General features: G+C 67.9%; 37 protein-coding genes and 2 pseudogenes (1 of these 39 running past the window's edge). 21 read left to right on the top strand and 18 right to left on the bottom strand.

Translation table 11 applies throughout. From position 1 onward, the window contains the following. Window positions 1-595, bottom strand: partial view of a hypothetical protein gene (locus tag ACFYL6_RS20255; protein WP_387173155.1) — the 5' portion only. 53 nt of this gene lie to the left of the window's left edge; the window shows 595 of its 648 coding nt (coding positions 1-595); it begins with the start codon at window positions 593-595; the stop codon falls past the left edge of the window. A 136-nt stretch (window positions 596-731) separates the two neighbouring features. Between ACFYL6_RS20255 and ACFYL6_RS20250 the strand changes: the two genes are divergently transcribed. Further along, the gene (locus tag ACFYL6_RS20250; RefSeq protein ID WP_387173153.1) at window positions 732-1,205 is read left to right on the top strand and encodes a hypothetical protein; all 474 of its coding nucleotides are present in this window, start codon (window positions 732-734) and stop codon (window positions 1,203-1,205) included. Here the strand turns inward: ACFYL6_RS20250 and ACFYL6_RS20245 are convergent. Next, entirely contained in the window at window positions 1,186-1,728 is a 543-nt protein-coding gene (locus ACFYL6_RS20245; RefSeq protein ID WP_387173151.1) for a hypothetical protein, read from the bottom strand. The two genes, ACFYL6_RS20250 and ACFYL6_RS20245, sit on opposite strands and share 20 nt — an antisense overlap. Window positions 1,729-2,679: 951 nt before the next feature. On the opposite strand from ACFYL6_RS20245, the gene ACFYL6_RS20240 reads away from it, so the two are divergent. From ACFYL6_RS20240 to ACFYL6_RS20230, 3 genes are all read left to right on the top strand, one after another. Further along, on the top strand, window positions 2,680-15,000 hold the full coding sequence (locus ACFYL6_RS20240) for a hypothetical protein (protein WP_387173149.1): 12,321 nt from the start codon (window positions 2,680-2,682) through the stop codon (window positions 14,998-15,000). A 72-nt stretch (window positions 15,001-15,072) separates the two neighbouring features. Next, window positions 15,073-15,387, top strand: coding sequence for a YbaB/EbfC family nucleoid-associated protein (locus ACFYL6_RS20235; protein WP_387173147.1), 315 nt, complete (start codon window positions 15,073-15,075; stop codon window positions 15,385-15,387). 26 nt (window positions 15,388-15,413) lie between these two features. Beyond that, window positions 15,414-16,220, top strand: a complete 807-nt coding sequence (locus ACFYL6_RS20230) for a hypothetical protein (protein ID WP_387173145.1) — start codon at window positions 15,414-15,416, stop codon at window positions 16,218-16,220. Between the two features lie 72 nt (window positions 16,221-16,292). Here ACFYL6_RS20230 and ACFYL6_RS20225 read toward each other — a convergent pair whose 3' ends face one another. Next, a complete protein-coding gene (locus ACFYL6_RS20225; protein WP_387173143.1) occupies window positions 16,293-21,110 on the bottom strand; it encodes a hypothetical protein in 4,818 nt (1,605 codons plus the stop codon). Window positions 21,111-21,295: 185 nt separating this feature from the next. Here ACFYL6_RS20225 and ACFYL6_RS20220 point away from each other — a divergent pair, with 185 nt between their 5' ends. From ACFYL6_RS20220 to ACFYL6_RS20210, 3 genes are all read left to right on the top strand, one after another. After that, window positions 21,296-23,491, top strand: a complete 2,196-nt coding sequence (locus tag ACFYL6_RS20220; RefSeq protein ID WP_387173141.1) for a hypothetical protein — start codon at window positions 21,296-21,298, stop codon at window positions 23,489-23,491. A 187-nt stretch (window positions 23,492-23,678) separates the two neighbouring features. Next, on the top strand, window positions 23,679-24,278 hold the full coding sequence (locus tag ACFYL6_RS20215; protein ID WP_387173139.1) for a LuxR C-terminal-related transcriptional regulator: 600 nt from the start codon (window positions 23,679-23,681) through the stop codon (window positions 24,276-24,278). Between the two features lie 38 nt (window positions 24,279-24,316). Beyond that, the gene (locus ACFYL6_RS20210; RefSeq protein ID WP_387173138.1) at window positions 24,317-24,940 is read left to right on the top strand and encodes a response regulator transcription factor; all 624 of its coding nucleotides are present in this window, start codon (window positions 24,317-24,319) and stop codon (window positions 24,938-24,940) included. Between the two features lie 102 nt (window positions 24,941-25,042). Here ACFYL6_RS20210 and ACFYL6_RS20205 read toward each other — a convergent pair whose 3' ends face one another. The 4 genes from ACFYL6_RS20205 to ACFYL6_RS20190 all read right to left on the bottom strand — a co-directional run bounded on the left by ACFYL6_RS20205 (window position 25,043) and on the right by ACFYL6_RS20190 (window position 28,876). After that, window positions 25,043-25,618, bottom strand: coding sequence for a hypothetical protein (locus ACFYL6_RS20205; RefSeq protein WP_387173136.1), 576 nt, complete (start codon window positions 25,616-25,618; stop codon window positions 25,043-25,045). A gap of 158 nt (window positions 25,619-25,776) precedes the next feature. Further along, window positions 25,777-26,976: an ABC transporter permease gene (locus tag ACFYL6_RS20200; RefSeq protein WP_387173134.1), complete on the bottom strand. Its 1,200-nt coding sequence runs from the start codon at window positions 26,974-26,976 to the stop codon at window positions 25,777-25,779. Beyond that, complete coding sequence (locus ACFYL6_RS20195; RefSeq protein ID WP_387173476.1) at window positions 26,973-27,644, bottom strand: ABC transporter ATP-binding protein; 672 nt, start codon at window positions 27,642-27,644, stop codon at window positions 26,973-26,975. Before ACFYL6_RS20195 ends, ACFYL6_RS20200 begins: the two co-directional genes overlap by 4 nt. 5 nt (window positions 27,645-27,649) lie before the next feature. Then, the gene (locus ACFYL6_RS20190) at window positions 27,650-28,876 is read right to left on the bottom strand and encodes an efflux RND transporter periplasmic adaptor subunit (RefSeq protein ID WP_387173132.1); all 1,227 of its coding nucleotides are present in this window, start codon (window positions 28,874-28,876) and stop codon (window positions 27,650-27,652) included. Between the two features lie 162 nt (window positions 28,877-29,038). Here ACFYL6_RS20190 and ACFYL6_RS20185 point away from each other — a divergent pair, with 162 nt between their 5' ends. The 3 genes from ACFYL6_RS20185 (at window position 29,039) to ACFYL6_RS20175 (ending at window position 32,582) form a co-directional block, all read left to right on the top strand. Further along, complete coding sequence (locus tag ACFYL6_RS20185) at window positions 29,039-29,716, top strand: response regulator transcription factor (RefSeq protein ID WP_387173130.1); 678 nt, start codon at window positions 29,039-29,041, stop codon at window positions 29,714-29,716. Further along, complete coding sequence (locus ACFYL6_RS20180; RefSeq protein WP_387173128.1) at window positions 29,713-31,494, top strand: sensor histidine kinase; 1,782 nt, start codon at window positions 29,713-29,715, stop codon at window positions 31,492-31,494. The genes ACFYL6_RS20185 and ACFYL6_RS20180 overlap by 4 nt, the downstream gene beginning before the upstream one ends. 566 nt (window positions 31,495-32,060) lie before the next feature. Then, entirely contained in the window at window positions 32,061-32,582 is a 522-nt protein-coding gene (locus ACFYL6_RS20175) for a peptidase inhibitor family I36 protein (protein ID WP_387173126.1), read from the top strand. A 400-nt stretch (window positions 32,583-32,982) separates the two neighbouring features. On the opposite strand, the pseudogene ACFYL6_RS20170 reads toward ACFYL6_RS20175, so the two are convergent. The 4 genes and pseudogenes from ACFYL6_RS20170 to ACFYL6_RS20155 form a co-directional block, all read right to left on the bottom strand. Next, a pseudogene (locus ACFYL6_RS20170) lies at window positions 32,983-33,093 on the bottom strand (chitinase); the annotation flags it as partial. Window positions 33,094-33,285: 192 nt separating this feature from the next. Next, window positions 33,286-33,696 (bottom strand): hypothetical protein, encoded by a 411-nt coding sequence (locus ACFYL6_RS20165; RefSeq protein WP_387173124.1) that lies wholly within the window; start codon window positions 33,694-33,696, stop codon window positions 33,286-33,288. A 157-nt stretch (window positions 33,697-33,853) separates the two neighbouring features. Next, a complete protein-coding gene (locus tag ACFYL6_RS20160) occupies window positions 33,854-34,342 on the bottom strand; it encodes a hypothetical protein (RefSeq protein WP_387173122.1) in 489 nt (162 codons plus the stop codon). 200 nt (window positions 34,343-34,542) lie between these two features. Beyond that, complete coding sequence (locus ACFYL6_RS20155) at window positions 34,543-36,000, bottom strand: tyrosine-type recombinase/integrase (protein ID WP_387173120.1); 1,458 nt, start codon at window positions 35,998-36,000, stop codon at window positions 34,543-34,545. A gap of 215 nt (window positions 36,001-36,215) precedes the next feature. Here ACFYL6_RS20155 and ACFYL6_RS20150 point away from each other — a divergent pair, with 215 nt between their 5' ends. The 3 genes from ACFYL6_RS20150 to ACFYL6_RS20140 all read left to right on the top strand — a co-directional run bounded on the left by ACFYL6_RS20150 (window position 36,216) and on the right by ACFYL6_RS20140 (window position 39,423). After that, window positions 36,216-38,267: a GNAT family N-acetyltransferase gene (locus ACFYL6_RS20150; RefSeq protein WP_387173118.1), complete on the top strand. Its 2,052-nt coding sequence runs from the start codon at window positions 36,216-36,218 to the stop codon at window positions 38,265-38,267. A gap of 115 nt (window positions 38,268-38,382) precedes the next feature. Beyond that, window positions 38,383-38,700 (top strand): hypothetical protein, encoded by a 318-nt coding sequence (locus ACFYL6_RS20145; protein WP_387173116.1) that lies wholly within the window; start codon window positions 38,383-38,385, stop codon window positions 38,698-38,700. Between the two features lie 246 nt (window positions 38,701-38,946). Then, window positions 38,947-39,423: a hypothetical protein gene (locus ACFYL6_RS20140; protein WP_387173115.1), complete on the top strand. Its 477-nt coding sequence runs from the start codon at window positions 38,947-38,949 to the stop codon at window positions 39,421-39,423. A 1,197-nt stretch (window positions 39,424-40,620) separates the two neighbouring features. Here the strand turns inward: ACFYL6_RS20140 and ACFYL6_RS20135 are convergent. Continuing rightward, complete coding sequence (locus tag ACFYL6_RS20135) at window positions 40,621-40,782, bottom strand: hypothetical protein (RefSeq protein WP_387173113.1); 162 nt, start codon at window positions 40,780-40,782, stop codon at window positions 40,621-40,623. 378 nt (window positions 40,783-41,160) lie between these two features. Between ACFYL6_RS20135 and ACFYL6_RS20130 the strand changes: the two are divergent. From ACFYL6_RS20130 to ACFYL6_RS20120, 3 genes and pseudogenes are all read left to right on the top strand, one after another. Continuing rightward, window positions 41,161-41,316, top strand: a pseudogene (locus ACFYL6_RS20130) (DUF4062 domain-containing protein); the annotation flags it as partial. Window positions 41,317-41,352: 36 nt separating this feature from the next. Continuing rightward, a complete protein-coding gene (locus ACFYL6_RS20125) occupies window positions 41,353-42,192 on the top strand; it encodes a hypothetical protein (protein ID WP_387173111.1) in 840 nt (279 codons plus the stop codon). An 893-nt stretch (window positions 42,193-43,085) separates the two neighbouring features. After that, entirely contained in the window at window positions 43,086-43,583 is a 498-nt protein-coding gene (locus tag ACFYL6_RS20120; protein WP_387173109.1) for a hypothetical protein, read from the top strand. 67 nt (window positions 43,584-43,650) lie between these two features. On the opposite strand, the gene ACFYL6_RS20115 is transcribed toward ACFYL6_RS20120, so the two are convergent. The 5 genes from ACFYL6_RS20115 to ACFYL6_RS20095 form a co-directional block, all read right to left on the bottom strand. After that, window positions 43,651-45,171 (bottom strand): restriction endonuclease, encoded by a 1,521-nt coding sequence (locus tag ACFYL6_RS20115; protein WP_387173107.1) that lies wholly within the window; start codon window positions 45,169-45,171, stop codon window positions 43,651-43,653. After that, window positions 45,128-45,739, bottom strand: coding sequence for a hypothetical protein (locus ACFYL6_RS20110; RefSeq protein WP_387173105.1), 612 nt, complete (start codon window positions 45,737-45,739; stop codon window positions 45,128-45,130). Before ACFYL6_RS20110 ends, ACFYL6_RS20115 begins: the two co-directional genes overlap by 44 nt. Before the next feature lie 755 nt (window positions 45,740-46,494). Next, the gene (gene rarD, locus ACFYL6_RS20105) at window positions 46,495-47,379 is read right to left on the bottom strand and encodes an EamA family transporter RarD (protein ID WP_387173104.1); all 885 of its coding nucleotides are present in this window, start codon (window positions 47,377-47,379) and stop codon (window positions 46,495-46,497) included. Window positions 47,380-47,416: 37 nt separating this feature from the next. Continuing rightward, window positions 47,417-48,025, bottom strand: coding sequence for an ATP-binding cassette domain-containing protein (locus ACFYL6_RS20100; RefSeq protein WP_387173102.1), 609 nt, complete (start codon window positions 48,023-48,025; stop codon window positions 47,417-47,419). Next, complete coding sequence (locus ACFYL6_RS20095) at window positions 48,022-49,164, bottom strand: MFS transporter (RefSeq protein WP_387173100.1); 1,143 nt, start codon at window positions 49,162-49,164, stop codon at window positions 48,022-48,024. Before ACFYL6_RS20095 ends, ACFYL6_RS20100 begins: the two co-directional genes overlap by 4 nt. A gap of 148 nt (window positions 49,165-49,312) precedes the next feature. Between ACFYL6_RS20095 and ACFYL6_RS20090 the strand changes: the two genes are divergently transcribed. Continuing rightward, window positions 49,313-50,065, top strand: a complete 753-nt coding sequence (locus tag ACFYL6_RS20090; protein WP_387173098.1) for an AraC family transcriptional regulator — start codon at window positions 49,313-49,315, stop codon at window positions 50,063-50,065. A gap of 122 nt (window positions 50,066-50,187) precedes the next feature. On the opposite strand, the gene ACFYL6_RS20085 is transcribed toward ACFYL6_RS20090, so the two are convergent. Continuing rightward, window positions 50,188-51,744, bottom strand: coding sequence for a hypothetical protein (locus ACFYL6_RS20085; protein ID WP_387173096.1), 1,557 nt, complete (start codon window positions 51,742-51,744; stop codon window positions 50,188-50,190). Window positions 51,745-52,171: 427 nt separating this feature from the next. Between ACFYL6_RS20085 and ACFYL6_RS20080 the strand changes: the two genes are divergently transcribed. From ACFYL6_RS20080 to ACFYL6_RS20065, 4 genes are all read left to right on the top strand, one after another. Further along, window positions 52,172-53,284 (top strand): ricin-type beta-trefoil lectin domain protein, encoded by a 1,113-nt coding sequence (locus ACFYL6_RS20080; protein ID WP_387173094.1) that lies wholly within the window; start codon window positions 52,172-52,174, stop codon window positions 53,282-53,284. Between the two features lie 310 nt (window positions 53,285-53,594). Beyond that, complete coding sequence (locus tag ACFYL6_RS20075; protein ID WP_387173092.1) at window positions 53,595-55,208, top strand: serine/threonine protein kinase; 1,614 nt, start codon at window positions 53,595-53,597, stop codon at window positions 55,206-55,208. Between the two features lie 236 nt (window positions 55,209-55,444). Beyond that, on the top strand, window positions 55,445-55,582 hold the full coding sequence (locus ACFYL6_RS20070) for a hypothetical protein (protein WP_387173090.1): 138 nt from the start codon (window positions 55,445-55,447) through the stop codon (window positions 55,580-55,582). A 398-nt stretch (window positions 55,583-55,980) separates the two neighbouring features. After that, window positions 55,981-57,513 carry a non-reducing end alpha-L-arabinofuranosidase family hydrolase gene (locus ACFYL6_RS20065; protein WP_387173089.1) on the top strand — a complete coding sequence of 511 codons (1,533 nt, stop codon included), beginning with the start codon at window positions 55,981-55,983 and terminating at the stop codon, window positions 57,511-57,513. Window positions 57,514-57,671 lie beyond the last annotated feature (158 nt).

Below are 57,671 nucleotides of genomic sequence, written 5' to 3'. Positions count from 1 at the left end.
CAGTGTCGTTGAGCTTGCCGACGAACGTACCGACCAGATGTATGGCCGTGCCGCAGCCCTGGAGCAGCTGGTTCTGGGCATGCACGAGCTTCGCGGTCTCCTCCGGGTTGCCGTCCTTGCCATCGGCGTAGGTGCCGGCCGGAACATCCCACTGGTTGTTCGAGCCATCGCTTGCGGCCAGCGGCTCGTCATCGTGGTAGTAGGGAACTAGGTCTTCCGCGTTCTCGGCGAAGAAAATCCATGCCTCCTGGCTGACCACCTCGTCGCGAAAAGCCTCGAACTGCGCGATCTGATTCTTGGCCTCGTGCAGGAGCGTCTGCTCGGCGGAATAGACCGTGTCCAGGTGGACGGTGAAGGAACCCATGAACGGCTGCCCTGGATCAAGCGGGACGTTGTTGTCGTCGACCAGGATGCCCTTGTCGTTGGTCGGACGACCGTACGAATCCTCGAAGCCGCCCTCGCCGTCCGAGCGGACATCGGGTGCCTTCGGCACGACGCTCGCCGGGTCGGTGTAGTTGCCGTTGTCGCCGTTTATCGTCTTGGCGTCGGACCAGGTTTGGGTCAGATCAACGACGTTCGTTCCCTCGTCAGCCATACCCGACTCTTACGGGCGCACGACGAAACCTGCAACGTCCTCATTGAGGTGACCCGGTGTTCCCAAACGGGGCCGTGTCGCCGGTCCACACAACTCACTAGCTTGGGATCTAGTACCCGGAAACCGAGGAGCAACCGTGACGGTCCCCTTCCCGTCAGACGCCCCAACGTCGTACGAAGACGCCACCAAGGCGATCTACGTGAGGCCGGGTGTCATCTATCACAACGCACACGTCTCGATGAGAGCCGAGATCGGCGCGATCGTCGAGTGTTGGAATGTGATCGCCGATACGTGGAAGGGTTTGAAGCTCAGCTGGGTCGGGGAGTCGGCTGCCGCGGCGGACGCGTTCAACGAACGGCTCGACAGGGTGCAGGCCGACCTGTTCGGCGAACCCGGGGGTGACGGGAAGGACGGCAAGCCGGGCATCTTCGGTCTGATCCGGGTGGTCGCGGTCCAGGCGGCCAGCAACTACGACAACGCCGAGCACAGCGTCTTCCACATGTTCGATGCTCTGCGCGAGGCCCTAGAGTCGACGGGCCAGGCGGACGACGGGAAGCGGCCGGAGAACTCGCCCTACAACCCCATCCAGATCACGTACGGCGACGTCTGATCCGATCTTCGTGACCTCTCCCGATATCCCCCCGAGTCACCCGGACCCCGAGAAACTTCGCGCCCTCGCGCAGAAGTGGGATGAGCAGGCCGGCCGCTTGGACGGCTATAGCGGCCTCGTGCGGTCCAGCGTGGACGGGATTCTGTGGGAGGGCCAGGCCCATAACGCCATGCGCCTGGCCGCCGACAGGGTGATCGAGCAGGTCGGCAAGGCCGCGCAGGGGGCCCGTGAGTGGGCGAGCGCGCTCCGTGAGGTAGCCGGCAAGTGGGAGGAGTTTCTCAAGAAGCAAAAGCTTGACGCGATCCTGCAGGCCCTTCTCGGCGTGTTCGGGGTCATCCTTCTCGTGGTGTCGTTCGTCCTCGGCCCGGTCCTCGCTGCGATCGCCGACATCCTCATCGGAATGACGAGCCTCACCGGCTTGGCCCGAACTATCGCCACCCTCGTGCTCGACATCGCCCTGGGCGTCCTGACGTACGGAGGACTGCAGGTCGTCTTCGACATGGCCGCCGGGGGAATCGCCCACGCCGCAGTCCCGGGCAGTGGAAGTTTCAAGCCCACACCTTGGGAAGCGCTCAGCGCCGGTCTGGCCGGCTTCATGGGCGGTCTCAGTTCGATCCGTGGCCTATCGGGCCTCCGGGGTGGGCCCAAGGGTGGCGTGGGCAATGTCGTCGATGTACCCGTGCCGTCCCCCACCTCTAGGGGTATCGGCACGGTCACGGAGGTCGGCGACACCGTCAGACCGAGCGGTAGTCCACCCCTGTCGGCGACGCCGCACATCGACGCCGCCGTGGGCGGCCCCCGTGTGGGAACGCAGAGGGCGGCGGGTCCGCCGGAGGGGATCGCCGGTCAGGGACCGCTCTCCAGCAGCCGGATCATCGCAGGTGCTGAGCGTCCGTTCGATGCCTCGGGTGGGGCGCTGGGTGCGCGAGGCAACGCCGCGTTCGAGAGAGTCCCGGGGGCCGCCGCCGACGGCGGCGCGCCGGGAGTTCCGCGCGCGCTGGCCGGAGACGGCCCGGCGCCCGTCGTCCGACGGCCCCCGACCGGGGACCAGCCGGGTGCTCTGGGACTGCCTCGGGCTGCCCTCGACGGCCCTCCGACTGCCGGGCCGGGCACTCCCCGGGCTGGTGTGGACGGGCCTCCGGCGGTGGGTTCGGGTGCTGCGCGGGTTGGTGTGGACGGGCCTCACACGGCCAGCCCCGGCAGCTTCCGGGCGGGTGCTCCGGAGGCTTCATCGAGTGCCCGGATCCTCCCTGTCGCCGAGCGCCCGCTGGATGGGTCGGTTGGCGCGTCGGGTGCGCGGGGCAGCGTCGCATCCGACAGGGGCCCGGGGGTTCCGCAGGCGATGACCGCAGATGCGCCGTCGACCGTGGTCCGCAACCCGACCCGCCCTCCGTTGGGGGACCAGGTGGGTGCTCCGGCGTCTGCTCGGGCTGTTCTGGATGGACCTCCGGCCGCTGGCTCAGGTGGTGCACGGGTGGGCGCTCCGGAGGCTGCCTCGTCGCCGCACGGGACTCAGCCGACCGGAGGTCCGGCGCGGCAGGCGGCACCAGCGGCACCAGCGGCCAAGCCGGGGACGGGCAACGTCGGCGACCCGCCGCGTACCGCCGGCGGGGAGGCGCCGACCTCCATCTCCTCGTCCGGTGGCCGTGCCCTGGGTCGATCTGACGAGGTGGTGGATTCGCCGGCGCGCGATGGGGCGGTCGCCGGTCCGACCGTCGGCGCCAGCCCGCACGCGGTCGGCGCGCCCCCCACGTTGCCGCGGGCGTCCGTGGGGCACGGCGAGCCGCCCACCGCCATCACCGTCTCGGCGGCCGACGCGTTCAAGGTGCCGCGCGCCGACCCGTACCTGCCCGGCAAGCTGCCGGCGGTCTCAGCGCCGGTGCCCAAGCCCTCGGTGTCCGCCGGCGCGCGCTCGGTGGGTCCCGAAGCGTCGTTCTCCGCTTCGGGCGTGGGTACCCGTGAGGTGGGCACGCCGACCACGACGGGTGCTGCCTCGCGGGCGACGGATGGTGCGCCCGCGACATCGAGTGCGGGATCGGGGACGCCGGGCGTCGCGCCCCGGTCGCCGGGCGCCGGCGTGCGGTCGCCGGAAGCCGGTCGCCCGGCCGGTGCCGAACCTGTCCGAAGCGCTCCGATCGATCGATCCGAGATCCGGTCCGACGCGGGTGGTGCTGGCCCGGTCCGCGGCGAATTGGACACCGTCGCCCGCAACATGTCCGACCGGCATACCGAGCTCATCTCCGCCAAGGCCGCGCGGGCCGAGCGGATTCCCGATCCGACTGAGGCCGCGGCGGCGCGGCGGGCCACAATGATGGCCGAAGCACGCGGGCAGTTCTGGTCGTCGGTCCGAGAGGGCATGGCTGCGCAGTTCGGTCCGCATGCCGGTCGACTGGCCAGCCAGAACCGGCAGACACTGGAGCGCTTCGCCGCATTCTTCGCGGGCGAGGCCGGCGTGGCCAAGGAACTCCCGGCCGTGCGCACGATGATCGGCAGGGAATTCTCCGTAACGGTTCCGGGAGAGATGGCCGGAGCGGTCAAGACGGTGGCGGCCGACATCGTCAGGCGTGCCGGCCTTCCTGCCGCCAGGTTCGACCCCTTGGTCAGCCGTCTGGGCAGTACCAACCGCGCCGAGTTCGCACAGGCAATGAACGACTTCCGCAGCGCCATCCGGGACCACCGGACCGAACAGGCGCGCGGCGGGCGGTACAACGCCGGAACCGACCGACCAACCACCCTCGATCAGGCTCGAACCACGTTCGACGCGGACGCGAAGGCGGCTGCTGCCCGGGACGCCCGAGCCGCGGCAGGCGAGCGGAGCGATCCGCAGTCCGCGCGTGTGGCGGATGACGCGGCCCAGGTCAGGCGGCAGGTCGAGACCGAGGCACGGAACTGGGCCAGCGTCCGGGACAAGGAGTTCACCACGCTCAGCAAGAGCATCGGCAAGCAGTTCGCCGATGAGCGTTATGCGACGGCTTACGTGCAGCGTGAGCAGCGCGTCGAGTACCGGCCGGGCCACCAGCCGGAAAAGGCACTGGATGACGCGGTCACGCACATCAATCGGCGGTGGGAGGCGGCTGTTCGCAGTGCGTCCGCCATTCAACGCTTCCGCCCGGACGCGGACGCGGCGTTCAACGCCGAGGCGCTGGCCACGAGCAACATCGCCGGTCTGACCAAGGTGGCGGGGGCACCCCGGCTGCGCTCTCTGGAGGCGTTGCCCGAGAAGGAGGCGGCCGAGTGGCGGACGTCGTTCCGTAACGCCGTGGACAACGAGTTCGAGCGCGTCTGGCGGCCGGTCTACGAAGCCGGTCACGGGCCCGGCAGCGCCCGATTCCAGGCCGCCGAGGATGTCTGGGCAGCTCGGTTCCAGGGCATGCGCGAGCAGTTGCGGGTTGACGGTTTCGCGTACCACGAGATGCAACGCGTGGCGGACGACATCGCGGAGGCCAGGGCCGATCTCGCCTTCCGCGGTGGCTCTGCCGACGACGTCACCCAAGCGCTCCAGGTGATTCGCGAAAAGTACCACGCCGAGATCGGTGACCTGGTGAGCGGGATCGGCCGCCGAGGCCCGGACCTGGCCCGGTGGGACGACCTGGCGGTCCGGATGCAGACCGAGGTACGTCGAGCCTTCACCCCCGAGGCGATGGCCGGCCGCCGACCTGTCGAACCCGAGCGGATCGGTGGCGATCCGTTCACCGGCCGACGGCCCGTGCCCGACGGTCCGCCGGCGTCCGCGCGACACCCCGACCTGGTCGGTGTACGCGACCAGGCGATTCGGGACTTCGGCACTCTGGATCCGCTGGCGCAGGCGAAGTTGCCGAGGAACATGCTCGACCGGCTGGAGGCGACGTACGTCCACGAGCGGCTGACCGCGTACGACGGGATCATGCACGGCGGGGACGCCCGCGTCCCCGCCCATGTCCTGCACGACCTGCGAGTTGAGGCCCGACCTCCGGCCGGCGAGCCGGCGGCGTCGTTCACGCGTCACTCGCCAGCGTCGTGGACCGAGCACCGCAGGCAGATCAACGAACTGTTGTACGGTCGCGGACTGGCGGTGACTCCGACGTCCGGCGGTCTGGTCGTGCACGTCGACGCTGTCCAGGCGGCCGCGGACAGCGCAGTCGTTCGGGCCGTGAGAGGGCTGGACGAGCTGCCCGACGGCCTCCGGATCGTGGCCGGGCCGGGCGTGCGGCCCGAGGTGGATCTGGCCGGCCTGGGTCCACTGGCCCGGGACGGCATGGTGCTGTACGCGCCGTTCCTCAGCGACAGCGCGCTGGTGGAGGTCGCTCGGAGCACGGGGCTGACCGTCGCCTTCCGGGGCCGTCCGGCACCCGGCGAAGCCGTCGCCCATCCGGTGGACGGCAACGGCCTGGTCACCCTGCAACACCTCGCCGCCGAATGGCGCTCGGGCGTGGCCGCCGTGGACGCCCCGTTCGGGCTGACAGCCTCTGCCCAGCCCGGTCTGTACCGGCTCAGCGAGGGCTGGACGCTCGAATCGCACTCGTGGGGGGTGTGGGCCCGCCCGACGGAGGTGTCGGTCTACGACGCGTTCCGTACCCGGCTCGGTGAGCTCAGCGGCGACAGGCCCGTGGTGGTGGGCGCGTCCGGAATCGACGTCCCGGACGCTGTGGTCCGGGAGATCCATCACCTGATGGAGCGGATGCCGGCGAGTGAGCGGTCCGGCATCACCTGGCTCAGTCGTCCGGGGGGCCGCGAGACCTCGCCGCACCTGCTCGACAATCCCGCTGACCCGACCACTTCGGCCCGCACCCAGAAGTACGGGGACGCGTTCGACATCGCCGAGACCCGGCGGTTGGTGCTGGAGCAGGCCGGCCGCGACGTCCGGTCGGTCGAGCTGAACCTGGACCTGCCGTCCTCGGCGGCCGCCGACAAGCTGCTGCGGGCGTACGAGGCGGACGCCGAGGCGCTCATCGGCAAGTACCTGAGCGGCAAGGAGGGGTGGCATGGGCACGCCGACTTCGGGGGCTTCGCACGCGGGTACGAGGACCTTCGGCTGTCGCTGCCGGGGCGGCTCGATGCGCAGGTGCGCTGGGAGGGGCGCGCCGGCGACCTTCGCCGCTCCGTCGAGGAAGCGTTCCACCGCGACGCGCGCCCGCGTGACCGGACCGAGCTGTTTCCGGAGACCGGTCCGGCGCAGACGGTCGATCACGTCACCGCGTTCTGGGAACGCTTCTCGGCCACGGCTGGCAAGACGATCGACGATCTGGCCAAGGGTGGCCCCCGTGCGGATCTGGGAGCTGCGGTCGACGCCCGGATCACCGAACTGGCGCGGGACATCCGCCTGCATGCCGACGCGTACCTGACGGGTGAGTCGGCGCTGGCTCACGGGCTCGGGAGGAGCCGCGCCTTCGGCGACGAGGTACGACCCGGTGGCGACGCCGTGGCCGACGAGATCGTCACCACGCTGTCCAGCCAGACCCGGAATGCCTTCAACAAGGTGTTCGGGCCGGACGGCGCGTTCGGGGTGGAGCGATGGAAGCCGGGATCCACCTTCGCTGGGTCCGCCGAGGCGCGGCAACTGGACGACGTCTTCGCCCCGGAAAACCTGGCCACGGTCGAGAAACGGGTGCGGGACGCCTTCGAGTCGCTGCTGCGTAGCGCCCCGGACATCGAGGGCTCCATCAGCCTGCCCGCTCGTCTGGCCGCGGCCCACCACGCGTCGGCGCGGTTGGAGCAGGCCGCTGCCGCCCGGGCCGAGGTGCGGCAGGCCGCCGGGCTGCGACCCGATGTCACCGCGCAGCAGTTGGCGCGGTTCCAGGACGATCTGATCGCCCGGGTGGACGACAGCCTGATCTCCGAGGTGGACGACGGCGTGCCCAGCGGCAGCCGGCGCGGCGGCGGGGACGGTGACGGGCCGCGCGCCGGGGACGGTGACCGGCCGCGCGGCGGGGGATCCCCCGAGGAGGCGAGGGCGCGGTTCGAGGAGTTGACCGGCGACCGCCTCGCCACCGACCTGGACACGATGACCGAACCGCACCCGGTGCGTTTCACCCGGGACGACCTCATGCTGCGTCTCGACGACGTAGCGGGCCCCCTCGACAGAGCGGGCGTCGACCGGGTCGCCAGGCGGCTCGCCGCCGACCTCCGACGCGCCTTCGACGAGATCGACTCTTCGGGCCGCTCGCCCCTGGGGGCGAACGAGGCGTGGGCCCGGAAGGTGGACGAGTTCCGCGCGGGCCTACCGGGCCGGGTGGAGGCCGAACTCGATTCGCTGACCAACCTGAAGATCGCGGCGCAGGAGTTCCACTTCATCGAGAGGGCCGCGGCCGCCCGGTCCGGCGCTCCGCTGCGGTCCGACCTCGTCACCGAACTGGCCGCCGCGCATCGCGCCGACTTCATGGCCGCCCGCGACCGCAACCTGACGAATGCCTCCGATCGGACCACCTGGCTCGGCAACGAGAAAGCCAATGGAGACCGGTACGGCAGCCAACTCAATTACCTGCGGCGGGGGTCGTTCGTCGAGGACCTGGAGTGGCGTCTCGACGCCGATCTGCGCGCGGCGGTGGACCGCGTCGGTGGGAGGGGCGTCGAGCGGGCCGAGCCCGAGGCGGCTGCCGCGGCCATCCGGCGATCCTTTGCCGACGAGATGCACGGCGCGCGGTACAGCGACAACTTCACGAGCGTGTGGGAGAAGCGTTATCGGAGTCTGAGCGATTCGATCGACACCCAGCTGACAGTCGTCATGATGGAACGACGGGTCAAGGACATCGCGGACGAGCTCCTCGCACCGCGTGCCGACAAACTCCCCGAGACGGAACTGCGACGCCTTGGCGAGGTGGTCACCAAGGAGTTCGGCGCGGCGCTGCGGGGACGGGCCAGCGGGCACCTACCGCCCTCCCTCGGCGTAAGCGAGCAGAGGGCGCTGCTGCGAGAGATCCGACCGGCGGTGAAGGCCGAGGTGAGCCGACTGCTCGTCGCGGAGGGTATCGGCGAGCCGGTCCGCGACCTGGTGTCGGACGTCGTGACCCGGGTGAGCCGCAAGCTGTCGAGTGCCGAGAGGGTACCGACCTCGGTGGAGGCCGGCTTCGCGGGCGAGCTGAAGCAGGTCGCCGCGCGCCTCGACGACACGATCGCGGAGGTGCTGAGTCGACCGACGCCGGCCCTCACCGACGCCTCCCGGGCCACCTCGGCTGCCGTCGTACGGGCGGAGGTGCTCGCAGAGCTGAACGTGCTGCACCAGCGGAACTGGAACTTCGACCGGGGTTCCTGGGCGCACCAGTTCGACGAGACGTTGAGCGGTATCGGCCGGAGAATCGACTCGTTCCCGTTGCGTCAGGAGACCGAGCAACTTCTCGCCGCCAGCCTGAAACGCGACGTGCCGGAAGCACTCGCCGCCCTGGACCGCAACTCGGTCGGCAGGAATGTGCTGGTGGCGGCGGGAAGAGCCTTTACGAGCGCGGTGACCGCGGAGTTCCAGAGGATGGCGGCCACCACCACGTTCACCCTCCCCGATGTGAACCGCTGGAACGCCCGGTACGGCCAGCTGATCGGGTCGTTCGACTCCTGGGTGACCACCTACCTGGTCGGTGACCGAGTCGAGAGGCTCGTGGTCCGGCACGTCAGGGGAGCGCAGGGCACGCTCACCGAGGTCGACGCGGACCGGCTGGCCCGGGTCGAGCAGCGGCTCCAGCAGGTGGTCAGGGAAACTCTCGCCCCGTACCTGACCATGTCGGCGCACGCGATCCTGCCGCCCTCGATTGGTGTCGAGGAACAGGTGACGCTCGCCCGTGAGATCGGCGCGCGGCTGGAGCAGGTGCCCGTGGCCGAGGATATGTCTCCACTGGCCGAGAGAGTCGTCCAGTCGCTGCGTCAGCACCCCGTGGCCGCCCGGCCCGGTGCGGGACTGGCCGCCGAGCGCGAGGCGCTGGGTCTCCAGGTCGAGGTGCGCCTGCGGGACGTTCTTGCGGCGTACGCGCCGGGCGCACCGGTGCAGGAGGCCCTCTCGGCTTTCACCGACCGGGTGCGGGAACGCTTCGACGCGCTGGCCACCACCGGTTGGGCGTTCGACCGCGGCGTGTTGGCCAACCAGATGGAGGCCGACCTGGCCGACGCCGACGCGTTCGTGGCGGCGTACGTGCGCCGGGCCGATGATCGGTCCACGCTCCCGTCCATCGTGCGGCGCCGCCTTGCCGAGGCGCTGCGTCACCTTCCGCCCCCGTCGATGAATGCCGTCGTGCAGTTCACGACCGAGGTCGCGCAGGAGTTCGACCGAGCCCATCCGGTGAACCACCCGTACGGCGATCGGGAAGTCGCGGACTGGCAGGCCCGCCTTGACGACATGTTCGAGCGGCTCGGGTCGTGGCTGGTCGCCCACCGGGTTGGTGCCCGAGCGGTAGAGAGCGTCGGGCCGGCCGAGCAGGCTGCGGTGCGCCAGGCGCTGCAGCCGTACCTCCGGCTGTCGTCGACGTCCCCGTTGCCGGCCTCGATGGGGTCGCGCGAACAGGAGATGCTCGGTCGTACCCTGCTGGCCGGTGCGCCGTCGGCGGCCCGCGACGCGTTCGCCGCGGACCTGCTCACGACGCCGGTGCCGACCCGGCCGGGGACCGACTTCGCCGCCCGGCGCGCCGGGATCGAAGAGCGCCTGGACGCGGCGCTCACCGAGGTGAAGGTCGCGGTCAAGGACCAGGCCAGACAGTTTGGTACGAAAGCAGCCCGGAAGCTCAGGGGAACCGGCCCGTTCGGCATCAGCGCGGGGCGTGTCGTTCTGCGGCACCTCGACGTGGCGGTCGAGGATTACCGGAGAGAGGTTCTGGCCAGCGTCGACGCCGCGTTCGAGCGGGACTGGCGTGCGCCGGACGTCACCATCGGCCATCAGCTCACCACGGCGACGAGCGCGGTTACCCGACGGATGGTCCGGGCGTACGCGGTGGCCGAGTTGGAGCGCGATCTCACCACCGACATCGTCGGTCCTGCCGCCGACGGGTTCCGTGCGGCCGTCCTCACGCAGGTCACCGCGGACGTCGCCGCCGGGGACGAGTTTGGCCCGGCCCAGCAGGAGACGTGGCGACGAAATTACCGGCGACTCATCGACCGTTCCCAGGCGTGGCAGACCATCCGGGTGCTGGCCGACCGGGCTCGCACACTCGCACCGGGGTCGGTCTGGCGATCGAAGGGGTGGCTCCAGCGGTCTGCGGACGCGATCGAGAAGGTCGTCGAGCCGTACCTCAATCTCAATCTCAGCGACTGGATCAGGCCGGTACGGTCACTCGGCATGCCCGAGCAGGGGCGCCTGGCCGGGGAGCTTGCCCGGGTCATGCCGCAGCAGGCCGGCGACCTGCTGCGGGCCTCGGTGCACGTCGCACCGGTGCAGGCCGACCCGGCATGGGCGGGCTCGTTCTTCCCGACCGACTTCGGTGCCGAGCGGGTACAGCTCGGACAGCGGCTGTTGCGCGAGGTGCCCGGAACGGACGCGGCGACCGAGGCATTCCGGGCGGACCAACTCCGCCGCTTCGACGCTGTTAACGAGGCGGACTGGAGTTTCGACCGCGCCGCCTGGGATGCCGATCTCGCCCGGCGGCTCGAAGCGAAGGGCGACTGGATCAGCTCCTGGCAGCGCAGAGCCGAGGCGCGGGTGCAGTTCGGTGCCAACCTCAACCTGGCGCTGAACGTCGCTCTCGGGAGGCTGCCGGCCTCGGCGGCGGCGACAAGAGCCGCCTACAGCTTCTACAACGCAGCAGTCGACGAGTTCGAGGCGACCTACCCGGTCGGGTCTCCCTTCACCCTCGAGCAGGACGGCGCGTGGCGGCAGAGGCTCGGGCAGTTGACCAGCCGGATCGGTGGCTGGCTCACCATGCGGCAGATCGGCAACCAGATCCGCCATCGCATCGACGACACGCTCATCCACACCCACGGCCCCCTGGCTGCCGACCATCCGATGTGGGAGGTCGCAGATCGGATGGTCGGCCAGATCGACGATGCGATGGACGGACACCTCAACCTGCGGTCGACGCGGTACCTGCCGGCCGTGCTCAGCCCGCAGGAGCAGGCCGCGTTGGCTGCCTACCTGGCCCGGAGGCTCCGACAGGAGGACGCCGCGCGCATTGGGCTGAACGGCGATCCGAGCGAGGCCGCCCGCCGGTGGCTCCACACTGATCCGGTTCCCGTGCCGATCGGAGACGATCACGCGGGCCAGCGGACACGGCTCCAGGAACGTCTGGATCAGATCCCGGGCGACCCCGCAGCCGTGGCGGCACATCGGGTGGCTGTGCTGCGTGACTTCGACGAGGCACACGCACGGTGGTGGAACCTCGACGTCGGGACGTGGCCGAACCGACTCACGACCCGGCTGCGGGACGCTCCAGCCTGGATCGACGCGTTCACGCGACGGGTCGATGCCAGGATGGGGACCGAGGCTTCGCTACGCCCGGATCTCGATGCGGCGGTGGCGCGGTCGGGGTTGACTACGGATCAGGCCGTCGATGTCGATGCCGCGTTGGTCACCACGGTGACCAGGGAGTTCGACAGCAGGTTCTCACGCGACGGTGCGTTCGGGGAGGCCGAGCGGACGTGGTGGGCGGGGCGGTTGGAGAGGATCCGGTCCCGTCTGGATGCCTGGATCGCCGTACGGACCGTCGCCCTTTCGGTGCGGGAGATCGCGCCGACTGTGGAGGCCGGCACGATTGACAGGGTGCTGCGGCCGTACCTCGATATCGCCGGGATCGAAACGCTGCCCGCGTTGTTCGGTCCGGCGGAGCGCGACGCGCTTATCGGTCGGGTCGTTCCCCATCTTGTTGGCGGGGCGGCGGACGCCACGATCATCGAGTTGTTCCGTAGCCGGGTGCCCGCGCAGGAGGGGGTGGGCTTCGCGGTCGAGCGCGCGGCCCTGAACGACCGTCTGGCGGAGGTCCTGGCGGCCCGACGGGCAGATTCCGAGACGGGCGCGGCTGCCGAAGCCGCGTCGGAGGCGTTCCGAGCGCGAGTCCTGGCAGGCCTCGACTCAAGGTTCGCCGGCAACTGGAACTTCGACCGGTTAACCTGGCGGCAGGAGTACGACCGGACCATCGACGAGATGGCGACCTGGATCGACGCGTTCACGCGACGGGTCGATGCCAGGATGGGGACCGAGGCTTCGCTACGCCCGGATCTCGATGCGGCGGTGGCGCGGTCGGGGTTGACTACGGATCAGGCCGTCGATGTCGATGCCGCGTTGGTCACCACGGTGACCAGGGAGTTCGACAGCAGGTTCTCACGCGACGGTGCGTTCGGGGAGGCCGAGCGGACGTGGTGGGCGGGGCGGTTGGAGAGGATCCGGTCCCGTCTGGATGCCTGGATCGCCGTACGGACCGTCGCCCTTTCGGTGCGGGAGATCGCGCCGACTGTGGAGGCCGGCACGATTGACAGGGTGCTGCGGCCGTACCTCGATATCGCCGGGATCGAAACGCTGCCCGCGTTGTTCGGTCCGGCGGAGCGCGACGCGCTTATCGGTCGGGTCGTTCCCCATCTTGTTGGCGGGGCGGCGGACGCCACGATCATCGAGTTGTTCCGTAGCCGGGTGCCCGCGCAGGAGGGGGTGGGCTTCGCGGTCGAGCGCGCGGCCCTGAACGACCGTCTGGCGGAGGTCCTGGCGGCCCGACGGGCAGATTCCGAGACGGGCGCGGCTGCCGAAGCCGCGTCGGAGGCGTTCCGAGCGCGAGTCCTGGCAGGCCTCGACTCAAGGTTCGCCGGCAACTGGAACTTCGACCGGTTAACCTGGCGGCAGGAGTACGACCGGACCATCGACGAGATGGCGACCTGGTTCGACAACTGGGCGGCGGGCGACCGGCTGCGGAACGCGGACCGTGACGCGTTGCGACGCGTACTCGACGAGAACGCAGCCGACCAGCCGGTCCGGGAGGCGATCCTCGGGGCCTTCGATCAGCATTACGCGAACTACACCGGCTCCACGGACTCCGTCGGTATCGCGCGGACGCGCTGGCAGGCCCGGCAGGCCCGGATCATCGACGGCCTGGACGAGCATCGGCAGCGCACCGAGCTGACCGGAAGGTTGACCGACCAGATCGACAGTGCGGTGGCCAACCAGCGCGCCCTCTGGCGGGACGCGGGCGTCGCCGACTGGGAACTCGACCAGCTGACCGAACTCGACGATCGTCTGATGGCAGGGCTTGGCGCGGCACAGTTGGCCCGAAGACTTCCCGACCAGGGGTCAGCCCGTCCGGTCGCGGACCTCACCGAACAACTCGACCGGGCGGTCGGAACCTGGGCCGACGGGGGACTGATCAGCCCGGCGGTGCGTAGCCTCGCCGCGAGACTGCGCGCCGCGCTGGTCCACGAGGTGCGCGACGCGCTGGGCGAACCCGAATCGGCGCAGGAACCACCGGCGCCCGCAATTCCGCGGTTGACCACACCCGACTTCGCCGCCGACTTCCGACGCCAGGTGCTACGGGTGAACGTCGGGCCGCTCCGGGCGCACCACCTCGAGATGGCGCAGGACTTCGCCCGCGATGCGGCGCAGCTCTTCGACCGTCCGGCCATCGACGCGTTGGAGGCCACGGCACGCGCCGACTACCACGATCTGATCCAGCGGTTCCGGGCACAGGAGCCCTTCTACGATCGGGTGATCGCGTTCCGCCGCGACGCCGGGGACGTGGCCGCGTTGCGCGAGCGGCTGGACGGCGGGAACCCGCAGCTCGGCAACCGGGTGGTCGCGGAGTTCGAGCAGGGCGTACGCCGTTTGGTCGGTCAGGCGTGGGTCGCTGCCCAGTACGAGGGCTCCCCTGTCGATGCCGCCTTCGACCTCTTCAAGCGGTATCACCCTCGGCTCGTCGACGGCGCCCGCAAGCGGATGACCGAGCTCCGCGAGGCGGAGGAGTTGCGGGCGCGCGCAGACGAGCTGATCACGACGCAACTGCGCGACTTCGAGACCGAGCACGGGGACCTCGACCCGCAGGCGCGCATGATCGCCCGCTACGCCGCGCAGACCCATGTGGTGCCGGCGCATCGCGATCTCGGCGCTGGTGCGGTGGAGGCGCTGCACGGGCAGTTCCGCCTTGCCGGCGGGTACAGCCGGTTCGTAGCCGACCTGCCGGCCGGCACCCCGGAGGCCGTTCGGCGGGAAGGACTGGATGCGTACGCCCGGCTTCTCGGCGGGCCCGCCGACTCGGCGGATCAGCTCGAGCGGGTGCTGACGGTCCTCGCCGAGCAGGCCCGCCGGCAGGTGGTCGTCGAGGAACGGCTGGCCGCGTTGGCGTCCGACCAGGCCCGGCTGAGCACTGTGCTCGGGCCGGTGCCGGCAGACGACGAGCGGATGGCCCTCGAAGGATTCCTTCGCGCACGCTTGGACGAGGCCAGTGCGCATCTCGTCGACGACATCCGCACCTGGACCAGCGCCGCCCGCTATGCGCCGGACCACGTCGACGCCGCGCTCGGCCAGCTCGACGCCGATCTGGACCGGGCCGTCGAGCACTGGGCGGACAACGAGGCACTGCGGGCGCTGGCGAGGATCCCCGAGGGACGCGACTTCCTGCGCGGGCCCGGAACCGACGGGCTGGACGACATCCTGTCGGCCCTCGCCCGGGACGCCAGCCCGCAGGCGCTGGCCAGCCTGCCGTACCTGCTGGCCGCGCTACCCTCGATGGGCGCCGAGTCGGCGGCGGTGCTCGACCTCCTGACCAACGTCGGTCAGTTCCTGGAAGGCGACGCCGACGCGTACACCCGGGCCTTCGAACGCGCCGCCGACGTCCGCGTGCGGTCGCGCGGCGCGCTCATGGAGTTCGTCATGGCGCTGCACGTCCTCGATCCCGAGCTGATCGCTCTGGGGAACCGGATCATGGACTGTTAGCCACCGGCGGACGTCGGTTGTCCCTCACACGAGGACTACGGGGCACTCCCTGACCCGCTGCAACCTCGGAGTATGGCGGAAAACAGCGTGGACGACCTGCTGCGGCAGGCTCAGGCACTGCAGCATCAGATTGCCTCCGTCCGGGACCAGATGACGGTCCTCGAGGTGACCGGCACCGCCGGTGGGGGCGCGGTCGCCGTCACGATGACCCCGACGGGCGAGGTCCGAAGCCTGCGCATCGACGACGAGGTGCTGGCCGGCGGGCGCGCGGAGGTCGAGGAGACGGTCCTGCTCGCGTTGCGCGACGCGGCGGCTCAGCTCCGCGAGCAGGCCACCGAGAGGATGGCGGGCCTTCAGGACGTGCTCCGCGGGACAGGCCCGTTCTAGAGTTCGCCCACAGCGAGGAGAACCTGATGGAAGAGCAGTACGAGTTCGAGCCGGTCCGCAGGGCCGAGATGGTTCGGGCGGGTGTCGTGACCCCGCCGGTGGTCGACCTGACCGGACCGCCCTCGGCGCTGATCGAGGCGGCGGTCGACGACGTGGACGAGGCGGTGCGGTCGGCGGTGGCCGATCTGCCCGGGGCGGTGGCTCTGTGGCGGGCGTGGCGCACCGGTTCTGGCCCGGACGTGACTCGGGTGCTGCTGGTTGAGGTGGATCGACCCGACGGTGACCTGTCCGAGGTCAGCGGCCGTATCGCCACGGCCGCGGCGTCCGACGGCGGCACCCTGGTCGAGGTGGTCGGCAGCGACGGGCAGGCATCGGCGTACCAGCGGCAGATCCGGCGCGGCGCGGCGTTGCTGTGGGCGGCCGAGGCCCGGGAGGGCATGCGGATCGCCCGGGCCTTCGACGTGGTTGATCCGGTGACTGGCCCCGGGTTCGATCCGGACCACGAGCGGTTGGACGACAATGAACGCGACGCGGTGCTGCGCTATCTGGAGGATGCTCCACTGCTGCTCACCTCGACCGAGCGGATGATCGACGTGGTGGACCCCGAGCGTGGCGGTGTCGTTCCACTGGATCACCGCACCGATGGCGTGTGGGTATGGACCGACAGTGTTCCGTACTACCTGCGTCACCATGGGCTCGCTCCCGACCCGGAGTTCCTGGCGGCGATCCGGGCCGGCAACTACCTGCTGCCCCCGATCACCGAGGTCGGTCGGCACCGCGCGTTGGCCGAGCTGTTCCGACCGGTCGACGTCGCACCGGCGTGGTCGGTCTGACCCGTTCTTGAGCGGAAGGCGCCGGGCCCGTGTCGGGTCCGGCGCCTTCCGCCGTGCGGAGTCAGGGCTGGATCAGCAGTTCAGGACGCCCTCCCTCAACAGCTGAAGCTCGTTGATGTGGTTCGGCATGGAGGTGTGCAGGTCGGTGATCGCGTTCACCCACTGCTGCTTCTGCTCGACGCTGAGCGTGCCGCGGTTTTTCGCGATGAAATTCTCCGCGTTCTCGAACCGGCCGGCCTTGATGTCACCGAGCACGGTGAGCACCGAGCCCGAGATGTCGGTGACGCCGGCCGCGGTGACCATGGACACCAGTTGCCCAGTGCTGAGTCCGCCGTCGACGGGCATGTCCAGCTGACCGGCGGTCTCCAGTCGGCCAACCGAGTCGAGCAGCACCTTGGGTCGCGTTGCCTCGTCCGCGCCCGCGTAGTCGAAGGCGATGTCTGCCTGGCCGACCGCGCCCAGTTCGAGCACCGGAGCGAAGATGCCCAGCTCCGGCTGGCCGGGCACCCGCTCGATCATCTTCTTGACCTGGGCCAGGCCCGCGGTCATCCGCTCGGCCGACCACTGCTCTTCGAGCCTGCGGAAGACGTCGCGGCTCGCCGCGAGGTCAGCCGCCCAGATCAGCTCGCCAAGGGCGTCGTCGACCCGAGCGACGGCCTCGGTCGGCCGGGCCAATCTGGCCGCCGCGTCCAATACACCAGTGGTGATCATCTCCACCGCCCCGATCGACGGCGGATTCGCCCTGCTCTGGGTCTCCCGGACGTCGGTGGACGTCTCGGTGTTTCCGCCCTGCCGTGGGACGGCCACCGTCCACCAGTGATCCACCTGGAGGCTGCCCAACCCCGAGCCGTTGGCTCTCTCGAGCGTCGGGTGCAGGAGCGCGACGCCGTACCTCGTCAACACTTTGCGCAGCTCGCTGTCGACCGCGCTGCGGGTGACGACGACGGGCAGCCGGCCTTGTTGCGCGAACTGTTCGAGCAGATAGTTCAGCGCGCCGATGTCCTCGGCGAGCGCGGCACGGCCGGGGCGCGGAGCGCCCAGCAGGATCACCGGGTGGTCGACGTCCGCTGCCTCGACCAACTCGTCGATGAGCCCCTGCGGAGCGTTTCTGCTGTTCGAGGAGATGACGTGCACGTCTCTGTGTGCGGTGACGCCGGGGTTCAGGCGCAGTGGCCAGCTTGGTGGACCAACCGCCTCGGCGGGGACGACCGGCTGCTCGGTGACGGTTGCTTCCCGCTGGCCTCCGCTGTCATACAGGCGTTGGACACGCGCGGGGTCGGGCAGGCCGAGGGCGGTCAGGCTGGACACCGCCGGGGCATCGGCCCCGGTCAGGAGCCCGCCGGCGCGGTCGGTAAGAGCCACACCGGTTCCGGCGCGGGCGAGCGACAGTCGTGGACCGTGCTGCACGACCATCGGCGTACGGTGGCCTGGCACCTGTTCGGCGTCCGGCGCGTCGAGGATCTCCCGGAAACCGCCGGAGAGGGAATCGTCGGAGACGAGGAGACGGAACCGGCCGTCGTCGCCGAGGACAGTCGGGGAAACCACGACCTCGGTCGGGCGATCCGTCGTGCCGAGTACGACCTGGGCGACGCCGCCGGCGGCCAGCACCCGCTTGTTTTCGGCTGGTAGCAGGGTGAACAGGCGGGTGGCGAAGTCGTCCAACGGTGTGGTGCCGGCCCGGGTGATCGCCAGATCGCAGACGACGGCGAGGATGTCGCGACCGGCGGAGTTCGGGTCGCGGACGATCAGCTCGCGCAGTTGTTCGGGCGTGATGAGCCGGCCGTCGACCACCGGCCCGTCCACGGTGCCCTCGATGAACACCGGGTACTCGTTGTCGCCGGCCCGGAACTCCCGCGCAGCGTCGATGAGGTGCTGCTGGTCCCGGCCGAGCAGGTAGAGGCCGGGCCGATCGTCGGGGAGATACACCGCGGCGTCCTGCGGTGACTCGTGTACCGCGCCGGGTGCGACGCTCGCGGCGAATCTCCGGGGAAAGTACGCCGCCGTAGCGTAGCGGTCCGTGTGGAGAGTGTCGAAGGATGTCGGATTGGCGGTGAAGACGGGTATCGGAACCGCCCGCAGCACCGGATGCTGCAACTGGGGCAACAGGTGTGTGTGGATCTGGTCTCGGCCTAGCGTGTACATATTTGTGTGCCCGTCAGGTACGACGTTCCACGCCCTGGTTACCACGTTCATGTCCGCGATGTATCGCCCCGCCCTGACTGCTGTGGGAAAGAGCGGCCACGCGTCCACCACGAGAGTGTTCGGATGTCCCAAAGGACCGATCACGAGGAAGGTGTGAGGGCGTAGTTGATTCCGATCAAAGACATTGCCGTGAACGTACGTGATCGGAACGCCGATCATATCTGGCCTGAGGAAGAGTTCGGCGAGCGCCACGGCTGCGTGTTCGTCGCAGTTGCCGGTGCGGAAGTAGCTGGCCATGTAGGACCACGCGCTGAATTCCCGAAGGAGGTCCTGTTCTTGCGGATTCTTTCGGTAGACGGGTGCCCGAACGTGGTGGAGCAGGGCGTTGGCGCCGTGGTTGTAGAGCGCCATGACCGCCTCGTTGTTGGCAGGTCCGTAGCTCAGTTTCTCCCGTACCCGGCTGATGACGCTCTCGGCGACCGTGTGGGAAACATTGAGCCAGACATTCTCCCAGGCCCTGCCGGCTTCGACAGTCGCCATCAGGTTGGACAGATTGTCGGCGGAAGTCTTCAATCGGAGGCTATCAGTTCCCAGCCTGACATTGAGATCATTAAGGATTGCCGTCAGTGTTGTCTGAGCGCCCGCCGGTCCCCGCAATTGAACAGTGAGATTGTTCAGCATGCCCTGCTCGTACGGATTTCGGTATGCGCCCTTTGCGCTGAGCTGGTAGTACTGCGTGACCTGATCGAAGGTTTGTTGGTAATTGGCATGGACGTGCGGGCGCAGCCCCGGCAGGTGACTGACCTGTCTCGGATCCCTGAAAATGTACGCTGCCACGCTTCGCGCGGTGTTGATCGCGGTCGTGAGTTCCTCGGCCCGAGTGTTTGCGTTGTCTCGGGCAAGTCCCGCGCGCCGCAATATGTCTGCCCGGACGTTCTCCATGTCGTTCGATTTGAGGCTCTGGAAGATCTCTGGACTCAGCGTGGTGGGGGCGGTGTGCTGAAGTCCATTAATCGTGTTGAACAGCCTGGCAGCGGTTGCTAGCCTGGCGTCATTAGCTTGGTCGGCCCACATTGCGATGTTCAGCGCCGCGGTGGCCGCCGCGGCACGGGCGGTCGCGACGCCTTGGTACGCCTGGGCGAACGTGTAGTTGAACGGTACGCCGATCGTAGCCGCGTCGGTTGGGATGCCGATGCCGGTGAGTTCTCGCACCGTATCGGTCGTCGGAGCCTCGTCGCCGGTGAGCACGTCGCCGTACGTGTCGGTCAGTCGCACACTGTTTCCGGCGCGCGTCTGGGAGAGCGCGGGCCCGTATTGGTGAACGACCGGCGTGCGTACCGTGGCCGGGGTGACCACGTTCTCGGCTTCGGTATAGACGCGGGTGCCTCCGGCGACGAGCCGGACCTGACCGTCGGCGGTGAGTACCGTGCGGGTGACGAGCACCTCGGTGAGTTCGTCGGACTCGGCCGGTCCTGGTTGGACCCAGGCGGTGCCGCCCATCGCGACGACGCGGGTGTACTGGGGTGGCAGCGCAGCGAACAACGCGGCGGCGAAGTCGTCGACGATGGTGGTCGACGACGCTGCGTCACATTGCACGAGAATGATGACTTTGCCCCGCGACAAGGGGTCTGCGGCGATGAGATCGCTCAGCTGCTTGGCCGTGATCAACCGGCCCCCGACGATCGGGCCGGCAGGCGTGCTGTGAGCGAACACCGGATATTCGTCCACGGCGGCCCGGAAGTTCCGGGCCGCGTTGATCTGCGCGGTCTGATCGCGATCGAGTAGCATGAGGCCGCCTCGGCCGCCGAGACGGACCGCCGCCGCCTGGGGGTCGGTGTGCACGGCCGGCACAGCTGCGGCGAACGGCTCCAGCAACCCGGCGGTGGCGTTCAGCTCTGCCGAGACGACCGCCGGGCTGACCTCGATCGTGGCCGGGTTTCGCGGCAGGGTGGCGGCCTGCGCGCCCGCCGGAGTGTCGCGTAGCAACGCGATACCGTCGGGTGACTGTATCGCCAGCACGTCCTCGGGTGTGTCCATGCCGGCTTCGGTGACCCGCACCCACATCGCCTGTCCGGGCTCCAGGTACGCCAGTTCGCGCCAGAGACCGATGATCCCGCCCTCGATGGTCCGGGTCGCGTCGGTCGACAGGTTCGCCAGGTCGGCGCCGGCGAAGCGGGCGTTGACGATCGGTAGCGGCAGGCCAAGCTCGGCCCGGTCCCGAGTCCAGCGGAGCTGGCCGGGCATCGGTGGTCCCTGAACGATCCGGCCGAGGTCGCGATCGAGTCCAGCGACGAGGTTCTCGGCGACGAAATGCTCGCTGACGAGGTGCGTGGCCGGCAACACGAGCACGTAGTCCGTGGTGGCCAGGTCGGCGGGACGCCCGTGGGCGTCGATCGGCAGCACCCGGTCACTGGTCGAGCCAGCCAGGGCGTTGCCGGGGACACGGACCGGTAGTCGCAGTGCGTCAGCGCGGGTGATTGCCGCGTCCAGATCCAGGCTGGCGGCGACCGACGACGGCGGAGCGTCCACCGCGCGCGCGAGCATGCCCAGCGGCTGTGCCAGCAGGGCCGTCGTGATCGACTCGGAAACGGTCGCCCCCGCGGCCGAATGGATCAGTTGCAGGCCCGCCACCGGCTCGGCGAGATGCACCTCGGGTGACAGGGGGGTCTTGTCCATGCTCAGGTACTGGCCGGATCGCACCCATGTGGTGACGAACTCGAGACAATCCAAACCCGTGCCGTCCGCCATCCACGCCTCCCCACACCAGGAGATTTCAGCCTCCCAGCCGGGGACGGAACGGCCGTAGTCCTCATGTGTAGGACATGACGTCCCTGCCTGGCCCCGATTTCTCGCCCGTTCCGGGCTGAACCCGCAACCCTCCTCATCCGTTGGGGGAGCACGACGAGTCACGTCCCGCCACCGAGGGAGCCGTTATGCCCGCACTGTCCGACTGCCTGCCTGGTGTGCTGGTCACTGTGTTCCCCAAAGGGTTCATGTACCTGGCAGACTCGGCAGCGCCGCAGGTCAACGCCGGCATGCTGGAGACCGCTGAGCGGATGAGCGTCCCCGATGGGGTGAACGTCTTCGTCAGCCGGGACACCGCGCTCGATCCTGCGTTCCGCCGGTACCTGGACCAGTTGGATCCGAGAGCGCGGGCGACGCACGTGGTAACGGTGCTCGACCCGGAGACACTTCAGCCGGTCACCGACCCGGAGACGCTGAGGTCCGTCGCGGCCGGCCTCGACCTGCCCGTGTCGACAGTCGAGCCGATCGCGGGCGAGGACATCGTGCCGGTGGATGTCGCGGGTCGCGTGACCGCTCTGGAGATGGCCGGCTACCGGGTTCTTCCGCCCAACGCGATGGCTCAGCGAGCGGCGCTGCTCGACGCCGTCAGCCTTTCCGGGACGCCGTCCAGCATCCAGGAAGGGCTGGAGCGGCTCACTGGCTGGCATGAGCGGGTAGCGCTCACCCGTACACAGCTCGGCCTTCCCACCAACCCGGGGGACCTCGCGCACACCGGGCCGGGAGAGCACGCGACGACGTACGCGCTCGGCGCGTACGTGGCTCGGTACGGGGGTGACGGAGTCTTCGACCTGCTCACCTCCACCGAGCCGCTGACGTCGAACCGAGTCGCGACCGCGATCGGTGGCACCCTCACATCTGTGCGACCAACCACGCTGGCGAGCGTGCTCAGCCGCAGTCCGGGGTCGTCCGCGCTGGTCACCGGCACGGCGGTGGGTGCCTCCACCGAGCAGGTGTTCTGGCTGACCTCGGACGAGAACGGCACGCTCACCTGGCACGACCCGCGTGCCGCTGTCGGTACGCAGGTCTTCGACATCGACGGTGGAAACGACTGGCGCACCGCCGTGCTCGAACGCGACGACGCGCGAGCGATGCTGGTCGGCCCGGACGGCATACCGGTCGCCCTGCCCGAGCCCGGGCCGGCGGTTGTTGGTCCGCGAAACCACGAGGTGACGTACGTCGGCGACTGGCCGCCGAAGAACCTTGACCGGTACGGGCTGAACTCCGTCGACTTCGAGGGCATGCCCGTCATCGCCGTCGACGTGCGGGTGCATCCGGGCGAGGGCCGCCCGTTGGACCCGAAGCAGTTCGTCGAGATCAGGTCGAGACTGGAGCGGTACTACCTGAACAACGTACGGCCGACGGTCGTGGCGACCCGCCAGCACGAGGAGATCGAGAACCTCGCCCGGACCTTCGAAGCGGCCGTCGTCCAGCAGGTGGTGCAGGTCGGTATCGAGGGCCGACCCGGCTGGCAGGTCATCCGACCCGATGCCGTCCCGCGGACCTTCGACGGTGCCGCCGTCACCCGGGCGATGCTGGACGTCGCGGACCTGTCCAGCATGACGGCCCGTGAACCGTTGCCACCCGTCCTGGCCGAGTTCCTCAGCCACGACTCGTACCAGCAGGCGGCGGACCACCTCACCGACCACGCCGACCAGTTGCGGGATCCGGCTGTTCTCACGGCTGCGCGGGACCTGGCCGACAGGTTCCCGGAGGATCGCCGGCTTCAGGGGCTCGAGCTGGCTCTGCGGGTGGCCGCGCGAGCGCCCCTCCTCGCCGGGGCGGAGCCGGTCGAGCCGGCCCTGGTGCAGATATTCGATGAGCAGCCGTCCTGGCCGACGGGTCGGCCCGTCGACGCGCGCTTCGTCTTCGACTACCTGACCGCGTCCACCCAATGGCAGGGCGAGTTGGCGCCAAGTACGGGCACACAAACCCGAGAGACGCACACCAACCGGATGACGTGGGACAGCCTGTTGTTCCAAGGAATGCTGGACTCCGCCATCGACCCGGCCGAGGCGATCGCGCTGGTCCGTGCCGTGGGTGAGTCGAACAAGCAACGGGCAGACCGGGCAGCGGACGGGGGTAAGGAGGTCGCTCAGGCGCACGCCTCGATCTTCGAGGCGGTCAAGCTGCTGCTCAGCGGGGACCGGGTGGCGGGCAGCAACGACTGGCGCGAGGTGCTGTCCGTGGAGTGTCTGACCGGCGCGGACCGGGTTCCCTGGCACTTCCGGTTCAAGCAACTCCTGGATAGCAAGCGGCTCGACGGAACGCCGGGGTTGGCCGACGAGATCAGAGGGCTGACGGCACAGATTCTGACCTGTCACTGACGCGCACGCCATCAGCGAGATCGTCACCGGGCACGAAATCCGGGCCGCCGATCTTCAGCGATTGGCCGAGGAGGTGCTCAAGTGCCGACCGGTCGACCTTCGGTCGCAGCCTGGTCGCACAGGGCAAAGGAAGTGGGTGTCAAGACGACCCGATTATGGTCGTGCGGCGAGCTACAGGAGAGTCCATATGACAACAATCGCTGTCGTCGCCGCTGGCTCGGTGGTGCGGCAGGGCGTCTGTCGACTACTCGCCGAGGCGTCGTCGAGGTTCATGCCGGAGGGCTTCGCGTCCCTGGCCGAGATGCCTGCCGAACTGCACCCGGACGTGGTGGTGATCGACTGGCCGAACCGTGCCGTCGACGGGCTCGCCGGCCTGCTGCCGGCCGACTCCCGTGCCGTGCTGCTCTGCGACCCGGCCGACCCGCCGGACCTGGCTCAGGCGATAGCCGCCGGCGCGCGAGGCTTCCTGACCCGTGACACGGAGGTCGACGACCTGCTTCTCGCCGTCGACGCCGTACGGCACGGCGGGATACACCTGGCCGCCGACATGCTCGGCATGCTGACCGGGTATGCCGAGCATCGCCATCTCGCGCTCGGCGAACGTGAGATCGAGTTGCTGCACTGGGTGACGAGGGGCCTGACCAACGAGCAGATCGGTGGGCGGATGAGCCTGACGAAGTCCACCGTCACCTCGTACGTCAGGCAGGTGCGGAGCAAGTTGAACGCGGCCAACAAGACCGACCTGACGCGACGCGCGATCGAACTCGGGTATGTCGTACCGCTCTGACCGGGAGGTGCTGTCGTGAACCAGCCCAAGGACCACGCGTGAGCACCCTCGAGGTGGCGGTGGTGTCCCCGTCCGACGTCGCCCGGGCCGGGTTGGTCCGGTTGGTGTCCAACCTGCCGGGCCTCGAGGTGAGCCTCGAACTCGCCTCGGTCGCGCGGCTTCTCGCCCTCCCGGCCGGCCCGCCCCTGGCCATCGTCGACATCACCGGGCTGCGGAGCGCCTCCGTGCACAACCATCTCTGGTCGGTGCTGCCGCGGCGGACCCGGGCGGTGCTGGTGTGCCGGCCGGACGTGCGGCTGTCGCTGCCGGACGCGATCCGGGCCGGCGTCCGCGCGATGATCCTCGCCGACGACGCCGAACGGGATCTGCAGACGGCCACCGAAACCGCCGCCCTGGACAGCGTCTACATCAGTCCGGGGCTGGTCGAGGCCGTGTGCGGCCTCCTCAGTCCCGACCCGGTTCACCTGGCCGACCAGGAGATCAAGGCGTTGCGGCTGGTCGCCAGCGGGTTGAGCAACGTGATGATCGGCGAGCGGATGGGCGTGACCGAGTCGACCGTCGGCACGTACCTGAAGCGCATCCGGGCGAAGTTGAACGCTGCCAACAAGGCAGAACTCACCCGCCGGGCGATCGAACTGGGCTACGTGTCGCCGCACCGATAGGTCCTGACGCCGATGCCCCCCGGCGTCGGCGTCAGGACCAGAACGTTGGTCTGCTCGACGTCGGCACTACCCACCGGGTGACGCCGCGCCCAACTCCCGCCGTTACTTCCGCTTCGCGGCGACCTCCCGCTGACAGGCCTCCCCCAGGTCCATCACCTTCTGAACCGACTCCGAGTCGCTCTTCGAGATCGAGTTCGGGTCGACCTCACCGTCGTTGACGGTCCAGCTCTTGCCGTCATCGCCCAAGGCGGCATGCTCAAGACCCTTGCCCTTGAGGCACTTCACGACATCGCGCATGAAGTCCCCCACCTCCGGATTGGCCGGGTCGAGTTCCCATGGCTCCAGCGGAATCAGGTTTTCGCAAGCCTTGGCCGCCGCGTCTTTCTTCGCGGTGGGAAAATTGCGATTTCCCCGATCCTTCGTGATGTCGAAACCGTGCTCGAGCAAGCAGTCCTCGTACGGCTTGTAGCGCGCCCTCGTGTCCTCCGGGGTGTCGTCGAGGCGTTTGCGGGGACGTTCGGCCTGCTTGGCCGACGCGGCCACGGAGGGCGTTCCACTCTCCAGCGTCGCCACATCCGCCTTGCCGCCGGCACCCGCCTGATCGTCGGTGGAGGCCGAACAGCCAGCGCCACCAATCACCATCGCGATGGCAACCACGGCCACCGAAAATTTCCTCATCGTGCTGCCATCCTCATCGTGTGCCTTCTGTCGGGCCTTCGGCGTGGTACGGCCCGTCGGCATCCAGAATCACCACTGACTGTCAGAAAGCTGTTTGCTGGCGGCGCCCACATGGCATCGATCCGACGGGACCTGGCGCCTTTCCCCAGGTGTGACCATCAGGCCGAGGCGAGCGCCTCGGTCGGGGTAAGTCGGGAGGCCCGGACCGACGGGTAGACCCCGGCGATCACGCCGACCGCGACGGCACCGCCGAGCCCACCGAACGTCGCCGGCAGCGAGACCACGATCGGCCAGCCGTGGTACACGGCGTAGCCGGCGACGGCGACCATGCCGAGCAGGGTGCCGGCGACGCCGCCGAGCGTGGCCAGCGCGGCCGACTCGGTGAGGAACTGGGCTCGGATCTGGCCCCGGTGCGCACCCAGCGCCCGGCGCAAGCCGATTTCGGTACGGCGTTCCAGCACGGAGATCACCATCGTGTTCGCCACTCCGATCCCGCCGACGAGCAGCGCGACCAGGGCGAGACCGAGAAACAGGGACGAGAAGTTGTTCTCGGTGGCCCGTTTCGCGGCGAGAGCGTCCGACGGACGGGTCACCACGACATCCCCGGGTTGGACGGGCGAGATGGTGGACGGCAGGACCGCACGGACGGCCTCGATCGCCGACTCTCTACATTGGATGTAGATGACCGTGGGGTGTCCGTCGAAGCGGAGTTGACTGCGGGCCGACTCCCAGCCGACCAGGACCGAGCGGTCAATGTCCGGCGAGAGCGGTGTCTGGGCGAGAATGCCGACAACGGTGAACCAGGTGTCACCGATGATCACCAATGGCCCGGGGCCGGCGGTGCTGCGCAGGTCACTGAAACCGAGCCGGGCCGCGGCGACCGAGCCGAGCACCACCGTCGGAAGCCTCTCGGTGGCGGCGTTGAGCCAGTGCCCGGAGCGCACCTTCGCGTTGATGGCTGGCAGCAGGTCGAGGCGGGCGGCGAGCACGGTCAGGCCCGACCCGTCGCGGGGATCGGTGCGGTCGTTACGGCGCACGAACGTGTGGGTGTTGGCGACCGCGCTCGCAGCCGTGACCGGGCCGATGCGCTTCACCATCGCCGCGGCCTCTTCGGGAAGCTTCGGCGGCGGGTCGACGTCGTTCTGGGCCATGGCCTGCAGATTGTTGGTGCCGAGCGCGGAGAGTTCGCGCAGCAGCGCCGCCTGACTGGAGGCGGGGATCCCGGTGACGACGACCATGGTGGCGATGCCGATCGCGATGCCCAGCGCGGAGAGGGCGGCCCGCGCCTTGCGGGTACGGATGCCGAGCAGCCCGACGTCGAGCAGGTCGAGCGGGGAGAGCCGGATCCGGCGGATCACCGGGCAGCCGCCGTGTCACGGACCAGCCGACCGTCGCGGATCTCGACACGGCGGGGCAGGCTGGCGGCGATCTCGTTGTCGTGAGTGATGATGGCGATGGTGGTGCCTTCCCTGTTGAGCTGGTGCAGCAGTTGCAGCACGGCGTACCCGTTGGTCGTGTCGAGCGCGCCGGTGGGTTCGTCGGCCAGCACGAGAGCCGGACTGTTGACGAGGGCTCTGGCGATGGCGACACGTTGACGCTCGCCACCGGAGAGTTGGGCCGGCCGGTGGTTGACGCGATGGGCGAGGCCGACACGGTCGAGAGCCTCGAGCGCGAGCGGGCGGCGACGTTTGCGTGGGATTCCGGCATAGAGCAGGCCGGTGGCCACGTTCTCGGCGGCGGTGAGGCCGTCGGTCAGGTGGAACTGCTGGAAGACGAAACCGAGCCAGTGACCACGCAGGGCGGATAGCTGGCGGTCGGCGAGCTTGGCGACGTCCTGGCCGCTGATCAGAACGGTGCCGGAGGTGGGGCGGTCCAACGTGCCCATGATGTTGAGCAGGGTCGACTTGCCCGAGCCGGAGGGCCCGACGATGGCGAGTAGTTCGCCTTCCACGATGTCGAGGGAAACCCCGCGCAACGCGTCGACCCCGCCGGCGTAGCGCATGCCCACGCCGCGGGCAGAGAGCACGATGCTCACGAGGTGGTCACCACTCTCGTACCCTCGACGAGGCCGTTGCCCTTGATCTCGACGAGTCCCTTGGCGAAGATGCCGGTATCGACCGCGACCAGGGCCCCACCCTCGAGCTGGACGGCGTAGCCACCCTCGTTCAGCGCCAGCAGCGCACCGACCGGAGCGACGAGAACGCCCTTGTGGGTCTCGGCGGCGAAATCGACCTGCACCTCGGCGGCATCGATCTTGGCGATGGTGTCGGGCTTGTCCACAGCGACGGTTACGGTGACCTTGGGTACGGCGTTACTCGAGCCGCCGTTCTCCTCCGCGGGCTTCACGGCGGTACCGATGGCGGTGACCTTGCCGCTGACCGTGCTCTCATCGGGCAGGTGCACGGTCGCCGGATCGCCCTGCTCGACCGAGCTTGCGTCACCCACCTCCATCTCGAGGCTGATCGCCTTGGTGGTCTGAGTGACCGACATCAGCGGGGCGCTCGCGTTCTCACCGGGCAGGACGGCGACGGAGTCGATCCGGACCGCGCCGACGAGCACCACCACGTCTCCGGGCTCGATCGTGCCCGTCTCCGGAACGTGCAGGTCTTTCTGCCAGCGCTTGACGGCGGCCCGGAGCGCGGTGGTCAGAACGCCTTCGCCCTTCTGCACCGTCACCTCGGGGCTGGACTTGGGCGACGGCGATCTGGGTGACTTGGACAGCCGGGTACCGGGCCTTGGCTGGTCGCCGACGTCATAGCCGAGAGTCTTCAGATTGTCGGCGACGACCCGCACATCCCGGCCAACCATGTCGGGGTTCTTCAACGGGCGGTACAGCGGTATGCCGCCGTAGAACAGCGACACCGGCCGGTCGTCGACGCGGTACAGCTGCTGGCCACGCTTGATCGACATTCCCGGCATGGGCAGCCAGGTCACCGTGCCCTCTTTGCCACCCTTGAGCATTTGGGCGGCGCCGTAGCCGAGACGGCCCGTCAGCGACTGCGACGTCGAAATATCCTGCTTCACCAGCGCGATCGTCTCCACACCAACCGGTTCGCCATTAGCCGGCGGCGGGGTACCGCCAGCCCCGGCGAACCAGACAACACCGGCCGCAGCGGCGATCCCGGCGACGAGAACAGCGGGGACCATTTTTCTCAGGTAACGTCGGCGCGGCGTCGGATCCGCGCCGACGGCCGGAATGACCTGAGTCTCAGAATCAGACGACTGCGCTGTTGGGGTCAAGGGCATGGCGCCGATCATCAGACGCGAATATCAGAATCCTGTCAGGCCCGACCATGATCTTTTCGCGGCCGCCGCGTCTCGTCTCGTACCGGTGCGGCAGCGACGAATCGTCCGTCCCGGGAACGGCACCGGACTCAGGGCATTGCCGCCTGACCTATAGTCGGCGTCGTGTGCGCACATGTGCTGCTCGCCGAGGACGACGAACGGCAGGCGGAGGCGTTGCGCCGCTATCTCGTTGCGGAAGGTCACGAGACCACGGTCGTCCATGACGGCGAGACGGCGCTACAGCAGGCCCGCCAGCAGGAGTTCGACCTGCTCGTGCTCGACGTGATGATGCCGAAGCTGGACGGCCTGCAGGTCTGCCGGACCCTGCGGCAGGAATCGGACGTGCTGATGCTGATGCTGACCGCCCGATCGAGCGAGGACGACCTGTTGCTCGGGCTGGATCTGGGTGCCGACGACTATCTGACCAAGCCCTTCAGCCCGCGAGAACTGGTGGCCCGGATCCGAACGCTGCTACGCCGCGTCCGCACGAAGCCTCAGGAGTCACCGGCGCACCGGGTCGGGCGCCTCACCGTCGACGAACCCCGACGCACGGTGACCGCCGACGGCATTCCGATCGACTGCACCGCCGGCGAGTTCGCAATCCTGGCAGCGATGATCCGCCAGCCTGGCCGGGTGTTCACCCGCACCCAGCTACTCCTGCATACCCGTGGCATCGACCGGGAATCGACCGGACGCACCATCGACGTACACGTCATGAACCTGCGGCGGAAAATCGAGGCGAACCCCCGCCGGCCACAACTGTTGCTGACCGTGTACGGCGTCGGCTACAAGCTGAACGCGGCGGTACCGTGACGCGCCAGCGGATCCCGCTACACCGCAGTCTGGTGGTGCGGCTGCTGGCCACCTCCATACTGGTGGCTGTCTGCGCGATCCTGGCGACCGCCTGGCTGGCCGTCCAGTCGACCACGCGGGCGATCCAGCAGGAGCAGGGACGCTCGCTCGCCGACGACAAGAGTATTTACGACACGCTGCTGGGCTACGCCGCCACCCATCGGGACTGGTCGGGTGTGACCGCAGTGGTCACCGAGCGGGCTGGCAAGCTCGACCGCCGGATCACCCTGATGACCCCGGATCGGCAGCCGATCGCCGACTCCGCACCGGGCGGGCCGTCGATGGATACGGCGCGGCCGTCGGCGACCATCGACCCGTTGCAGGTGGACCTGAGCCTGACCGGCGGGACCGAACGGGTCGACGCGCGCGCGATCGGGCCGTACCTGCTGACCAAACGGGAAAGCGCCGTCACCCGTAGCCTGGCCTCACGGCAACTCGCCTGCATCCGCGACCACCTGACAGGCGGCACGATTGTCGTCAGCCCGACCGGGCGGGCGTCCGTGCAGGTGGTCAACCCGGGTGAACGCGACTTCACCATCGCCTGCCCACCCGGCGAATTGACCAAGCCCATGCCGAGCGAGGCCGATGGGATCGCGCAGCTACAGACCCTGACGAAAAGGTGCCTGCAGGAAAAGGGTGCAGGTGTTCGAGTCGTCATCAATCCAGACCGCACGGCCAGCCCGACCGACGACGCCAAACTGGACAAGCAGATCGACGAATGCCTCCAGAAGTCACGCCTGGTTCAACTGAAGGAGTACGTGGCACCGCCGGCCCTCCTCTTCGTCACCGACAAGTCGCGGGGCACCACCGCACCGGTGTTCAACCTCTCCCCAGCGAACATGATCCGCATCGCCGAGGTGACCGGGGCGGTGCTGGCCGCCACCGTGTTGATCACGATTCTGGTCGGGCGCCGGCTGGTACGACCGCTGCGGGCACTGATCGAGGCCACCCGCCAGTCGGACGAACAGGGCCCGGTGCTGGTGACCACCCGCAACGAAATCGGGCTCCTGGCCACCGCGCTCAACGAACTCGCCGCCCGGCGGGAACAGACCGAGGCGTTACGCAAGACCATGGTCAGCGACGTGGCGCACGAGCTGCGGACGCCGCTGAGCAACATACGCAGCTGGCTGGAGGCCGCCCAGGACGGCCTCGCGCCACTCGACGCGCAGCTGCTCGTCCTGCTGCTGGAGGAGGCATTGCTGCTCCAGCACATCATCGACGACCTTCGGGACCTAGCCGCCGCCGACGCCGGCGACCTGCGCGTGCACCGCGAATCGCACGATGTGGCCGACCTGTTGGAGCAGGTCGTCGAGGCGCACCGAGGCGCCGCCGAGGCCGCCGGAGTACGGCTGGCCACCTCGGTGGTCGCCGACCCGCAGGTGGCGGTGGACGGTGCCCGGCTGCGCCAACTCGTCGGCAACTTGGTCACCAACGCCGTCCGGCACACCGCCCCGGGCGGCTCGGTCACGGTGCACTGCGCGGTACTGCACGACGAGCTGAATATTGCCGTGGTCGATACCGGAGCCGGCATCGCACCCGCCGACATACCCAAGGTCTTCGACCGTTTCTGGCGGGCCGACGACTCGCGGACGCGCAGCACCGGCGGGAGCGGGCTCGGCTTGTCGATCGCCCGCAAACTCGCCGAGGCGCACGGCGGCACACTTGGCGTCGAAAGCACCCTCGGCCACGGCAGCACCTTCACCATCCGACTGCCGGTCATGGCACCGGTCCCGCACTGACCGCTTGCCCACCCCTGCAGCAGGCCACGCCTCAATCGAGCGTCGGCGGGTGCAGCGGCACGTGGCCGTCGGGCAGGGGGTTGCGAACCAGGTCGAAGCATGGCCGCCGACACAAAGGGGGACGGCCGCCGTTGGTCGTCTGCGGACGATTGCCTGAGCTAGCGCTGGGGCAGGTACGGGAACATGCCAGCCAGATGAATACGGCGTAGCGCATCCAATGCGCCTCCGATCGGGCGCCGAGCAGAACCTGCGCCACCGCCAGGCACACCAGCTCGGAGTTGGTCAGCAGCAGTGGCCGGTCCCGCCACCGGGGGGTGCGGATGCTGTCGTCGATACTTACGTATCGAATGCCCTCTGAAAACGCGGGGTAGCGCAAATCCAGTCGCTGTCTACTGTTCTGGAAGCTCTCATCAAGTGCGCGGCGATAGCCTGTAGAACGCGGTGGTGGTGGCCAGGCAGGGGCGTCACGAGGCGGCAGGTGAGCGCCAACGGTTCACGCAACCAGGCGTGCGGGTCGCCGTTCACCCCACCACACCGGTTTCGAGACTCTACGGATTGAGGTACCAATGTACAAACGCCTCGCCTTCAAGGCGCTCGCCGTCGCTGCGGCTGCGACCGGCACTGCGGCGCTGCTCCCTGGGGTCGCTCAGGCGGCACCGTACCCGTGCCCGAACGGGCAGATCTGTATTTACTCGGGGTTGAACCAAACGGGCTCTGTCGCCATTCTGCCGGGACTCCAGCCCCGTGGAGCCACCAAGTTCAAGGCAGAGATCGCCGATTTTCGAGGCTACACCTTCTACAACGGCAAGACCCTCAACGATACGGCGTCCTCGATCACTAACAACACCAACCACTGGGTGTTCCTGTATCAGGATGGGCACTACAACGGGTATACCCAGAACAAGAAGCCAGGGGAAGCCTCGATCATGCCGCGATCGAAGGCGAACTTCGATGGCAGTCCTATCTACGATTTCACCCCCCTCCCAGACAACACTGCGTCCTCCATCACCGTCGGACAGTCGTTGACCTGCGATCGCAGGGACTTGCATTATGATTGCCACATGACTCCTGCGTATCCGAATAGCTGAAACCTGCCTCGGTATTTTCTACAAGGCCAGATCGTCCACCCTGGCCCAACAAGCTCGAAAATAGACCGGGACTAGCGTGTGTCAGCATTCCCGGGACGGCCAATGTTGCGGAGTCGGGCGGTGAGTCAGCTGCTGGACAGCGGCTTTCCTGGCGAAGCAGACGCGTCGTGAACGCTCTCGGCGGCGACGTGCGTCCGGAATTGCCGGATGTCAGCCTGGATCCATGGCTCGGATCGGTGGGCAGCGGTGTCCAAGTTGACGCATAGATGACGAATGTGCCCTTCTGGGCTGCGATGATCTAGTTTATCGACGACCTGATCTGCGCGGCCTGGAAGGGCGCTTTCGGTGCAACGATCTCATGGGTGGCATGCGGACGGCGCGGTGTTCGATGAGGGCAACATCAGCGGCCCTGCAGGCGCTTCACGTTGTCGCCGAAGGTCCACCCCCTCGACCCGTCCCAGTTCGCCGACCAGGTCATCAGGCCCTTGAGGGCGGGCACCGAGTTCCAGGCCCCCTGGTGCCTACGGGCGGCTGGGTCGGCGGGCACCGAGGTGGGGGTATCAGCTGCCGCCGGCCTGCGCGTCGGCGGGTGCGGCAAGCATGCCTCCGGAGATGTCGGCGGCAGGCCCGCGCCGCTGGCTCGGCGTGCAGTGCGGGCCCGCAGTGGCTTTCGCCGGTCGCAGAGTCGTCGCCACGCGCTGTGTCACGACACGCGGCGGACCTCTTCCGGCCCGAACCGCGAAACGAAGAGCCGGCCGAGGTCCTGCCAGTCCTGGACAGAAGCCCGTTCATCAGCGTGAAGCTCAAGACACTCGTCAACGGTCCAGTCCTCGTAGGTGACATACGGCTCCCACCACCGCCCGCTACGCCACGCCGCACGGGTGCCCTGGCGCCCTTCGGACTTGTTCAGGCCGATCCAGAACAGATTCCCCGGATCGATCCGTGAGCCAGCGATACTTGGGAAGCGTGTCGCCGGTGCCCACCCGCGCCAGGCGTGGTTGAACGCGAGCTCCAGATTCAGTTTGGCGCTGGACACCGCTTCCACGCCCTGCGCGAGCACACCTAGCGCCATCCCCTCGACCACATGCTTCACCTGCTGGTCCTTCGTCGGCATGCGCCGATGCTACGACGAGCCGCCAAAGCCAGCCTCCCAAAGGTCCGCAGCTCACGACACCCTGCTCGTCGAGCACGATGATGATCGAGAACGACGCGCCGCCCAGTAGGCCGATCGCGGGCCGAGCGGCGACGGTGTGAACTCCCGAATGACCCCCCTACGTGCCAGCTGCGACGTCGACCGCGAGGGCGACGAGGGCCGTGAACGCCTGCAGGACGCTGAAGGCCAAGGCCCACAACGCGATCCGGGCTTCGACCGTTATGCGCCTGCCGGGCGTCTCGACCGCCGCCGGCGACGTGACCTGGTGAGCAACCGGCGCCGGGGACGTCGGCAGGGACGCGAACGACGGCGGCACGATGTGCAACCGGTAGAACCACGGATCCAGCCAGCTCGCCGCACCCATGTGACGAACCCACGCCACCGTCTTCTGTCGCTTGTGTTGCCGGCAGCCAACGAGGACCTTGCCGCCCCTCGCGCACGGCTTCCTGGTGGTCTTGGTCAGGACAAGGCATTTGGCGTTGATCCTGAAGCCGAAGTAGTAGCAGACGTACAGCAAGCCAACTGACGAGAAGAACAGGAAGCAGACGACGTTCTCCCAGAACGTGGGCTGCGCGGCGGGCCCCGGATTCGCTGCCACGAGAAGCACGACAGTGCAATCTACAGCAAGCAACCAACCAGCCTCGGAACGTGACCGCGCCCACCGGCGGTCGGAGACATCTGCCAGACGACGTTCGTCACGCGCTCGCCGTACCTAACGCCGCGACGACCGTCGACGGACCCCGGGCGGCAGCCGACGGCGATGCCCGCCTGTCACCACGCCGCCCGGAACTCCACTAATGACACGTGTCAGCGGGATTCGTGCGCCCGTCCGGGCCGCCGCCGGCCTGCCGAGGACCGAAGCTTGGCGCCTCCTGTGGCCGAGGACGGCTTCCACCGAGGGCGGCAGGCAGGCGCCGCCGCCGGGCGCGCCTCCGCGGGGCGTTCCTGCGGTGGCTTCGGATGGTGGCTGAGCTGGCGCCGGATCTCCTCGCCAGGTTTGGCAGCGTCAAGGACCAGACGCGCGGTGGCTTCCGCGGCCTCGCGCTGAGACTCGGGCAGGACGCTGGTGTAGATGTCCGCGGTCAGTTGGATGGTGGCGTGCCCGAGCTGGTCCTGCACCGCTTTGAGATCGGCGCCGGCTTCCCGCGCCAGGGTAGCCGCGCCGTGGCGCAGGTCGTGCAGCCGGATCGGCTGCAGCCCAGCCCGGTCAACCAGCAGCCGCATCCGCTGGGTGAGATAGCCCGGGTGGATCGGCATCCCGTCGGGGCCGGTGAACACGTAACCGCTGTCATGCCACACCTTCCCGCTCGTGGCCCGCAGGTCGCGCCGCTGGGTTTGCCGGTCGCGGTGCTGGCGCAACACCCGCACCGTGTGCTGGTCCAGGGCCACGCTGCGGCGGCTGGTCGCGGACTTCGGTGGCCCCTCGTGCACGTCGTAGCCGGCGGTGGTGCGCTGCCGCACCACCGACAACTGGCCCGCGTGCAGGTCGACCTCGCTCCACCGCAGGCCGGCGGCCTCACCGCGGCGCAGACCCCGCAGGGCGATCAGCCACCACAGGGCGAACAGGCCGTCGTCGCGGACGTAGTCCAGGAAAGCGGCCAGCTGTGTGGCTGTCCACACCGCGACGGTGGGCCGCTCACCGGTGGCCCTCCACTCGGCGACGCGAGCCTCGGTCCACACCTGGGCCTGGGGACGGGGACGCGAAGGTAGCTCCAGGTGGCGAGCCGGATTGGTGACGAGCAGGCCCTCGCGCACGGCGCCGGTCAGCGCCGCCCGCAGCGTCGTGTGGATGTGCTGCAAGGTGCAGGCGCTCTGCAGTTGCCCGGACCTGTTGCGGGTCGCCGCGATTTGCCCGAGCGCCGCGGCGAGGTGCCGTGAGCTCAGGTCACCGAGGATCAGCTGGCCGATGTGCGGAATGAGGAACCGCTCGACGTCGTGGCTGTAGTGCATTCGTGTCGTCGGCCGGATCCGGGTCCTCGTCGACAGCCAGTACCGCAACCAGCGGGTGACCGTCCAGGACCGGCCGGCCTGCTCCTCCCGGGACAACGCCAGCAACTCGTCGCGCGCCGTGCGCGCCGCCGCCTCCGACGCATAGCCATCCCGCCGGATCCGCTCGGTCTGCCCGAGCAGATTGCGGATTGAGCAGTGGAAGTACCAGCTGCCGTGAGCGCGTTGCGTCAGCTGCGGACAGGACGCGCCGCGCCGCCGGCCCGTCTCCGGGTCCACACACCGGCACCGCTTCACGATGACACCCTGACTGTTCATGATCCCCCTCGACCTGGTAGGGATTCATCGTCGCCATGCCCGAGAGTGCATCGGCCGGCTTTAGCGATATTTATTCGCCATTCGTGGGGTAGGGGCGGTATAGGATTTATGCGGTTTGCATTCCGACATGATCACGTCTCGTCAGTCAGTTGAGTGTCGATCTTTAAGACACGCGGATGATGTCGTAGGAGCGACCGGACCGGCACACTGCGTGCATGTCGACTTCGACCTCGCCCAGACCTATCCAGCTAGAGACGGTGCGACCTGACGACAACGACGCGATCACGCAGGCCTTCGAGCTCGGCTGCCAATTCAAGGCTCGACTCGGTATGCAGATGCGGGGGGCCTATGAGCAAGCGGCCGGGGACGGGCACCTGCTGGTAGTCAAACAAGACGGCAGAGTGATCGGGTTCGCGCTCTACGGAACTGCCTACCAGCGAGTCCGTCTCGCCTATCTGTGCGTGAGCACGGAGCACCGCCGCGGTGGAATCGCCACCATGCTCGTGGAGCACCTCTCGGCGGAGCATCACGATCTGGCCGGCATCAGCGTGAAGTGCCGCCAGGACTACGGGATTGACAAACTGTGGATCGATCTTGGATTTCACAAGAGATCACAGGTGCGGGGGCGAAGCCACACCGGCCGCCTTCTCGACGTCTGGTGGCATGACCACGGGCACCCGGATCTGTTCTCACGGCAGGATCCGCCTCTGCTGCGAGCCGCCCTGGACAACAACATCATCCGTGACCTGGGACCGGCCCAAAGCCGACCAGGCGCCAGCGAATCGCTGTCACTGCTCGCCGACCACCTCACCGACCAACTCGAATTGGTGGTCACCGCCTCGGTCCGCCGTGAGATCTCCGACCTGGATCCCGGCGCGACAAGAGACGCCTGCGAGGAGGTGATGAGCAGATGCACACCTGCGGCGCCTGCCTCACAAGCCGTCAAAGCCGCCCAGAAGTTTCTCCTGGACCGCGTCGACGCGGAGCACAGTCCGTATCCCGCTGGCCGACGCGATGAATACGACCTACGCCACGTCGCCTCGGCCGTGGCGGCGAAGGTCGGCGTCTTCGTCACGCACGACGCTCGACTAATCAGCGTCCTGAGGAAGCCAGCCCGGGCCCTGGGGCTGCGCATCCTCGAGCCCGCCGATGTCGTCGTGCACCTCGACGAACTGACACGAGCCGAGGCATACCAACCCGTTGCGTTGCTCGGCACCGGCTACCAGCTCAAGGCCCTGGGATCGGAGCAAGACCAGGCGGTCGAGCACCTGGCCGCGACGGTCAGCGGCGAAAGCCGCAAGGACTTCCTCCGCCACATTCATGCCCTCGCCGTCGCGCGCACCCAGCGTCGTGCCGTGATCACCCCAGACGGCGACGTCGCCGCCCTATATGTGACCGGTCAGCAGGGCTTCGCGCTCACGGTGCCGCTGCTGCGCGTGGCCAACCAGCCTCTGGCCGACACCATGGCTCGTCAACTGTTGCTGATCCTGCGCAACCACTGCCGCGCCAGCAAGCTCGCCGCGATCGTGGTCGATGACCCTCATATGTCACCTGGGACGCAACGCGCACTGCTCGACGACGGCTTCCAGCAGATCAACGGCAGATGGATAGCATTCGTGATCGATACCTGCGGCACGGCAGCCGACGTCGAACGGGACGCCAGCGCGGTAGCGCGCCATCTCGACTTACCCGAGCCAACCCCGTTAAGATCCACTATGCCCGCCGCCGTCGTCGCTCAACTCGAGCGCAACTGGTGGCCAGCGAAAATCATCGACACCGCGCTGCCAACCTACGTCGTGTCGATCCAGCAGCGGTGGTCCAACCAGCTGTTCGGCGTACCCACACCACTGTGGCGCGAAGATCTCGGCCTCAGCCGCGAACACGTCTACTACCGGGCCGCTACAGGCGGCCCCGCCGCTCCCGCCCGCATCCTGTGGTACATGAGCGGCAACACTCCGGCCGCACCCGGCATCATCGGCTGCTCCCAGCTAGAGCTGGATGTCATCGGCACACCAGCAGACCTGCACGACCGCTTCCAACACCTCGGCGTCTGGGAACTGTCGCAAATCCAAGGCACCGGGGGAAGCCAACGGCGCCAAGCCCTGCGCGTCACCAACACCGAGATCTTCCCTTACCCCATACCGCTACCGCGGCTGAAGGCACTCAGCGGACCACGAACGGGCCTGCTCTACCCGCTATCACCACGCAAGATCGAACCTGAATTGTTCGCTCAACTTTACCGGGAAGGCTTCGATCAGGATGCGTGAAGAGCCACCAGCCTTACTGCTGTCCGTTCGGCCGCGGTTCGCCGAAGCAATCCTTCTAGGACAAAAGACAGTCGAAGTACGCCGCCGCAGGGTCGCCGCCCGCGAGGGCTCTCCTGTGGTTCTGTACGCCAGCTCGCCGGTGATGGCCGTCGTGGGAACCGCGCAGCTTGAACGGTCCGAGACGCTCAGCGTGCAGGACGCCTGGAACAGCCATGGCCACGCGATGGGCATCAACCGACGCGAGTTCGATGACTACCTGGCTGGGACTGAGACCGCCTGCCTGCTCTTCCTGGCCAAGGCATCACCCCTGGGCACCCCCCTGCCACTAAACGATCTGAGAAGCAGTCGAGCGTTCCATCCACCGCAAAGCTATCGATACGTGGCCGAATCCGACCCAACCGCTATCCGGCAACTCGCGGCCCAGCGGGCGTAGGTTGATCTACCGGGGGGTCACGTAGGAGTGCCGGACGTGGAGGACGTGGCATCCTGCGGACCGTCACGTCGCCGGGTTGGTGCTGGCGAATCCTGAAACGACAAAGGGTGGACGCCTTCTCGCCAAGGGCCGCGATGCCGGTGCCTTCGCAACTCAGCCCGAGTCGGAAAGCCGACGGCGCAACGCATCGTCTCCGCGCGTCGCGCTTGCTTGCTCACTCTGCTGCCAGCCGAGACAATCCGTGTCGTGTCTTCGAGCGAGGGTGCCATCGCCTGGATCGCCTTCGCAGCGACTGTGATTCAAGCCGGCGCCTCCATGCTCCAGGTAGCGCAGGGCGCTGGTGCCGGTGGGTATGGAGACGCGCCTCGGGTCACGGTTCAGGTCAAACGCGGCTTCTTGGTGCTGTTGCTGGAGTTGATCGCATGGCTCGTCAGCAGATCGTTCAACCAGGACCGGGACACCTTCGGCATCTACCTGATCTACCTGCCAGTGATCATATTCGCCGGCTACGCCTGCTGTTCCTGCCTCGCGGCGCTCAACAGCGAGGAGGTGATTACCGTTTACCCCGACAGTGAGGAGGCCGACGCCTTCTTTGTCACGGTTTACCACACGTGGGCGGACGTGATTGCCTTCGCCCTGGCTGCGCTGGTGTGCCTCGCGGTGGTATTCACCTGCCTGGACTTGGTGGGGCTGATCGACATCACGCGGGTGCTTAGCGGATGACGGTCTCGAAGCCGCAGGATCAAGGTGGGCCCTGAGCCAACTGTCATTCTGGCCCTACCTGCAGCGCTCGGGCATGGTGACGGCCGGATCCCAAGCTGGCAGCGATCCGTCGACCTAGCACCGGGGTCAGGCTCGCAGCCCTAGCGTTACCGGTGCGCAACTGTACGAAGTCTTTCTATACGATGGGCATCTCGGTGTGCACGAGATGGAGCAGTGTTGCCAAGACCAAAGTCGGACCACGCTACCGTTGTCAGCGCGGTCATCGCGCTTCTCGCGCTGGGGTGGGGCGTCTTCGCCTACTACTTTCCGCGGCCCGCTCCGGCCCCTGCGGTGTCCGTCACCTCGACTCCTGCGCCGGCTATGAACACCCCCACGGCTTCGGGTTCTCCGCCAAGCGCCTCGTCGACCTCAAGTGGGTGGGAGTTGAATGCGTTGCCGGCGCCACCGCAGTGGTATGAGCGCCTATCGCAGCGTTTGGAGCGTGACCGACACGGGCAGTCGTGGTGGGAACTCGCGCTGGCCTGGATATTGATCATGGGCTTCCTCATATGGAGGGCCTTCATGCACGGTGATCGAGTCACCTGGATCCCTGTCTTCGGGATTGCCTTCATTTATCACTTCTGGCCGTCATTGAGTTGGTGGGGCGTTGCGGCAAGCGCGGTCGGAAGCGTCATCGCATGGGCAATGGCTGGCCTCGACACCATCAGCGCAGTCGCCACTGGGGCACCAGAACAAGGCGACGCTGCATCCGTTGCCCCGACTGAATGAGACGAGTGGCCGTCTCCGTCGAGTGGGCCTAGAGCATGTGCCGCAGGTTGCGATGCGGGCGGCTCAGGAAGGCGAGTGTCCGTCCACACCTGAATGTGCTCAGCCAGGTGGCCGAAAAACTCAGCCCCAGCCCCGTGCCCGCAGGCCTAGCCTCGCGAGTGGGACATCGCTCCAGCAGATTCAGCGCCGAGCCCGTTGTGGTCGTACGCTCAACCGCCGCGCCGCCAGAGCGCTTCGAAGCCTCGACGGCCCATCGCGGGTGCACCTCCGTTGAGACGTGCGGTGATCCCACTCGGGATCACGTCTGCCTCAACGATCTCACCTGGTCAAGGCAGGTCAATGCCTCAAATTCAGAAAAATTGAGGCAAGTCAACGCCACCCGCAGGCATCACCCATCGGGGTGCATGACGAAGTTGTACGAGATGATCATCAGGCCCAGCGCACCACCAAACGCGGCACCTGCGGCGATGATGGCCTGCCCGCGTTCCGCTCGTTCGCCCAGGTGATCCAGCCGACGCCGACGGCGGTCAGCCCGGCCGTCAAGACGGCGACGATCAGCAGCAGGACCCGGGTGTTGACGTCGTTCCCCATCAGGGGAAGCTCCCTTCGGACAGACTCCCCCCTTGTGGAGGATGTGCTGCCCCGCGCTTCCCTTGCTCCGCATAATGTCAACCGCCGAGCGTCTTGTAAATTGCAATCCACACAGTGAGACACGGCCGAGTGAATCGCCTGCCGTTCAAGGTGGGTCATCAGACGTCGGGGTGCATGACGAAGTCATTCGAGACGATCAGCAGGCCCAGCGCGCCAGCGAACGTGGCCCCGGCGGCTGTCGTGTGCAGCGATGCCGTCCCCGAGAGACGGCGGGCGCGGGGGACAATGTGTACATGAGGGTCTTCATCAGCAGTGTTCGTCGGGAGCTCGAAGAGGAGCGCGACGCACTTCCGGGCTTGATCTCGGCGCTCGGGGCACACGCCGGTGCGCTTCGAGGATTTCACCGCCCAGACGTCGCCCAGCCGTGAGGCGTGTCTGAAGGGTGTCGCCTCGGCCGAGGTGTACGTGCTGATCCTGGGGCCCCGCTATGGCGACCCGTTGCCCGACACCGGGCAGTCGCCGACCCATGACGAGTGGACCGCAGCGAAGGCCGCCGGGATGCCCCGGTTGGTGTACCGCAAGCTGGGCGTGACGTTGGAGCCCGCCCAGGAGCAGTTCGTTCGCTTCATCGGTGACTACGGCACGGGCGTGTTCTACGAGTCTTTCGCCACGACCGCCGAGTTGCAGACCAAGGTCGCGGTGAAGCTGAGAGAGCTGGAGAGTGCTGGGGATCCGCTGGCCTTCATGCCGCTGCCGCGCCCGATGACGGTGACGTGGCGCTCGGACTTCGAGGCTCGGCGTGGCAACGCGCCGAGCCTTCCGTCGGCCGTCGAGCTTCATGTTCTTCCGGGCACCGGGACGAACCGGCCGGCCCGGGTGATGGCCGAGCTGGAACAGCTCCTGCCGGCGCGACTGCGCGCCAGCGGTCAGGTCGACGCGGCCGACCCACTGACCTCCACTCGCCAGGGCGGCGCCGTGGTCGTCACCATTCCGGATAGGAACAGCCGATGGAACGAGGTCCGCGCGCCGCAGCTGCTCGGCATACGCACGGCCGCGGACGGGCAGACCTCGGCGTGGGCATCACTGCCAGGCGACGGGATGGGCGCCATTCTCGACCCGGACGCCCTGCCTGATCAGATCGCCGGACTGCTGCGTCTCATCGGTGGTCTGGGAATTCTCGACGGCGACCAGGTGGCCATCGGTGTCGGCGTCAGTACCGAGGGGTTGATGTCGGTCGGCCGGGTCAGCGGGCAGCCCCGTCATCAGGCCACCAGCCTGATGCTGTCGAACGACCCGATCCAGGTGCCACCTGACGAGCTCGTGACCCTAGCGGCGCTCGGTCCGGGGGCTGCCGAGGTGGGCCGCACCCTGAGTCGAACTCTTATCGATGCTGTCTCGGCCCGCCGGTAGCCGAGCAGACGTTCGTCCCACCGGGCTTGTCCGGCTACTGGTCGCACCGGGCGGGCGGCAGCGGGGGGCGTTCATGGCCACGGCGGAGAGGACGATCGGATGGCTGCTCTGCGTTCTCGCCGTCTTGACGCTCCAGTAGATCAGCTGACCGTCCATCACATCGTCGCTCTGATCGACAACGGGGTGCATGAGGACTTTGACCTGGACTTTAGAGGGAGGCCGTCGGCAACAGCGAGAGCGCGAAACGGGAGCTGGCCGCCGCCGTCGCCGCCTCGGCTGACATGCACCTGCACCGCTTCCCGATGCTGCCCTCGCTGTTCCCGGCCCAAGGGGTGGGTGCCGGATTTGGTCATCGACGACAGCGGGCGGCACTCAATGGTCTCCTCAAACCCGCCGGCGCCGTGGGTAGTGACAACACCCAATACATCCGTTCCCCCGACTGCCCAAGCGACGCGGAACGATACCCTGCGTGTCGGCGCTGTTGCGCAGATGGAAGGCGACCCATAGTCTGGCCTCAAAGCCGTAGGGCCGGTGGCACGACAAGCGAGGCGCAATGGGAGCACGAATAGGCACAGTCGCAAGCCTGCTTGCGACTGCATCAACGACGCTATTCACCGCCGGATTTCTTCTCGGCGGCGGTCCTCAATATTGGAAATTCGCCCTCTTTTCCGCTTCGCTTGTTTCCTTTGCGATCGCCGTTACAAACCTCCTTCGTCCTGGCGCTTTGCGCATCCGCTTCCTTCGACCGCGGACCGCTGACCCGGGCCCCAGGATTGCAGCGTCTCGCGTCACCTCGTACATCCTTGAGGCGCAACTCCGACTGCTAGCCGACCTGCCGATGGCTGCGCCTGGCTCCCGCAACGCCAAGACTCACGGATCGGTGTGATCTTTCGATGGCGGGTAATAGCGGCTCGCGACGGCTCGCGCAGCAGCGGGAATATCTGAGAATCGATGCGAGCAAGCTAAGCCGGATCGTCGATCGAGCAGAGTTTAACCGAGTTACCAAGGCGCTGGAAAGGAGATTGCAGGATTTTGAGATGGACGGCTTCTCGGAACCTGCTGCAGTCGCTTTGGCTGAGTGTCAGACGCTGTATTTCCGCCAATTGGGCGAGGAGTCGATCTCTCTCGCCAAAGGGGACCGTCTTGACTCGGTTTCCGCAGACCATGTGCGACGTGCAACAAGCAGGCTCCGCCACGCAGCCGCTCCTCCCTGGAAAGCGGTCCTCAATATCATCGGCGGCGCGTTGCTGGGAACCGCGATACAAGAGATTGTAGGAATTGTCAACAGTGATGGGCCGCTAGAAAAGGGCAGAGCGCTTGTTACGATGGCTTTGCTTGCGGCTGGTGTGGCGGCAGTAATTATCGCAGTGGTCGCGCCACGTCGGACCTAGCTTCCGATCCTCTGACCTCGATGACGCCGTTTGATCGATCAGGACGATTGGTGGCCGCTGCTCCGGCCTAATTCATCAGGCGCTGAAGCGCCCACCAGGGGTGCCGGTTGCGGGGCAGTGTTGACAGGGCGATGGCGTCCCAGGCCGCAATGCCGGGGGTGTCATCAGCGAGGTGATGGTCGGCTTGGCAGATGTTGCCGGTCCACGATTCGGTGTATCTGACAACCGGGATGAGTGCGAGCCCGTCGCGGGCGGCGCCCCACTGTGCGCGTGTCTCGTCGGCGACGGTGAGGGTTGGCTTCGCACCGGCGGCGAGGAGTTCATTCAAGATGAACTCGTAGGTCTTGGGTAGGTTCGCCGCCACCGCCAGGTCGAGCAGGACCGTCGCAGCATACGAGGTGCCGGGTGTGGCGATTTCGATGTGCTCGAGTTCCGGTCCGAGGAAGTGCGTCGCCTCCTCAGTCGGGCTGGCACCGACGGGGGCGAGGCCGAGCCCGGTGTCGTAGGCGTCGGCGACCCAGCCAGTTGCGGCACGCAGGTAGGTCTCGACAGTCGCCGAATCCTCGACGCGTAGGGATAGCACGGCCGGGATCATGCTCGCCGCCCAGTTGTCGGATACGGGGTGCGCCGCTCCGGGCTGGTGGGTCAGCAGCGCCGTCACTGCTTGCCGCGCTCGGGCGGCTGCCGCGGCGTCAACGTCCGGTGAGATGCCCAGGAGTCCCCATATCTCGGCCAGACGCAGGCAGATCACCGGATAGGTGAGGTGAATGAAGCCCGGTGCTATCTCCTTCAGGAGGTCCATAGGGTTGCTGGCGGCGTCTTCGTACCGGTCGAGGAGGCGGGTGGCGTAGGCGGCGTGCAGCAGTTTGGCCGAGCGTGCCAGTTCTGCGGATTGAGGTTCTGTTGGCTGGCAGACGGCTGCGCGTAGAGCTGCGAGAGCGACGGTTGCTGCGAGGTCGGTGCGCTGGTTGTCCCGCAGCCGGTTGGCCACAACTGCGGACTCGATCGCCACCTGTTGCAGCGGCCTGGTTGTCCACCGTCGGGTATACCGCTCGACGGCCTGATAGTTGATCTTTTGTTGGTCGATCTGCCCGAGGAGTTCCAGCAGGTCGCCGGGGCTGCCCGCGGCCAACCCACACGTGGGCGTGGCGGCGAGCATCGGACGTAGGGTGTCGCGATCCCAGAGCTCGAACCCAGGCTCGCCGAGCCCCTGCACGCGCGTGTTGTAGTCCTGTGCTTGCAGTGCCGCTCCGCCGACCAACCGCCCCGTGGTCACAAGGACTGCGGCCCGGGGCAGGTTACGGTCGAAGTGAGGGTGCGCGAGATTGTCCGAGCGAATCTCGTCGACCTGGTACCGGATGGTCCGCCACTCGGCAAGGTTGATGTCACCGGCCTTGCTCTGCAATGCGTATTGCCGTAGTTCGCCGTCCTCGCGGCGTTTGGCGATGAAGTCTTTGCCAAACTCGAACGCCCCGTGTAGCTGGTGGACGTCGGTGAAGCCGTTGGCTTGCAGCAGCGCGAGCAGGGGAGCGTCGAACTCGCGTTCAGTGACCGTCGCGAGGTACTGATCGATGACGCCGTCGAGCATCAAACTCCTCCCGCTTCCGTCGTAAGATGTCGTCCAGACGGGCTTCCTGCGCGGCTGTCGGGGGCCCTTGCTGAACGAGTCTGGCGTAGGTCTCCGGGCTCATGACGATCATGCCGCCGTGCTCCCCGTCATCGCGAAACACTAGGTCGACTCGTTCGAGTGCGTCGATGATCAGGTCCCATGACATGGGGCCGCTGAGTGTGTTACCGACCGCCTCCGCCACCTCGCTGATATGCGAGTAGAAGCCACTCATGATGGTCGCGAGCTGTCTCTGCGCTAGGAAAGCCATCTCGGACAGCAGCAGTTGTCGTTCTCCCGCGATGGCCTCGCCGACGTCGAATGAGATCCAGGATGACGCGTCAATCGGTTCTGCCCGTACGGTCCGGCCTTCACCGACGTCCACTGACACGGACGAGACATCGTCCAACGGCACCTGCCGAATGCGCCTGTACACCGGGTCCGTTGCCCGCATGAGCGCATCGGTCCCAGTCATCAGGAACTCGTATCCGGCGACGTCATATTCAGTCAACGTCACTTCGCGCTTCCGCCCCGACTCCGCCACAGCCACAGCCACACTCTAAGACCGACCTCTGACATGGCCCCCCGTCAAGCGGCGCGACAGACCGCCCAGGGACGTCCTGGTGATCCGGGCCGTCTACGAGGCCAGCCAGTCCCAGGGCGCAGGGGCCGGGCGCTGGCAGTCTGACCCGCCCGGCGCTTCCGGGCATTTCTCAGCTCGGCAGCGAAGCAGCTAGCGGCATCCCTGAGAGCGGCTTGCGAGCCCGGTCGAAGCGCCGCGTGCGTCTGACCCGACCTCTCGGAGAAGCCTGGCAGGGTCGGTGACGGCTGCGTTCGCGGCGATCGTGGCTGCTCGGTGGCTGCTCGGCCGACGGGGAACTGACGCGGATTTAGCGCTACGCAACCGGACCCACCAGGAAGCGCGACACCCGTTCATCCATCGACAACTGCGGATTGGCTGCTTGTGCAGGGCGTGGACCTGGGAGGACGCACTTGGACTTGAACGGACCGAAAGGCTTGCGACCGGACGAGTTTTGGGTAGAGTGCTATTTGTAGGAGTGTGTACTCGGAGCTTCGGACTACGGATCAGAAGGTTAGGGGTTCGAGTCCCTCCGGGCGCACAAGATCATCAGACGCCTGACCTGCGGAAACGCGGTCAGGCGTCTTTTGTTGATCGTCCCGGTGGATAGCGGATGTCGCGTGGGCGTCCTGTTGCGCCCGTCACTTTCCGTAATCATCGTGGCCACCACGCCAGGATCCCGGGTACGACGCGGGGCCACCGCCACCCCGGCGCCCTCGATCTCCTCAACGCCGCTGCGGTGCCGGAGGCTGGCCCTCCCGGCGTGTCTGCCGCCATGCGTAGGAGGCCAGGAAGAACGCCGCGCCGGCCCAAACCAGGCAGTAGGCGCCAAGGCCAGCAGTGCTGATCGACTCGTGGAGTCCGAAGTAGCCGATGAGGAACTGAATCGTCGGCAGCAGGAACTGAAGCATCCCGAGGACCGTCAACGGCGTCCGGACGGCCGCGAAACCGAAGAGGGCCAGCGGCAACGCGGTGATCAGGCCGGTGCTGACGAACAACGCGGCCCGGACGGGACTGTCCCCGAAATGGCTGCGGTTGGTCACCGACAGAACAGCGAGATACGCGGCGGCGGGAACGGCCAGCGCGGCCGTCTCTACGGCCAACGCCCGCCAGCTCGGCATTGCCGCCCACTTGCGAAACAACCCGTAGACACCGAATGTGGCGGCCAAGCCGATCGCCACCCACGGTGGCCGCCCGGCGTCGATCCCCAGCCACACCACGCCCGCCGTCGCCAGTGCCACACCTACCCACTGCGCGACCGCCATCCGCTCCCGCAGCACCACCAGGCCGAGAAGCGCGCTGAAGAGCGGGTTGATGTAGTAACCGAGGGCCGCCTCGATCACGCGCCCACCATTGACCGCCCAGATGTAGAGGCCCCAGTTCGCACCCACGAAGCAGCCGGCGCCGACCAGCAGCGCCAATGTCCGTGGCTCGCGGTGGATCGTACGCAGCCAGTTGAGGTCGCCCTGGATCGTCAACACGATGGCGACGAATACCAGCGACCAGACGATGCGGTGGGCGAGGATTTCCAGAGCCGGCGCCGGCTCCAGCAGCGGCCAGTAGAGGGTCAGCAGACCCCAGATGAAGTACGCCGCGGTTCCGGCCAGCACACCCGTGCTGCTTCGGCGTGGTCCGGCCACAGCGGCATCACCTCGTGAGAAAGTGCGGCGCGGCGGAGTCCGGGGCGGCGACCGCCGCCCAGCGTCCCGCGTGCCGCAGGATGCGGACGGAGTGGTCGAAGCAGTTGCTCATCATCTCGGTCGTCAGCACCTTTTCGACCCGCCCGCACCCGACCGTCCGGCCCTCGCGTAACAGCAGCACGTGCGTGGTCGTCGTGGGCAGCCCCAGCAGGTACAGGAGGTGATCCGCCCGCTCCAACTCGTCCGGGCGAGGCGTCCAGCGGGGCATCAGGTCGATCGTGCCGGTCGCTCCGGTGAGCACCACCTCGCGGGCGGTCAACGCGGAGCGCAGCGGATGCTGCGGGGTGACCCGGCCGATCGACCGGCGCAGTTGGAAGACATCGGTCCGTCCGAGGCGCTGACCGAGAATGTCCACTTGCCCGCGGGTGGGATGTCGATAGGCGCCGAGCACGCTGAGAAGGGTGCTCTTGCCCGCGCCATTGGGCCCGATCAGTGCCCAGTGCTCCCCGGCGCGGATCGTGACGCTGATACCCGCAAGCAGCAGGCGGCGCTCCCGCACGACATCGACTTCCCGAGCCTCGATCACCTTGTCGCCCGGGTCCGCGTGCGACGTCACTTCGCCGGCTCGTTGAGGAACACGCCGAGAACCAGCGCCACCAGGGGGATCAGACAGATGATGGTGAACACGCCCTGGGGACCCCAGCGCTCTGCCGCCAGACCGAGGGCGGGCGCGAGGAGACCGCCGATGCTCACGGCGAGCCCGAGCGTCACACCGGCAGCGGTGCCGGGCCGCGTCGGTAGATAGTCCTGGCCCAGCTTGACCAGCACGGCGAACGGGATGTTCAGGGCGATGCCGGCGAGCACGGCGAAGAGGAGCGGCGGGTACTCCCCGGGCGTGAGACGCAGACCGACGAGCGCGGGAATGGCGACGATCGCGCCGAACTGCACCGTGCGGACCATCCCGACCCGGTCGGCGATCCGGCCACCCAACAGCGTGCCGACCACCCCGCCGACGAGGAAGCACGCCAGCGCCGCCCCGGCGAGGCTCTTGCCCGCGCCCAGGTGACGTATCCAGAACAGCTCGATGAAGGTGATCGCGCCGAAGAAGGCGACCGACCTGACCGTCTCGATGCAGGTCAGCAACAGGAAGGGAGCCCACTGGTCACGGCCGCTTCGCGAAACGCCGCGCGTGGCCGGCCTCTGTAGCCGATTCCGGTGTAGCAGGAAACCCATGAGCAAGGCCGGTGGGATGAAAAGCGCTGTCGCTCCGACGCCCATGGCGATGAGTGCGGGAGTGGCCAGTACCGGTGCCAGAAAGAACCCGACACTGCCGCCGGCGGCAAAGATACTCATTGCTGTGGCGCTCTCACCCGCCGCCACCCGGGCCGACTTTCCGGCGGCCGGGTGGAACATCGCCACGCCGAGTCCCGACGCGCAGAGCAGAAGCCAGACCGCCACGTAACTATCCATGAGGCCGGACAGACCGAGCCCGATTCCGGCCAGCGTTACTCCGGCCCCAGCGAGCCAGTCGGATCGGTAACGATCCACGGCGATGCCGATGAATGGCTGAGGAATGGAGCTGCCCAGGGTCGCGGCGAGCGTGAGACCACCAGCGGCCACGTAGCTGTAGTGGCGCTCCAGCACGAAATACGGGACGCAGGCCGGTACGAGGCCCTGGTAAAGGTCGTCGACCGCGTGGGCTGCTCCCCACAGGCGCATCCGTCGCCACGCCGACGGTTGCTCGCTCAGCGGCATCGCCCTCCCGGGGTTGGCCGCGTCCGCTCGGCTCTTTGTCTCCGTCACCATCGGGCTCTTTCTCTGCGGGTCTGCAGGAAGAATGCCCGACCGCTCCGCCTGCGGACTATTGATATCCTGCCGACTTGTGTCGCCAAGCAGCCAACTTGTGAACGGCCCCGCCCGGGTGCCCTTGGCCGACCGCGAGCGGATCGATTGGCACCACCACGCGCGCCACCAGCTTGTCTGCCCGCGCAACGGCGTATTGGGGGTGTCGACGCCGACGGGAATGTGGACGGTCCCGCCGGATCGGGCAGCGTGGATCCCGGCGGGTGTCGCCCATGCTCATCGCGCCTACGGTCCCACCGACATGCGCGCGATCATGTTCGACCGCCCGCTGAACCCGTTGGGCGTGGATCAGCCGACCGCTCTGGCCGTCTCACCGCTGCTGCGCGAGGTCATCGTCAGCCTCACCGACGGCGACGAGTTGACCGATGACGAGCGGGACAACCTTGAGCGCGTGGCTCTTGACCAGCTAAGACGGGCGGACACGTTGCATCTGTGCCTGCCGTACCCGGCCGATCCCCGATTGCGGGACGTCGCCGAGATCCTGCTCGAGGATCCCACCGACCACCGCACCCTCGCCGAGCTTGGCATGGCCGTGGGCGCCGGCGCGCGTACCCTCAGCCGGCTGTTCCGGGTGCAGGCCGGAATGTCGTTCCCGCAATGGCGGACACAGCTGCGACTGCATCACTCGCTCAAGTTGATCGCCGGTGGCGAGTCGGTGACCACGACCGCCGCATCCAGCGGTTACAGCAGCCCCAGCGCGTTCATTCAGGCGTTCCGGGCCTATTTCGGGATCACGCCCGGCGAATACTGCCGGAGCCGGCAGAGCTGCGATTCTTCCCCGCACCGGGGCTGAGCCGTCCCATACGGCATCCGGTCCCGCCGCAGGTCCGATCTTGTGACCGAATCTGTGCGGGACCGGATGCCCGTACCTGCTCTATTGCCTCTTGCAACCCGAGTGCGGGGGCGGTCGGACGATCAGCCGAAGCAGTTGGGCACCGGCGGTGAACTGGGTGTGCAGTTCGTGGGGCGGTTACCGCTGATGACCGTCTTCTCGTCCGCGGTGACCTGGCCGCCGTCATTGAAGATCCCGCCGGGTGCCAGGGTGGAGATGTTGTCGGTGACCTTGCTTTCGGTGAGGGTGAGCGTGCGGTTGTTGTAGATTCCGCCGCCCTGGGAACTCGAGCCGATGGCCCGGTTCCGGTCGACGTGGGTTCGGCGCAGTACGACGGTGCCGCTGGTGTTGTAGATGCCACCGCCGTGTTCGATGGTGCTGTTCGTGCTGGCGATGTTCTCGTTGATCCAGCTGTCCTCGGCCACGAACTGGCCGATCTGGTTGAAGACGCCGCCGCCGCGTTGGCCGGCTTCGTTGTGGTGGACCTTGCCGTGCCTGAGGTTGAAGACGCCGTCGGAGAAGATTCCGCCGCCCTCGCTGCCGGCCCGGTTGTCGTTGACCTCGACGTTCCTGGCCTCGGTGGTGGAGTTGATGCCGCCGCTTATGCCACCGCCACGGAAGCCTGCGGTGTTGTTGTCCAGGCGTACGTTCTCGAGCACGGCGACCTGGCTGTTCGACAACCCGCCGCCAGTGCCGCCGATGGGCAGGATGTCGACGACCCCGATCGTGTTGTTGTAGCTCAGCCGGGTGTTCTGCACGGTGAGGTTGCCGTTGTTGGAGATGCCTCCGCCACTGAACACGGCGCTGTTGTTGCTGATGTTGCTGCCGCCATCCCCGTGCCAGTCCTTGTCCTTGTCCTTGTCCTTGCCGCGGTCGCTCCCGCCGAGGATCTTGGTTACGCCGAAGTTGGCGATACCGCCGCCCGGGCCGTTGGTGTGGTTGTAGACCACGTTGGTGTTCTCGATGGTGGCCCTGCCGCCGATGTCGATCCGGATGCCACCGCCGCCTTGGCCGAGCCCACCCTCGGCCAGGCCGCCCTTGATGGTGGCCTCGCGCAGCGTCAGGTCGCCGCCGGCTCCGACCTCCAGGATCCGGAACGGGGTGGCGGTGGCCGCGCGGACGATTGTGGATCCGTTGCCGTCGATCACGACCTGCTGGGTGATGATCGGCAGGCCGACCGCACCGAAGGGCACCGGCGGCTGGGGTGCGGACCTGGTGAGTGTGTAGGTGCACCTCTCGGCGAGCCGGAGCTTCGCCCCGGAGTCGGCGTTCGCGCGGACGATCGCCGCGATCAGCTCGTCCGCGTTGCAGGGTACGGACCGGAAGTCGTCGCCCCGGTCGTCCCGACGGTCGTTGTCCTTCTTGTGGTCCTTGCCGTCGCGGCCGCCCGGGTCCTGGCCGCCGTGGTCGTCGCCGCTGCCCCGGCTGCCCTCGGCGAGGACCTGTGTTCCGGCGTTCGACAGGTCGTTGCCGTTCTTCCCGGCCGCTCCGCTCACTCCCGCAGCCGTGAAGGCGGCCAGACCGACGACTCCGGTCAACCCGGCCACTCCAGCGACGAGCCAGCGCGTCCGCCGCTTCTTGGGCGTACGCGGCTGACCTGCCGCTACCTCGCTCATGTTCGGGTGTAGATAGTTGGACATCGAGCTACCTAGCCCTTCTCCGTGCACCATGTCTCCGCACGTCACAGTCGGTGCAGAAGGCGACAAATCGGTTGTCGCCACCAAGGCGAACGTAGTCGAGCGATCCTCACATCAAACGGTCTTATGCGAAAAACACCTACATTCGGCGTACGCGTCACTGCGGCACCACAGTGCCCATCTGCCCTGCCGGCACCGTGCGACCCGGTTCGCCGAACCGGGGAGGATCATTCGGTCGGTTCACCAGGCGGGCGACGGTCGACCGCATGTGACGCCTTGACGTGGGCCAAATCAGCGACAAGAATTTACAGGAATCGCTGTTAGCGTTAACAATCCGTCCCAGTGCTGCGACGGCATCGTCATGCCGATGTGGCAGCGGTCGCGACGGCCTGACTCCTCGGTCAGCACTACCACTGCAGGGGAGAAATCTATGCGAACGAGGGCAAGATGGCTCGCGGCGACCGCCGCACTCGGTGTTGTCCTCGCCGGGGTGCTGACCTCGACGGGTCCAGCCAACGCGGAATCCAACGGCGGGGTGCGGGTGATGCCTCTCGGCGACTCCATCACCGAGGGCACCCAGGTGCCGGGCGGCTACCGCATCGGGCTCTGGCAGCGCCTCGTCAACGGCCGGTACACCGTGGACTTCGTCGGGTCGCAGTTCAACGGCCCGGCCAGCCTGGGTGACCACGACCACCAGGGACATCCCGGCTGGCGTATCGACCAGATCGACGCGAACATCGTCGGCTGGCTGAACACCCAACGGCCGCAGACCGTCCTGCTGCACATCGGTACCAACGACATCCTGCAGAACTACAACGTGAGCACCGCGCCGAACCGGCTCTCGACCCTGATCGACCGGATCACCACCACGGCTCCCACCGCCGAGGTGTTCGTCGCGCAGATCATCCCGCTCTCCAACAGCAACCAGGAGGCGGCCGCACGCACCTTCAACGCGGCGATCCCCGGCATCGTGCAGAGCAAGGTGAACGCCGGCAAGCGGGTGCGTCTGGTCGACATGCACAGCGCCCTCACCACCGCCGACCTGATCGACGGTGTCCACCCCACCGCCGGCGGCTACGACAAGATGGCTGCCCGCTGGTACAGCGCGTTGCAGTCGGTGCCCGGCAGCATCGGCGACCCGGGCAGCGGCTCCGGGCAGACCACCGCGATCGTGGGTGCCCTGTCCGGCCGCTGCGTCGACGTCCCCGGCTCGTCCACCACCAACGGCACCCAGGTGCAGTTGTGGGACTGTCACGGCCGCACCAACCAGCAGTGGACCTACACGAGCGGCAAGACGCTGACCGTGTACGGAAACAAGTGCCTCGACGCCGCCGGCTACGGCACCTCCCCGGGCACCCAGGTCACCATCTACGACTGCCACGGCGGAACGAACCAGCAGTGGAACGTCAACGCCAACGGCACCATCACCGGCGTGCAGTCCGGCCTCTGTCTGGACCCCTACAACGTGGGTACGGGCAACGGCACGAAGCTCGTCCTCTGGACCTGCACCGGCCAGACCAACCAGCAGTGGAGCCGCCGATAGCTCCTACGGTCGCGGCGGGTGGTCGGATCGCAGGCCGTGCCGTACGGCGCTGTCTATGTCTTCTGGGCCGCGAAGCGGTAATCGCCTCGTTCCGGGTGGAAGCCGCCCCTGTCCGGTCATACGGACAGGGGCGGTCTCAGTAGCGCCGGCCGCGACGAGGCGACAACCCGCGCTCGTGGCCGACTGGTGGACGGCATCGACGGGATTCGGTGCTCGGGGGATAGGCTGCGGCCGGCGTCCGAGTGACCTAAGGGGAACGGGTGATAGGCGGAACGGTCCGCGCGGTGGTCGCGATCTGCGGGCGTCCGGCGTGAGCGACAGGTTGCGTCCCGGTGACCCGGCACGCCTCGGTGCGTACGAGGTGCTCGACCGGCTCGGCGACGGGGGCATGGGCAGCGTCTTCCTGGCCCGCTCGCCGCAGGGGCGGCGGGTGGCGGTCAAGGTCGTCCGTCCGGAACTCTCACACGACGAGGAGTTCCGGGGGCGGTTCCGCAGTGAGGTGAACCGCGCCCGCCAGGTTCCGCCGTTCTGCACGGCCGAGGTCCTGGACGCCGACCCGGACCATGACCCGCCGTACCTGGTGGTGGAGTACGTCGAGGGCCCCAGCCTGGCCGAGGTGGTCCGGGAACGGGGGCCGCTGGGGGCGGCGCAGCTGCACAGCATCGCGGTCGGGGTGGCCACCGCCCTCACCGCCATCCACGGTGCCGGGGTGATCCACCGCGACCTGAAGCCGGCGAACGTCCTGGTGGCACCGGGTGGGATCAAGGTCATCGACTTCGGCATCGCCCGCGCGTTCGAGGCGACGAGCCAGCACACCCGGACCAACCAGATGGTCGGCACCGTCTCGTACATGGCTCCGGAGCGGTTCGACACGACGTCCGGCCGTCCGGTGGGGCCGGCCGCGGACATCTTCGCCTGGGGTGCCCTGGTCGCCTACGCCGCTACCGGCCGCAACCCGTTCGGGGGCGACTCCGCTACCGCCACCGCGATGCGGATCCTCACTCAACCGCCGGACCTGACCGGGCTCGGCGGGCCGTTGCGGGAGTTGGTCTCCCGGGCGTTGGAGAAGGACCCCGCTGCCCGGCCCACCGCCCGGGAGTTGCTCGACGGGTTGTTGACCGCGGCGCGTCCGGTGGGTGCTGGCGGGCCGGTCCCACTCCTGGGCGCGGCCCCGCCGGCGAGTGTTTCGCCCGCTGCCGGTGGTGTCGACCAGGGCGCGCGGTCGATACCGCCGGGTCTGGCCACGGCCGGTCGCGCGGGTTCACGCCGGCGTGGCTGGCTCACCGCGCTGGGCGCGACCGCCGCGGTGATCGCGGTGCTGGTGCCCGCCTACCTGTTCGGCCCACAACTGCTCAGCGGGCAGGCCAAACCCAATCCGGTGACGCCGACCGGTGGTCCGGCAACGAGCGGGCCGGCGGCCACCGCGTCCGCGTCCGGATCGGGTAGGCCGACCGCGTCACCGTCGGCCAGCGTGGACCCGACACGGGCCATGCTCGCCGGTCAGCGGCGATTCCTGCTGCACGCGGTGGAGATCGACCGTGACCTGTCGCTGCCGTCGCACGGTGAGCTCGAGGTCGGCGACGGAACCGGCAAGGATGCGCTCTTCGTGCTCGAACCGGTCGGTGTCGACTACATGATCAAATCGGTGAACCCGGACATCGCCCACCGACCGTGCCTCGGGGTCAAGCTCGACTCGGAGGGGAACAAGTCGCTGGTGGGAGCCGAGTGCCATCCGACCAAGGCAACGTTGTTCGCGATCTCCCGTGAGGGCAGGGACGACAAGGGGCGCACGTCCTACGCCATCACCAACGACGAGTACGGCCCGGTGCAGTGGAGCCCGACCAAGAAGGAGATCTACGTCGAGTTTCTCGGTGACGCCCCGCTCGACACCACGTTCAGCCTGGTCGACCGAGGCGCGGTCTGACCCGGGCGTACCCCGCCGTCGGAAGCGACGGAAGTAGTCCGAGGGCCGTTGGCGGGTTGTCTCGCGTTCCGGTCCGTTCGGCTAACGCTTTGCTGATCAAGGGCCGCATACAGTACGCGGGCGCGGCGCTGCCGGATGGCAGCTGAGGATCAGAACGACGGGGGCGGGTATGGGCAAGGCATCGCAGGAGCAGCCTCCGGCGGTCCGGGTCGGTCGTCGGCTGCCCACGCTGGCCGATGCGCGGCGGTGATTCCCCGACCGGCGCCGCCCCCGACACCGAGGGCACGAGGAGGGCTGCCGTGTCGCCCGTCGACGCGCCCACTCTGCTGGCCGTCGCCGTGCCGACGCTCCAGCCGGTCGAGGTTCAGGGCTGAGTTTCGCGGCACCGCGAGCAATGGGCAAACGTCGATGTTAACGCGCTCGCGGTGCCTCCTCAAGGGCCCAGCTGGGCTCCGCGCCGGGGATCTGGGGCGATGCCTGCGGGAAGACGGTGGAAGGTGTTCGGGGCCAAGATCTGCGGCTCGTCACCGGTAGATGTTCCCAGCACATTACGTCTTGACGAACGGCATGTTATCGCTCACAGTCGATGCCTAAGGACGACGACACCTTGGCTTTCCGGGCAAGCCCTGCCTCGTCGATCTCGAATCAGGCGTGCGCCACGGCATGCCGGCGTCGTGTTAGCGCTAACGTTCTGACGCCTGCGCCTCGGCCACGCGTCGCGGTACGCCCACCTCGGGCAGGCCGTTCGGCTCTTGGTCACTGGAGGAGGATCATGTCTGCCCTCGATAGGTCTCCATCGATCGCAACGCCGTCGCGGCGGCGACGTTGGTGGTTGCCCCGCGTTCTCGCCGCCGGCGCGGCAGCGTTGATGGTCGGTGGCGCCGCGGTAACGGTGGTGTCGTCACCCGCCGCCGCGGCGACTGTCGACACGAACGCGTGGTACGTGTTGGTCAACCGCAACAGCGGCAAGGCCCTGGACGTCTACAACCTGGCCACGAACGACGGTGCCCGGATCACGCAGTGGGCCCGCAACAACGGCAACCAGCAGCAGTGGCAGTTCGTCGACTCCGGTGGTGGCTACTACCGGGTGAAGTCGCGGCTGTCCGGCAAGGTGCTGGACGTCTCGGGCTTCTCGACCGCCAACGGTGGCAGCATCGTGCAGTGGAGTGACCTCAACGGCACCAACCAGCAGTTCCGGCTGGCCGACTCGGACAGCGGCTACGTCCGGTTGATCAACCGCAACAGCAACAAGGTGATGGAGGTGCAGGGCGCCTCGACCGCCGACGGCGGAAACATCGTGCAGTACGACGACTGGAACGGCACCAACCAGCAGTGGCAGTTCGTCCGCGTCGACGGAACCACGCCGCCGACGACGACTCCGCCGCCGGGCGGCACGTGCGACCTTCCCTCGACGTACCGGTGGTCCTCCACCGGGGTGTTGGCGAACCCGAAGTCGGGTTGGGTGTCGCTGAAGGACTTCACCGTCGCCCCCTACAACGGCCAGCAACTGGTCTACGCCACCACGCACGACTTCGGGTCCAGCTGGGGTTCGATGAACTTCAGCCTCTTCACGAACTACTCCCAGATGGCCTCGGCCACCCAGACCGGGATGAACTCCGGCACCGTCGCGCCGTCGCTGTTCTACTTCGCGCCGAAGAACATCTGGGTGTTGGCCTACCAGTGGGGTGGCACGGCGTTCTCCTACCGGACCTCGACCAACCCCACCAACCCGAACGGCTGGTCCGCAGCGCAGCCGCTGTTCACCGGAAGCATCACCGGCTCCGGTACCGGTCCGATCGATCAGACTCTCATCGGTGACGGTACGAACATGTACCTGTTCTTCGCCGGTGACAACGGCAAGATCTACCGGGCCAGCATGCCGATCGGGAACTTCCCGGGCAACTTCGGCAGCAGCTACACGACCATCATGAGCGACACGCAGAACAACCTGTTCGAGGCCCCGCAGGTCTACAAGCTGCAGGGTCTGAACAAGTACCTCATGATCGTCGAGGCGATCGGCTCGACGGGCCGCTACTTCCGTTCGTTCACGGCGACCAGCCTGAACGGTTCGTGGACCCCGCAGGCCGCTTCCCAGAGCAACCCGTTCGCGGGCAAGGTCAACAGCGGCGCGACCTGGACCAACGACATCAGCCACGGTGAGCTGCTGCGCACCAACGCCGACCAGACGATGACCGTCGACGCCTGCAACCTGCAACTGCTCTACCAGGGGCGTTCCCCCAGCTCCGACGGCGTCGACTACGGCCTGCTGCCGTACCGGCCGGGTCTGCTGACCCTGCAGCGCTGACAGGCACGGCAGAGCACAGGACAGCACTGGACGGGGGGGGGGGGGGGGGGCCCCCCCCCCCCCCCCCCCCCGGCGGGGGGGGGGCGGCCCCCCCCCCCCCCCCCCGCGGGGGGGCGCCCCCCCGCCCCCCCCCGCCCCCCCCCCCCCCGCGGGGGCGG

The sequence above is a fragment of the Micromonospora sp. NPDC007208 genome (assembly GCF_042869175.1).
Classification (GTDB): domain Bacteria; phylum Actinomycetota; class Actinomycetes; order Mycobacteriales; family Micromonosporaceae; genus Micromonospora; species Micromonospora foliorum.
The sequence above is the reverse complement of the archived record's forward strand: the minus strand, read 5'-3'. Positions and strand labels throughout refer to the sequence as shown.

What these genes read in the sequence shown, in the direction of transcription:
- ACFYL6_RS20235 (WP_387173147.1), top strand. Translation starts at nt 15,073, where the DNA reads ATGGCGGAAAACAGCGTGGACGACCTGCTGCGGCAGGCTCAGGCACTG.
- ACFYL6_RS20230 (WP_387173145.1), top strand. Translation starts at nt 15,414, where the DNA reads ATGGAAGAGCAGTACGAGTTCGAGCCGGTCCGCAGGGCCGAGATGGTT.
- ACFYL6_RS20225 (WP_387173143.1), bottom strand. Translation starts at nt 21,110, where the DNA reads ATGGCGGACGGCACGGGTTTGGATTGTCTCGAGTTCGTCACCACATGG.
- ACFYL6_RS20220 (WP_387173141.1), top strand. Translation starts at nt 21,296, where the DNA reads ATGCCCGCACTGTCCGACTGCCTGCCTGGTGTGCTGGTCACTGTGTTC.
- ACFYL6_RS20215 (WP_387173139.1), top strand. Translation starts at nt 23,679, where the DNA reads ATGACAACAATCGCTGTCGTCGCCGCTGGCTCGGTGGTGCGGCAGGGC.
- ACFYL6_RS20205 (WP_387173136.1), bottom strand. Translation starts at nt 25,618, where the DNA reads ATGAGGAAATTTTCGGTGGCCGTGGTTGCCATCGCGATGGTGATTGGT.
- ACFYL6_RS20190 (WP_387173132.1), bottom strand. Translation starts at nt 28,876, where the DNA reads ATGATCGGCGCCATGCCCTTGACCCCAACAGCGCAGTCGTCTGATTCT.
- ACFYL6_RS20175 (WP_387173126.1), top strand. Translation starts at nt 32,061, where the DNA reads ATGTACAAACGCCTCGCCTTCAAGGCGCTCGCCGTCGCTGCGGCTGCG.
- ACFYL6_RS20165 (WP_387173124.1), bottom strand. Translation starts at nt 33,696, where the DNA reads ATGCCGACGAAGGACCAGCAGGTGAAGCATGTGGTCGAGGGGATGGCG.
- ACFYL6_RS20155 (WP_387173120.1), bottom strand. Translation starts at nt 36,000, where the DNA reads ATGAACAGTCAGGGTGTCATCGTGAAGCGGTGCCGGTGTGTGGACCCG.
- ACFYL6_RS20150 (WP_387173118.1), top strand. Translation starts at nt 36,216, where the DNA reads ATGTCGACTTCGACCTCGCCCAGACCTATCCAGCTAGAGACGGTGCGA.
- ACFYL6_RS20135 (WP_387173113.1), bottom strand. Translation starts at nt 40,782, where the DNA reads ATGGGGAACGACGTCAACACCCGGGTCCTGCTGCTGATCGTCGCCGTC.
- ACFYL6_RS20120 (WP_387173109.1), top strand. Translation starts at nt 43,086, where the DNA reads ATGGCGGGTAATAGCGGCTCGCGACGGCTCGCGCAGCAGCGGGAATAT.
- ACFYL6_RS20115 (WP_387173107.1), bottom strand. Translation starts at nt 45,171, where the DNA reads ATGCTCGACGGCGTCATCGATCAGTACCTCGCGACGGTCACTGAACGC.
- ACFYL6_RS20095 (WP_387173100.1), bottom strand. Translation starts at nt 49,164, where the DNA reads ATGCCGCTGAGCGAGCAACCGTCGGCGTGGCGACGGATGCGCCTGTGG.
- ACFYL6_RS20085 (WP_387173096.1), bottom strand. Translation starts at nt 51,744, where the DNA reads ATGTCCAACTATCTACACCCGAACATGAGCGAGGTAGCGGCAGGTCAG.
- ACFYL6_RS20080 (WP_387173094.1), top strand. Translation starts at nt 52,172, where the DNA reads ATGCGAACGAGGGCAAGATGGCTCGCGGCGACCGCCGCACTCGGTGTT.
- ACFYL6_RS20070 (WP_387173090.1), top strand. Translation starts at nt 55,445, where the DNA reads ATGCGCGGCGGTGATTCCCCGACCGGCGCCGCCCCCGACACCGAGGGC.
- ACFYL6_RS20065 (WP_387173089.1), top strand. Translation starts at nt 55,981, where the DNA reads ATGTCTGCCCTCGATAGGTCTCCATCGATCGCAACGCCGTCGCGGCGG.